We start from the raw sequence: 46,751 nt of genomic DNA on the forward strand, positions 1-46,751 counted from the left end.
GGCCGCGAACGGGGCTATCTTCGCCTCGGCCAGCGAACGGATCGCGTCACGGAGCATGTCGTGCTCCTCGGACGGGCGGTACAGGTCGAAGTCAGACATGCGCTCTCCTCAACGGCACTCAGTACCCTCATTTTGCAGCACTGAGTGCCAGACGGGAAAGGGGGTTCGGTCTACAGGCGTAGCGATTGACCGGAACAGGCATCCTGTCGATCGGATGCCGACCGTCGGCGCATCGCCCGCAGACGACTCCGGGCAGGCCAGAACCCATGAATGACACTGAGTGCTGCATTTTAGGGAACTGAGTGCCAGATGACAGGTCGCGTTCACCGTCCCGGGAGTCCCGGGTCTCCCGGGACGGTGAGGACGAGCTTCCCGCGCGGATGGCCGCTCTCCAGGTGGCGTACGGCGGCGGGGGCGTCGGCCAGCGGATAGGCGCGGTCGATCACGGGGGTGAGCGCGCCGCTCTCGGCGAGGACCTTCAGCCGCAGCAGGTCCTCCTGACGCGTGGCGGCGAACACCGGACGGAAGGTCTGCCGGACGACGCTGGAGAGCAGCAGTCCGCGCGCCCAGCGGTCCATGCCGCCGAGCACGGGGCCCGCGTCCTCGCCGCCGACGAAGGCGACCGTGCCGCGCCGGGCGAGGACGCGGCGCAGCCGGGTGAGGGAGCGGTTGCCCGCGGCGTCGAGGACGAAGTCGTAGCGGACCGGCCGGTCGGTGATGTCCTCGCGGGTGTAGTCGATGACGTCCGCGGCGCCCAGCGATCGGACGAGGTCGGCGCCGCCGGGGCCGCAGACCCCGGTGACCCGGGCGCCGTAGTGGGCGGCGAGCTGGACGGCGTAGCCGCCCACCCCGCCGGAGGCGCCGATGACCAGGACCTCCTGGTCCGGCCGCGGGCAGGCCAGGTCCAGTGCCTGCAGAGCCGTGACACCGGAGACGGGCAGGACGGCGGCCTCTTCGAAGGTGAGTCCCACGGGCTTGGGGGCGAGCCGGTCGGGCCGGGCGCAGGCGTACTCGGCGAAGGACCCGTCGCAGTTGCCGAAGACCTCGTCGCCGGGTGCGAAGCCGGTCACCCGGGCACCGACCGCTTCGACGCGTCCGGCGACGTCCCAGCCCCTGACCCGGTGGGCGGGCCGGCGCACACCGAGTTGCGGGCTGAGGCGGGCGAGGTAGGGCCGTCCGGTCATCAGGTGCCAGACGCTCGGATCGACGCCCGCCGCGTGCACCTGGACGAGGACCTCGTCCGCGGCGGGTGACGGCCGGTCGATGTCACGCAGCAGGAGCCGGTCGGCGGAGCCGTAGGCGTCCTGGACGATGGCCTTCACGATGGGTCCCCCTGACTGCCGGCCCGCGGTCCGTGGTCCGCCGGTGCGCGGTCCGACGGTGCGCGCCTGACTGTCCGTCCGCCCTGCCGTCCGTCGGCCTCCCCCTCGCATCGTCCCCGGGGACGCACGCCGTTGGCCAGACCTCGGCGGCCTCCGGTGCGGACCCGGTCGTCATGCCCGGCGTCAGAACCACCGACCGCCCCTGGAATCCGGCCGGTTCGGGTCCGAAGGCGGCGCCGTGGGGTCGTACGGCCCCTGCGCCGGGAGACGCAGGGGCCTTGGCCGTGCGACCGGCTATCCCTCGTCGCCGCCCCGGCGGCGTACGAACACGGCGGCGCCGGCGGCCACGAGCAGGACCGCGGCGACGATCGCGGCCCAGACGCCGGCCGACAGCCCGTCGTCGTCCTTGTCCGCCTCGGCGGCCTGCGGGGACGGCGAGGCGGCGGCGCCCTCCGCGGCGGGCGCAGGCGACGCGGACGCGCTCGCCGTCGTGGCCGGGGTCGCGGTCGGCGACGGGACGACCGGCTCGGCGCCCGGCGCGGCCGCCTTGAGCTCGAGGGTCGGCGCCGGGTTCTCCCCGTTCTCGTCCAGCTCGATCCAGCGGTCGGTGCGTCCGTCGGCGTAGCTCTGGAGCGTCTTGAAGGCCAGCTTCTTCGCGTCGGGCAGCTGCCTGACGACGACGGAGTACGCGGCGTCGGTGCCGGTCTTCAGGGCCGGGCCCTTCACGGTGTATCCGTCGGCGTTCACGGAGAACCGCCAGCCCTGGGGGCCTTCGCCGTACGTCACGTCGGCGGGGGCGATGCCCTCGGGCAGGACCACGCGGATCTGCGTGATCCCCGCGGTGTCGGACTCCGACTCGGCGTCGAAGGCGATCTCGACGTTCTCGGCGAGCGCCTGGGCCTTTTCGGACTCCACCTCCACATGGGCGGCGGCCGGGCCGGCGCCCAGCAGGACGGCGCAGGCGGCCGCAGCGGCCGCCAGGGGAAAGTGTCGGGCGGTGCGGTACCGCTTCACGACGCGGAACATGGGTGTCTCCAGGTGTGGGGTGCGCGGAGCGGCCGGACGGACCGCCGCCCCGGCAGGGGGTCGGTGGGCGCGAGCGAGTCGCGCCCGGGGAGGACCCCTGCGCACCACCACGTCGGCGAGCACCGACTCCTCGGGGGGCCGCCGGGCCGGTCGGGCGAACACCGGTGCGGGCGGCCGCGGTCCGGCCGGAACACGGTGGCCGCGGCACAGGACCCAGGCCGCGGCCGCCCACGCCCGGACCGCCACGGCCGCCGCGTCGAGGCCTCGTGCCAGCGACCAGCACACCGTGTCCGCGCGGTGCAGCAGTACGGCGACCAGTACGGCCGCGACCGCGTGCACCGCCGTCATCGTCGGCGAGCTCTGCGGGTGCCCGTGCCACATCCGGTGGGCGCCTGCCGCGTGAGCCATGTGCCCGAGGTGTTCGGGGTGTTCGGGGTGTCCGGTCAGGGCCGCGGGCGGGGCGCTGCGCGTGGGCGCCGTCGTCAGCCAGAGGTGCAGCCCGGCCTGCGCGGTGGCGCAGACCGTGACGACCGAGGCCAGGGAGCGCGGGCGGCGGGTGCCGACCAGCCCGACGGCGAAGAGTGCCGCGGCCGCCAGTGTGCCGTGCCGCCAGGGCGCGGGCCCCTCGGTGACCAGATGGTGCGCGCTCACTCCGAGGGCCGTCCCGACGACCGCGAACACCGCTGCCCGCAGGACGGGCAGCGGCGGGCCGGGTGCCGGGGTGCGGGGGCGGAGCGTGCGGGGCGTGGTCATCGCCCGCTCATCATGGGGCATCGCCCGCGTCGGCCGCAGAGCGCATCCCCGAAGAGGTCACCTGCCGCACCCGGCGGACGCAACGCCGGTCAGGCGCGCGGTCCCGCGTCCGAGCGACCTCTCGCACGAATGGTCGCTCAACGGCTCGGCCTCTCGGCCGCGGTGTGTCGCGCCGGTTCAGTAGGGCAGTCCCTCGGCCGCCGCGCGCAGGGCGGTGCGCAGGGAGGTGTTCAGGCCGGTCTCCGAACGGATCGTCGCGGGCGCCGCCAGACAGTCCTCCACGGCCGCCCGCAGCGCCCCGTTGAACATCGCCGCGTGCACCTTCACCCGCAGACTGTCCGGGCTGCTCCCGTCCCTGCGGGCGAACAGTTCGGCGAAGACCGGCAGCGCGTCGTCGTGGACCTGGAGCCATACGGCGTGCAGTCCCGGATCGGTACGGGTCAGGGAGATCAGCTCCCAGACGGCCTCCGGCGGCGCGAAGGCGTCGCCCCACGCGCGGACGTCCTCGAGGTGGTCCCGCAGCGACGTGTCCGCGGGCCAGGCACGCAGTGCCTCAGCGACGAAGTCCAGGCCCGCGATCAGCAGCGGCCTGACACAGCTCTCCTTGGTCGGGAAGTGCCGCCAGAGGGTCCGGGCCGAGATGCCGACGGCCTGCGCGATCTCCTCCCCCGTGGTGCCGGTGACACCTTGCTCGGTGAACAGGCGGATGGCCGCGTGCGCGATCTCCACGCGGAGCGCGGACTTGCGCCGCTCGCCGAGCGTCGGTCGTCGCGCGGCCCGATCCGCCGGAGCCGAACGCTCCATGGCCGATACCTCGTGCACTGTCGCTCCCCACCCCAATGCGTCTGGTCGACGCAGCATAGCCAGAGCCACATCTGACGCTTGCAGACATCTTGTCACTCAGTGACACGTCGTCTTACTCTGCCGATGTGACTACCGAGTAACTGACTCGCGAGTCATCTCCAGGCGCCCTCGGTGCACCAGACCGGCGGCCCCGGAACCTCACCCCACAAAGGCTCCTGGCCAGAGCCTCAGTACCCCGTGCCCGCCGGTACGCCGCCCGCCCGGTCCGAGAGTCCGGGAGAGCGCGAGGAGCGGGCCCGCCGTCCTATCCGCCGGATCCCGGACGGTCGCCACCCACGGCGACCGTCCGGCGGTCGGCATGCGCGACGCACCAAGTCGAACGACTCCCCACCCGGGACTTCAGGGGCCGCGTGCCCCGAAGTCCGTCTGCCAGCAGGAGCGAGCCGCATGAAGCGATCGATCGGACCATCCGGACCGCAGGGCGTGTCGATGGAGACGCCCCGTCGGACCCAGCAGCCCCCCACAGCAACACCCGCGGGCGAACGGCGGCCGGCCTCCGCCCGCAGCCGTCTGCTGACCACCGCGCTGGTCGCCGTGTGCGGCCTGGGCGCCACCGCCCTGCCCGCCGCGGCCCAGCCCCTCACGGCGGCGGAAGCGGCCGGTTCACTCGCCCCGATTGTCCCGGCCTTCTACACACCGCCCGCCCAACTGCCGGACACCAACGGCGCGTTGATACGTACGGAGCCGCTTCCCCTGGCGCTGAGCCTGCCCGGGGTCGACGGCCCGCTGCCGGGTACGGCGACCCGGCTGATGTACCGGTCGACCGACTCGGCCGGCCGGCCGATGGCCGTGACCGGCGCCTACATCGAGCCGGCCGCCGCCTGGAAGGGCAGGGGCCCGCGCCCGGTCGTGGCCTTCGCCCCCGGCACGATGGGCCAGGGCGACCAGTGCTCCGCCTCCCTCGCCCTGGAACACCCCATCGCCCTGAACGAAGGCTCCGTCTCCGTCGGCTACGAGGCCCTGGCCATCTACCGGATCCTGAGCCGGGGTGTCGCCGTCGCGGTCACCGACTACGCGGGGCTCGGCACCACCGACCGCGTCCACACCTACGTCAGCCGCGTCGACGAGGGGCACGCCCTCCTCGACGTCGCGCGCGCCGCCCGTACGGTGACCGGCGGATCCGTCACCTCGGCGTCCCCGGTCGGTCTGTACGGCTACAGCCAGGGCGGGGGCGCCAGCGCCGCCGCCGCCGAACTCCAGCCCTCCTACGCACCCGACGTCCCCCTGGCCGGCACCTACTCGGGAGCGCCGCCGGCCGATCTGAACGAAGTGATGAAGGGCGTCGACGGCAGTGCCCTCGCGGCCGCCATCGGCTGGTCCGTCAACGGCATGGTGCAGAGCGACCCGTCGCTCGGGCCCGTCATCGACGCGCGTCTCAACGCGGCGGGCAGGGCGGCTCTGACCAAGACCTCGACCATGTGCGTCGGTGACGCGCTGCTCACCCTCGGGGCCGTGTCGAGCACGCAGTGGACGGCGGACGGCAGTCCGGTCTCGCAGGTGGTCGCCGGCGAACCCCGGCTGAAGTCCTTCATCGACGCCCAGCGCATCGGCACGCTCAAGCCCGCGGGTCCGGTGCGGGTGGTCACCGGCGTCAACGACGACATGGTGCCCCACGGGCAGGCCCGCAAGCTCGCCGCCGACTGGTGCCGCAAGGGCGCCGACGTCACCTACGTACCCGTCAACCTGCCGAGTCTCGGGGAGAAGAACATCGTCAACCACTTCGCCCCGCTCCTGACGGACCAGGGCGACGCCATCTCATGGCTGGTCGACCGGCTGGCCGGCCAGGCCACCCTCTCCAACTGCTGGCTGCTGCCCCTCCTCCCCTGAGTCCTCGGCCCGGGCCTCATGCCCCAGGGGGCACCGCCGGGCGACCGGCCGCGTCAGACACGACCTGCGCGGCCGGTCACTCGGTCGACGGACCGACAAAATCGGTACACCGCCCGGCCCTACGCGCCCCGGCGGACCCGGGCGGCCTTGCGGGCCTCGGCGAGCTGCCGGGCCTCGGCGGCGCCGCGTCCGCCCCGGCCCGGGCGGGCACCCAGGCCGCGGAAGGGGGTCCCGCCGCGCTGCCGCTGCGCCGGGAGCGGGGCGGCACCGTCGACGGGGACACCGGAGGGAGTCCGGGCCCCGGTGATCCGGCTCAGCTCGGCCTCGCCCGAGCGGACCTGGGTGACCCGGGCCCTGACACCCGCGTCGGACAGCAGCCGGGCCATGTCCCTGCGCTGATTGGGCGTGACCAGGGTGACGACGCTGCCCGACTCGCCCGCGCGGGCGGTGCGGCCGCCCCGGTGCAGGTAGTCCTTGTGGTCGGTGGGCGGGTCGACGTTGACGACGAGGTCGAGGTCGTCGACGTGGATGCCGCGGGCCGCGACGTCGGTGGCCACGAGCACCGTCACCCCGCCCTCCTTGAACTGCGCCAGGGTGCGGGTGCGCTGGGGCTGGGACTTGCCGCCGTGCAGGGCCGCGGCCCGCACCCCGCTGCTGCGCAGATGCCTGGTGAACTGGTCGACGGCGTGCTTGGTGTCCAGGAACATGAGCACGCGTCCGTCGCGCGCGGCGATCTCGGTGGCGGTGGCGTACTTGTCGGCGCCGTGCACCTGGAGCACGTGGTGCTCCATGGTGGTGACCGCTCCGGCCGCCGGGTCGACCGAGTGGACCACCGGGTCGTGGAGATACCGCTCGACGAGGAGATCGATGTTGCGGTCCAGGGTGGCCGAGAACAGCATCCGCTGCCCGTCGGGCCGTACCTGGTCGAGCAGTTCGGTGACCTGGGGCAGGAAGCCCATGTCGGCCATCTGGTCGGCCTCGTCCAGGACGGTGATGTCCACCCGGTCCAGGCGGCACGCCTTGCGCTCGACGAGGTCCGTGAGACGGCCGGGCGTCGCGACGACGACTTCGGCTCCCTCGCGCAGCACGGCCGCCTGCCGGCCGATGGACAGGCCGCCGACCACGGTGGCCAGGCGCACCTTCACCGCCTGTGCGTACGGGGCGAGTTCGTCGGTGACCTGCTGGGCCAGTTCGCGCGTGGGGACCAGGACCAGGCCCAGCGGCCTGCGTGAATCGGCGCGCCGGCCCGCGGTGCGCACGAGGAGTGCCAGGCCGAAGGCGAGCGTCTTGCCCGAGCCGGTGCGTCCGCGCCCGAGGACGTCGCGTCCCGCGAGGGAGTTCGGCAGGGTGGCGGCCTGGATCGGGAACGGCTCGCTCAGGCCGCGATCGGCGAGGGTCCGCTGCACCGCGTCGGGCAGGTCCAGTTCGCCGAAGGTCGCGGCCGGAGGGAGGGCCGGGGCGACGGTGTCCGGCGACCGGAATTCCTCGGGGCGGGTGGCGCGGCGGCGCGCGTCGCCGCCGGAACTGGCTTCAGGACGGGGTGAACGGCTCATGCAGAACCTTCCTCGAGGGCACGCATCGAGGAATTCCCGGCAGGATCGAGCCGGACGAATCGCAAGAACGAGCCGATTTCAGGGCCGCGCTTCGTGGCGGGCCGGATTTGGGGGCCCGGCTTTGCGGTCGAGCTTCCGGGCCAAAGATTTCCAGAGGTTTTCCGCAGCGTACGGAAACGAAAAGTTGGGGCTCCATCCGTGACGGACGGGGCCCCAACTTCCTCAGACGTTTCGACGTCAGGCGGGAGTGATGTTCTCCGCCTGCGGGCCCTTCTGGCCCTGCGTGACGTCGAAGTTCACCCGCTGGCCTTCCTGAAGCTCACGGTAGCCGGAAGAGGCGATGTTCGAGTAGTGGGCGAAGACGTCCGGGCCGCCGCCGTCCTGCTCGATGAAGCCGAATCCCTTTTCCGAGTTGAACCACTTGACGGTGCCAGTAGCCATGTCATCTCCTTCGGGGCTGTGCCCGCGGGCTCACACCTTGCGAGCCCCTGCGTCGCCACAATGAACCCCGTCCGGATAAGCACCGGAAAGACAAAAAACGCCCGACGGCATACAACCGTCGAGGCACTTGAAGTTCGGGAACCACAACTGCAACTACGGCAAGGTTACCACGTTAGACGCATACGTATTGTTATTCCACCCGTGACCCTCACCGCTTCGCATGCGGCCACGCCCGTGGACGTACGGACGCCGATCAGTCCGACGGATTCGGGCGGGCGAGGCCGAGGTCGTAGGCGAAGATGACGGCCTGGATACGGTCGCGCGCCCCGATCTTCGCCAGGACGCGGCCGACGTAGGTCTTCACCGTGGACTCCGACAGGACGAGACGTTCGGCGATCTCCCCGTTGGTCCAGCCCCGGCCGATGGCGACCAGGATCTCGTGCTCGCGTTCGGTCAGGGAGCGCACCCGGGGGTCGCCTTCGGCGCCGGCGCCCGGCGCGGCCTGCGGCAGATGGTGTGCGTAGGCGTCCAGCAGGCGCCGGGTGAGGGCGGGGGCGATCACCGCGTCGCCCGCGGCGACCGCGCGGATCCCGGCCAGCAGCTCCTCCGGGTGGGCGTCCTTCAGCAGGAATCCGCTGGCCCCCGCGCGCAGCGCCGCGTGGGCGTACTCGTCCACGTCGAAGGTGGTCAGGACGAGGACGCGGGAGCGGCCGCCGGAGGCGACGATGCGCCGGGTCGCCTCGATGCCGTCCATGCCCGGCATCCGGACGTCCATCAGGATCACGTCCGGGCGCAGCTCGGCGGCCTGGCGGACGGCCTCGCCGCCGTGGGCCGCCTCGCCCGCGACCACGGTCTCGGGGGAGCTCTCCAGGAGCATACGGAAGCCGAAGCGCTGCAAGGGCTGGTCGTCCACGATGAGCACGGTGGTCATGCCGCACCCCCCGTCCCGGAACCGCCCGACAGACCGGCCCTGCCCGACGGTTCGGACCGGTCGAACATGTCGGGCGGGTCCGAGGGACCGGGCGGCCCTGAGGGGTCGGCGGAACCCGCCGGGCCCGGCAGGCCGGCGAGGGGGGTGAGGTCGAGGGCGGCCCGGACCGTCCATCCGCCGTCCGTCGTGGGGCCCGCGGTGACGGTGCCGCCGTAGAGGGCCGCGCGTTCTCTCATTCCGGCGAGTCCGTGTCCTTCGTCGTGGGGCGCCCGGATCCGGACGGTGCCGTCCCGCGGCCCGGTGTCGTGGACCTCGATGTGCACCAGCGGGTCGTCGGCGGTCACCGACAGCCGGATCCGGGTCTCCTGGCCCGCGTGTTTGAGGGCGTTGGTGAGGGCTTCCTGGGTGATCCGGTAGACGGCGAGCTGGATGCCCCGGTCCAGGGTGTCCAGCGTGCCCCCGGTCCGGTAGGTGACCTGGGGTCCCGCGGAGCGGATCCGGGCGCACAGGGCGTCGATGTCCGCGAGACCGGGCTGGGGGGTGAGCCGGGGGGCCCGGGTCTGCTCGCGCAGCACGCCGAGGGTGCGGCGCAGTTCGCCCAGCGCCTGGCGGCCGGTGTCACCGATGAGCAGCAGAGCCTGCTTGCCGCGTTCCGGGGAGGTGTCGGCCGCGTAGGCGCCGCCGTCGGCGAGGGTGATGATGACGGAGAGGTTGTGGCCGACGATGTCGTGCATCTCGCGGGCCACCCGGGTGCGTTCGGTGGCGACGGCCAGCCGGCTGCGCTGGTCGCGTTCGATCTCCAGCCGGGCCGCGCGGTCGCGCAGCCCGGCGACCTGGGCGCGCCGGATGCGTACGGCCAGTCCCAGCGCGACCGCGGCGACGATGGTGGTGCTCAGCAGGAACAGGCCGTCCAGGACGGACACGTCGGAGCGCATCCGTACGGCGAGCAGCACCAGGCCGCTCACCGTCACGGCGCAGGCGGTGGGCAGATGACGCAGCCGCCCGTGCAGCGCGAGGCTGTAGAGGGCGACCAGGACGGCGACGGCGACGCGCAGCCAGGCGCCCACGGCGCACTGGACCAGGAAGACGGCGGCGGTCAGCGCGAAGGCCACGGACGGCTGTCTGCGGCGCCACAACAGCGGCAGCACCTGTCCGGCCTGGAGCGCGAGGGTCGCCGTGAGCGAGAGATGGGTGAAGGCCTTGGCGAGTTGGTCGTGCCGTTCGTGGTGGTGCGGCCACAGGTCCGGCACGCACAGCACGGCCACCATGACGAGGACCAGCGCCGTGTCCAGCAGCCACGGCCGGGCGCGGTCCGTGCGCCGCAACCGCCGGCCGACCCGGGACACCCGGCCGACCAGGGGATGGTTCCACACCGGATCCATCCCGGTCAGGGCGGTCGCTCCGGCGGGGACGGCCGCCCGCACCGGGACGGCCGTCCCCGCGGTGATGTCGTCGCTGCTCATGAGGGTCACCTGTTCATCGTGGCGCACACCGGCCGGGCGGAGCGCACCGGCCCGGGGCCGCCCGCGCTCCGCCCGGCCGCGGCCGCCGGGTCAGGCGTCGGTACGCACCAGACGGTACGCGGCGCCCGCCAGCGCGAGCACGGTCCAGCCGAGGAGGACCAGGCCCCCGGCGACGGGGGCCAGTGTCGTCGCGTCGTGGGTGAGGGCGAACATCGACTCGCCGGCGTTGCTGGGCAGGTACGGGCTGATGTCGTCCTGCCAGGAGGTGGGCAGCAGCGAGACCAGTCCGGGCACCAGCATCAGCGAGGCGACCAGGACGGCGATGCCGCCGGCGACCGAGCGCAGCAGCGCGCCGAGCGCGACGCCGATCACCGCGACGGTGCCGAGGTAGAGACCGGCGCCCAGCAGACTGCGTACGACTCCCTCGTGCGAGAGCGACAGGGCCGCGGGGGTGTCGGAGACCAGGCCGCTGCCGATCGGGAACGCGACGAGGACGCCGACGGTGGCGACGACCAGGGCGACCAGGCCGAACACGGCCGCCTTCGCCCACAGGACCGGCAGGCGGCGGGGCACCGCGGCGAGCGTGGAGCGGATCATGCCGGTGGAGTACTCGCCGGCGGAGACCAGCACGCCCAGGACGCCCAGGGCCAACTGGGCGAAGTTGGTGCCGAACAGCGAGAGGCTGAGCGCGGTGGCGTTGGCGTCGTCCCGGCGCGGGGGCCGGCCCGCGACGAAGTCGGCGTGGTAGTGCGCGCTCGCGATGACGCCGAACCCGACCAGGAAAAGCAGGCCGAGGCCCAGGGTGATCCAGGTGGAGCGCAGGGACCACAGCTTGGCCCACTCCGAGCGAAGGACCCTGCGTCCGGTCACCTTGTACTGCGGACGGGCCGGCCGCGCGGGGGTCGGCGCGGTCGCGGAGCTCTCGGTCACGGTCGATGTCGTCATGCCACGCTCCTGGGGGTCTCGACGGTGGTGGTGCCGTGGTACTCGACGGCGTCGCTGGTCAGGTCCATGAACGCCTGCTCCAGCGAGACCGTCCGGGAGCTGAGCTCGAACAGCGGGATGCCGTGCTCGGCGGCCTTGAGGCCGATGGCCCGTGCGGACAGGCCGGTCACCTGGAGCTCCTCCGTGCCGATCGCGCCGGTGATCTCGACGCCCGGTCCGGACAGCACCTCGCGCAGACGGGCCGCCCGGTCGGAGGCGACGGTGACCGAGTCGCCGCCGGCGCGGCGGATCAGTTCCTGCACCGTGGTGTCGGCCAGCAGACGTCCGCGGCCGACGATGATCAGGTGGTCGGCGACCAGCGCCATCTCGCTCATCAGGTGCGAGGAGACGAAGACGGTACGGCCCTCGGAGGCGAGTCGGGTGAGCAGGTTGCGGATCCACAGCACGCCCTCGGGGTCCAGCCCGTTGACCGGCTCGTCCAGCATGAGGGTGGCCGGGTCGCCCAGCAGGGCGGCGGCGATGCCGAGTCGCTGGCCCATGCCGAGGGAGAAGGCACCGGCGCGCTTCTTCGCCACCGACTGAAGGCCGGTCAGCTCGACGACCTCCTCCACGCGGCGGCGCGGAATGCCGTGCGTGTGGGCCTGCGCCATGAGGTGGTCGAACGCGGAGCGGCCCGGGTGGATCGACTTCGCCTCCAGCAGGGCGCCGACCTCCTGGAGCGGCGCGCTGTGTTCGGCGTAGTGCCGTCCGTTCACGGTCACGGTGCCGGCGGTCGGCGCGTCCAGTCCGACGATCATGCGCATGGTGGTGGACTTCCCCGCGCCGTTCGGGCCCAGGAAGCCGGTGACCGTGCCCGGCTTCACGACGAAGTCCAGGTGGTCGACCGCCGTCTTCTCCCCGTACCGCTTCGTCAGCTGCTGCGCCTCGATCATCGTCGCTCCCTTGCTCCGGGCCGCCGGACCCGTCCGGCCTCTCACCTGCAACGCTAGGTGCCGGGCGGCCGCGATCCGTGGTACCGCGGGGGGCAATGGCGCGGGGCGGTGGTACCGCGGTACTACGCCGACGGGGGCCGTCCGACTAGAGGAGCCGGGTGCCCCCTACGACGACAGCGGCCCGCGGACGGCCGGGAAGCACGACGGCCCCGCCGGTCGGGTTCGACCGGCGGGGCCGTGTCGGCCGGGGACGGTCGGGCCGTCCCGCCCGTGTGACTAGCGGACCCGGCGGGCGTTCACGCCGTTGGCCTCGAAGTCGTAGACGTACCGGTTGAGCCGGAGGCCGTCGACCGCGCCGACCCATGCGTAGTCGCGGCCCTTGCTGATCGCGACGGAGCGGACGACCGGCGTGTTGCCGCCGTCGTCGAGCGAGGACTTCAGGTGCTGGAAGTCGCACTTTTCGGCCTGGGTGCAGCCGCCCTCGCCGCCGGTGAGGTACCAGTGGCCGGACTTGATGGCGTCGAGGTAGCCGCTCCACTTGTTCACCGACCCCGCCTGGACCGGGTCGGGCTCCCACACCACGGTGGAACAGACGTCACGCGGCGCGGAGCTCACATTCGGATTGACCACGAACCTGATGTTCGGCAGGTTGGAGATCCCGCCGCCGGCGCTGACGTTCTCGCTGGTCTGGAAGACATGGAACCCGACCTGGTCCAGGTCCAGGAAGTTCGCGCCGAAGAAGTCGGCCTCGTTCCCGAAGTCGACCTTCTCGGCGCCCGGGCTCTGCTTGCTCGCGTTGTCCGCCACCTCGATGCCGAGGCTGCCGTTGCCGTACGGCGGCGACTGGACCCCGTCAGGACGTCGCGGGTGACGGGGCCGTTGCGCAGCGCGGCGACCGGGGAGCCGATGGTGTTGCGGGTGAGCACTCCCCAGTTCTCCGAGCGTGCCACCCGGTTGTCGTCCGCTGACGCGGACACCGCTCCCGGGACGGTCGTGACGGCGATCGCGGCCATGGCCGCGAGTGCGAGTGCCTTGCCGCGGCCTGCACCGAAGTGCAGCTTCACATGCGTTCCTTCCAGGTGCCGAAGGACCGGACCAGGCCGCCGCGCCGGTCGGCGTGACGCACACCGCCGCGAGCAGGCGGCGGTGGAGCGGTGGCCCCTCGCTCCTCACCAGATCTCGGACAGGGCCTGGTCTGGACCAGGCCCGGGCTTCACTTGATCACCGTGGCACACGATGATCGAGGTCGCGCTCCGAGCAGGCCGTCAGGAGCCGTGCGTCAGCGGTCGGTCGGCTGCCTCCGGGCGCCGTCGCGCGCGTCGCCGCTCTGGCCGGGCACCCGGGTGCCGGGCTCGGGCCGGCACATGTCGCGCCAGTCGATGCGCAGGACGGCCAGGTCGTCCGTGTGGCGGTCGGCGTTGCGGGCGCGCGCCTCGGCGATGAGGTGATCGAGCTGTTCGCCGGTGCCGTAGGAGCTCGTCCTGCCGAGGATCTCCAGTACGCCCTCGACGCCGAGTCGGGAGTCGTCACCGCCCGCGTAGCCCTCGATCAGTCCGTCGGTGTACACGATCAGGCTCCCGTCCGGCGGCAGCGGCACTGTGGTGGCGGGCCATTCGCCGAGGCCGGGGATGATGCCCAGGGCGATGCCGTGCTTGGACTGGAGGACCTCTGGGCCGCGGGAGGTCACGATCAGCGGCTCGTGGTGGCCGACGAGATGGAGGGTGAGCAGGCCGCGGGCCGGGTCCAGGGTGATGAGGGTGCAGGTGGTGAACAGGTCGCTGCCGGTGCGTTCGGCGATGTGCATCCGCTCCAGCAGGTCCAGCAGGTGCGCTCCGCGGTGGCCGCCGAGGGTCAGCGCGCGCCACGCGATGCGCAGACAGACGCCGAGCGCCGCGGCGTCCGGGCCGTGGCCGCTGACGTCCCCGACGACCGCGTGGACCTGACCGTCCTCGGTCTGGACGACGTCGAGGAAGTCACCGCCCAGCAGGGCCTGTTCGCGGCCGGGGAAGTAGCGGCTGGTGGCCGTCACCGACGGCGAGGCGAGGATCGGCTCGGGCAACAGGCCCCGCTCCAGCCGGGCGTTCTCCTGCGCCCGGAGCCGGCCGACCTGGAGGGCGGCGCTGGCCCGCTCGGACTGCTTGCGCTGCACCGCGTACCGTACGGCCCGCTGGAGCAGTTCGTGGTCGACCTTGCCCTTGACGAGGTAGTCCTGCGCGCCCGCGGCCAGCGCGTCGACCCCCGCGCCTGACTCGGCGAGCCCGGTGAGCACGATCACCGCGGCCTGGGGATCCTCCCGCCTGATCGCCTCGACGCTCTCCAGCCCGGAGATGTCGGGCAGATGCAGGTCGAGCAGTACGCAGTCGAAGCGACGTCCGGCCAGTTCGTGGCGTGCCTCGGCCATCGTCCTGCCGCGCACGAGGGAGTGCGGCAGATCGGTGTCGTACAGCAGCTCCTCGACCAGCAGGGCGTCACCCTCGTCGTCCTCGACGAGGAGGATGTCGTAGGCCGTCTCGTCCCGTGGGGCCGGTGGTGTCATGACTGCGACTCTCTCGCGGGCGACTCGGGTGACTCAGGTGACTCAGGTGACTGGGCGGTGCCGGCACAGGGCAGGGTGAACACGACCCGGGTGCCGGGGGTGTGGTCGGGGTCGATCCCGATCGAACCGTCGTGGAACTCCACGACCTTCTTGCACATGGCCAGGCCGATGCCGGTGCCCGGATAGGCCTCCCGGGTGTGCAGCCGCTGGAAGATGACGAAGACCTTGTCCCGGAACTCCGGGGCGATGCCTATGCCGTTGTCGCCGACACCGAACTCCCAGAGGTCGCCTTCGCGTCGCGCGCTCACCCGGATCACGGGCCGCCGGTCGGGGTCGCGGAACTTCAGGGAGTTCGACAGGAGGTTCTGCCACAGCATGCCCAACTGGGTCGCGTCGCCGACCACCTCGGGCAGCGGGTCGAACGTCACCTCGGCGCCGGTCTCCTCGATCGGGATGCTCAAGGTGTCCAGGGTGCGCCGCAGGACCTCCTCCAGGTCCACCGTGGCGTGGTCGTTGTGCACGCGTCCCACCCGGGAGAAGGCGAGGAGGTCGTTGATGAGGACCTGCATCCGGTTGGCGCCGTCGACGGCGAACGCGATGTACTGGTCCGCCCGCTCGTCGAGTTGACCGCCGTAGCGTCGTTGCAGGAGCTGGGTGAAGCTGGACACCTTCCGCAGCGGCTCCTGGAGATCGTGCGAGGCGACGTACGCGAACTGCTCCAGTTCGGTGTTGGACCGCTTCAGTTCGGCCGTCTGCTCGTCGAGCAGCCGGCGCGCCTCCTCGCTGAAGGCGAGTTCGTCCACGAGCCGGGTCCGCATCCCGTCGACGTCGACGGCGAGTTGCCTGATGTCGGCGGGGCCGGTGACCGCGATGCGCCGGTCGAAGCGGCCGCGTGCCACGTCCCTGGCTCCGGCGCCCACCTGCTCCAGCGGGCGGGTGATGCCCCGGCGCAGCGCCTCGAAGACGAGCGCCGCCACCACGGCGACGACGAGGGCGTCCACGGCGAGCGTCCAGTTGCGCAGGAGCGTGGCACGGCCCAGCGCGGCGGCCGCGCTCTGGCGTTCCTGCTGGAGCCGGTCCTGCTGGTGTTTCAGTGCCTTGCGCACCGCGTCGAACTCGGTCTTGCCCTCTTCCGCCCGCTGCGCCGAGAGGGCCAGGGCCGTCGACGCCGACGCGCCGGAGACGGGGCGGGCGATCCGGTCCTGCCAGGTGCCCGCGGCCTTCCGCACGGCCGCGAGATCGGCCCGGTCCTCGCCGCCGCGCAGCAGATCCTCCAGCCGCCCCACGGCCTCCCGCTCCGCCGCCACGCCCTCGGTGTACGGGGCGAGGAACTCCGTGCGGCCGGTCAGTCCGTAACCCCGTACCCCGGTCTCCTGGTTGAGCAGCGCCGACTCCAGGCGCACCGAGTTCACCAGGGCGGGGCTGCGGCGGTTGACCAGCTCGTCGGAGATCCTCGACGACCGGAGCATCGCCCACGCCCCCACCGATCCGAGGACCGCCAGCACGAGCAGGGTCACGGCCACGCCGCGGCGCAACCAGTGCCGGGTGGTCCAGCCGGCCATCGGCCCGTCGGCGGAGGCGGCGTTCTGCACGAGGTGACACTCCTTCAGGATCCGACCGATTTCCGAACATCCAGCCGAACCGTGTGTACGGCAGGCACACCTTAGCCTGGCCGGACAACAGTTGTTGTCGACTCCTCGCACCGACAACTAGGCTGACCGTATGCCTGCCCCCGGATTCGTCCCTCACGTGTCCGAATCTGAATTCGCCGCCCAGGTCAGGAGGGCCGTCGACGAGGTCGCCCGCCGGGCGGCGGGACAGCTGTGCGCGGCGGGCCGCGCCGGGGACCCCGTACCCTCCGACCGCGTCCGCGCCCTCGCGCACCTGTATGTTCTGGTGACCATGGAGGAGGCGGTGCAGCATCTCGAACGCGGCGCGGCCCGAGCGGCCGCCGACGCGGGCGCCGGTTACCCGGAGATCGGCCATGTCTCGAGAATGAGCCGACAGGGTGCCAGGCGCCGGTGGCCCGGACTGGTCACCGACCCGGCCTCCTCCCTTACCCACCAGCCGACCAGGAGCTCGTAACATGGCAGCCTCTGCCTCCACCCGTCCCTATGACGTACTGCTGGTCGAAGACGACGTGGCCGACGCGATGCTCATCCAGGACGCCCTGGCCGAGCGGGGCACGCGCAACCTCACCCAGGTCTCCGACGGCGTGCAGGCGCTGGAGTACCTCCGTGACCCGGCCCGTACGCGTCCCGACCTCATCGTCCTGGACCTGAACATGCCGCGCATGAACGGCCGCGAGTTCCTCGCGATCGTCAAGGCGGACGCGGATCTGCGCACCATTCCCGTGGTCGTGCTCACCACGTCGGCGGCGCCCGACGACGTCTCGGGGGCGTACGAGCACCACGCGAACGCCTATGTGACCAAGCCGGTCAACCTCGACGAGTTCGAGGAGGCGGTGCGCAGCATCGACGCGTTCTACCTCGACGTCGCCGTCAAACCGCGGCCTTAGCCAGGGTTGCGGCCGGGGGCTCGGTCCGCGGATCGTCCGTGACAGGCGGCCGGTCGCCGGTCGCCGGTCGCCGGTCGCCGGTCGCCGGTCGCCGGTCGCCGGTCGCCGGTCGCGTGAGATGTTCAGCGGACCAGCCGATGACGTGCCGATGACGCCATTGGCGTGACATCCGGTGCGCGGCGCAACCGGACCGGTCGCGTGACACCTCCTGTCCTGCGAGAAGGGACCGCACAAGGAGGAGACACGTGACCACCACCGCTTTCGAGCCCGGTTCGCCCCGTACCTACGTCGACCCCTACGCCGTCGACTCGGCGGGGCCCGCGACCTGGGCGAGCACTTGGCGGCGGAAGGGGGAGGACGACTACTACCTGCCGGCACCGGACCCGGCTCAGCGCCTGGACTTCACGATCGACCCGCGCGACCGGCGGCGGCTGGAGCTCCAGGCGACCCTGACCATGGCGGGCATCCCGCCCCGGCCCGAGGACCGGGAGGCCATCGACCAGCTCAGCGCACTGCCCGGCAGCGTCAACGCCACCCTCCAGCGCTGGCTGAACCACACCGGCTGACCGCCACCGGGCGGTCCGGGTACGCGACCGGGTCCCGTCCGGTACGTGGTCGGGGTCAGCGCCCCCGCCAGACCGGGGAGCGCTTCTCCGCGAACGCGGTGGCGCCCTCACGGGCGTCCTCGGACGCGAAGACCGGCGCGATGACGCGCTCCTGCTCCTCCCAGCCCTCGGCAAGCGTCCAGTCCGCGCTGGAGCGGGCGATCCGCTTCGTGGCGGCGACCGCCAGCGGTCCGGCCGCCGCCACCCGCGCGGCCAGTTCCAGCGCGCCCTCCAGCGCCTTGCCCTCCGGTACCAGACGGTTGACCAGGCCGACCTCCGCGCCTCGCCGCGCGCTGATCGGATCGCCGGTGAGCAGCATCTCCATGGCGATCGCGTACGGGATGCGGCGCGGCAGCAGCAGTGCGCCGCCGGCGGCCGCCACCAGGGAGCGCGTCACCTCCGGGACGCCGAACCGGGCCGTCTCGGCCGCGACCACCAGGTCGCAGGCGAGCATCAGCTCGAACCCGCCGGCCAGCGCCCAGCCCTCGACGGCGCCGATCAGCGGCTTCTTCGGGGGCGTGACGGTGATTCCGGCCAGTCCCCGGCCCTCGATCGCCGGGCTCTCGCCCCTGAGGAAGGCCTTGAGGTCCATCCCGGCCGAGAAGGTCCCGCCGGCGCCGGTGAGGACGCCGACCCGGAGGTCGTCGGACGCGTCCAGCTCGTCCACGGCGTCCGCGACGGCGCGGGCGACGGCCAGGTTCAGGGCGTTCCTCGCCTGCGGCCGGTTGATGGTGATGATCTGCACGCCGTCGCTGCGTTCGACCAGGACTTCGTCCGACATGTCGTTCTCCTTGTGGTGCGGTCGTACCGGCTCCGACGGCCGGTCGACGTGGTGTTCAGCCGGTCGGCGGCGCGGTGCGCAGGATGCCGGTCAGGAAGGTGTCGCAGAAGAGGTCCGCGATCTCGCGCGGCGGGAGTCCGGCGTCCTTCTTCAGCCACACGTACGAGTAGTTGAACATTCCGAGGATGCCCTTCAGCGCCACCGACTCGGGCAGCGGCTTGAAGTCCCCCGCGTCGATGCCCGCGTTGAGCGTGCGCTGCCACACCTGCTCGTACTGCTTGCGCAGATCGAGCACGGACTCCATGAGCGGGCCCGTGAGCGCGGTGAAGTCCCGGTAGTGCACGGTCCATTCGAGAACGTGGTCGGCGATGTTCTCCATCAGCGTCCGGGCCAGTTCCCTGAAGCGTTCCTCGGGATCCTCCACGCGCTTCTCGATGTCGAGCGCGATCTCGACCATCACGCGCAACTGGGAGGCGCTGATCTCGAAGAGGAGGGCTTCCTTGTTCCCGATGTGGTGGTAGAGCGCACCTCGCTGGAGCCCGACCGCGGCCTCGAGTTGGGCCATCCCGGTGCCGTGGTAGCCGTGCTCGGCGAACAGCTCCGCCGCGGCACGCAGAATCCGAGCTTTCTGAGGTGACTTGGGGGCCATTGACCTGCCGTTCTCGAGAAGGAAGCCGGGGGAGGTAGAGACTACCGAGGGTCGTCGCACGCGCCCTCGCACATGCCCTGGCACATGCCTTCGCGCGCGTCGGTGCCCTCGCGCCGTCAGCTCTCCTCCGGTGCGTCGGGCCGGCCGAGATACCCGGGGTTGGCCACGAGCAGCTTGTCCCGCACCGTGCCCACCACGGCTTCCACGACACCGGGCGTCCCGGGTGCCACGGCGCCGGAGCGCAGGGCCGCGGCGAAGTCCTGCTCCGTCGCGAAGCCGAGGCCCGCCAGGCGTTCGCGGTGCCGCCGCGCCACCTCGGCGGAGAGCAGGATCTCCCGGCGGGCGATGCGCAGCGCGGCGGCCGCGACCCTGGCGAGGTAGCGGGCGCCGCCCTGCGCACCGAGCTCACCGCGGGCGAGGGTGCGCTCGACCACGGCGAGCAGATGGTCGGCGTCCGGTGCGTCGTGGGGCGCGACGCCGCTGCCGACCGTCTCGGACTCCGCCGCGTCCACGGCGGTCAGTACGTCCTCGGTCTGCTCCGGGTGGGTCAGCCCGAGCGCGAGCAGCAGGTCGAACTCCGCTTCGCACACCCGGCGGCCGATCACCGCGTGTTCGAGCGAGTCCTGCTCGCCCTCCAGGTGCACGGCGGCCTGCTGACGACAGATCAGGACCCAGCGCAGTGTGCTGTAGACCTCCCACCAGTGCAGTTGGGCGTCGGTCGGGCGCCGGCCCGCCACCGCCTCGTAGCCGTCGAGTAGCTGGGCGCGGGTGCCGAACCCGCCGACCGGCAGCGCCGAGCCGAATCGCCAGGCCTTCACGCACAGCCAGCCGAGGTCCTCGACCGGGTCGCCGCGATGGACGAGTTCCCAGTCCAGGACGGCCCGGATCCCGTCGGGGCCGACGATGGCGTTGCCGTTGCGCAGGTCTCCGTGCACGACGGTGTCGGCGACGGCGGGGACGGGGTGCTCCTCCAGCCAGCGGATGCCGAGTTCGACCGACGGCCGGGGTGTGTCCCAGCGTTCGGCCAGGGCGCGCAGCGCGGCGATCGGCTCCTGCCGGGGGAGCCCGCCGAGGGTGTCCGGGGACATGGTGTGGATGCGCGCGGCGACGGCGCCGAACTGCGCGGCGAGTGTCTCGCGGGCCGTGGCGTACGCGTCGTCGCGCAGCAGGCGGCGGGGGATCACCTCGCCCGCCACATGGCTCATCACGATGTAGGGGTTGCCGCCGAGCGACGCCCCGCTGTCCACCAGTTCCGGGACCGGCACGCCGGCCGCGGCGGCGGCCGCCATGACCCTGGCCTCCAGGTCCATCGTCGCGGCGCCGGCCGGGCCCGACAGATCGCGCCTGAGGACCAGATCCCGGGAGCCGCCCGCGGTCTCGGCGGTGAAGCGCATGGTCTGCCGACTGGCGCCGCCGGGCAGGGTGCTGGGGACGGTGGCCATCACCGGCGCGCCCCACACGGCGCTCAGGCGCGCCTCGATCTCCTTCTGGTCGGTCACCGGGGCCTGGTCGGTCACCGGGGCCCGGTCCGTCATCGAGTCCCGGTCAGTCATCGAGACCGTCCTCCAGCCAGGGAGCGCGGGAGGGGTCGGCCAGCAGCCGTCGGGCGACGACCATCCGGTGGACCTCGTCCGGGCCGTCGTAGATGCGGGCGAAGCGCGCCTCCCGGTACATGCCCTCCAAGGGGGTGTCGTCGGTGACGCCGAGGGCGCCGTGGACCTGGATCGCCCGGTCGATGACGTTGTGCAGCATCTGTGCCGCCCAGAACTTGACCATGCTGATCTGGATGCGGGCCTGTCCGTCCCGGTCGAACTGCTTCGCCGCGTCCAGGACCATCAGCCGTGCCGCGTGGATCTCGGCCGCGGACTCCGCGACGTAGCGCTGGATCTCGCCCTTCTGCGAGAGCAGCGAGCCGTGCGCGTAACGCGTGTCGGCACGGTCGACCATGAGCTCGAAGGCGCGCTGCGCCTGGCCGAGCCAGCGCATGCAGTGGAAGATCCGGCCGGGTCCGAGGCGGGTCTGGCCGACGCCGAATCCGCCGCCGCGCTCGCCGAGGAGGTTCTCGTACGGGACGCGGACCCCGGTGAGGCGGATCTCGCAGTGGTCCCCGCCGGTCGATCCCATGGTCCTCAGGACGCGGACGACCTCGAAGCCGGGGGTGCCGGCGGGCACCACGATGGCGGACAGGGCCCGGTGGGCCTTGACGTCGTCCGGTTCGGTGCGAGCGTAGACCGTGGTGAACGCGGCGGTGGAGCCGCCGGTGGTGAACCACTTGTGCGCGTCGATGACCCACTCGTCGCCGTCGAGCCGGGCGGTGGCCTGGATGAGCGTCGGGTCCGATCCGGCGACCTCGGGCTCGGTCATGCCGGTGCTCGGGGTGATGTCCCCCGCCACCAGCGGATCCAGCCAGCGCCTCTTCTGCTCCTCGCTGCCGAAGCGGTGCAGCATGATCGCGTCCTGCATGGACAGGGTGCCCGCGGCGAGCTGTCCGTACTTGGAACGGCCGATGATCTCGTTGACGAGCGCGAACTCGTAGAACGGGAGGCCGCCGCCGCCGATCTCGGCGGGGTGGCCCAGCGCCCACAGTCCCTGCTTCTTGGCGCTCGCCTGGAGGCGCCTGAGCGCGTCGGCGGCGGTGTCGCCGCCCGCGTCCAGGGCCCGTTCGGCGGGGATGACCTCACCGTCGACGAACTCCCGCATGGCGGCGCGGAGTTGTGATCCTGACATACTCATGGGCTTCATTCCTGACAGCGGCGGACGGGCGGGAGGGAGCGTGTCCTACTTGGGGGGCAGGCGGACTCCCCCGTCGATCCGGATCACTTCGCCGTTGATGTAGCTGTTGGACAGCAGCTCCCAGGCGAGGCTCGCGAACTCCTCGGCCTGCCCGAGCCGGCGCGGGAAGACGACGTCCTTGGCGAGCTTGGCCTTGAACTCGGCCGGGTTCGGGACCGTGTCGTAGATCGGGGTCTCGATCAGTCCGGGCGCGATGGTGTTCACCCGGACTCCGACGACGCCGAGGTCACGGGCCAGCGGCAGGGTGAGACCGACGACACCGCCCTTGGAGGCGCTGTAGGCGACCTGGCCGATCTGGCCGTCGAACGCGGCGACCGAGGTGGTGTTGACGATCGAGCCGCGCGCGCCGTCGGCGTCGGGCTCGTTGTGGGACATCGCGGTCGCGGCGAGGCGGACGACGTTGAAGGTGCCGATCAGGTTGACCTCGACGACCTTGCGGAACGCGTCGAGGTCGTGGGCCGAGCCGTACGTGCCGTCCCTGCCGACGGTACGGGCGAGGCTGGGGATGCCCGCGCAGTTGACGACGACGCGCAGCGGGGCGTCGGCCACGGCGGCGTCGACGGCGGCGACGACCTGCTCGGGGTCGGTGACGTTCGCGGCCATGAACCGGCCGCCGATCTCCTTGGCGACGCGGTTGCCGCCCACCTCGTCGAGGTCGAGGACGGTCACCTTGAGGCCCTTGGCCGCGAGGAGGCGGCTGGTGGCCTCTCCCAGGCCGGAGCCGCCGCCGGTGACGATCGCCGAGCTGCCTGCCAGTTCCATCGTTGTCTCCTTGGTCCGTTTGAGGTGCGTGGTGCGGGTTGGCCGGTTCCGGGCCGGTGTCCGGTCAGCTCTTGCGTACGAAGGCGGCGATCGCCGCCTGTGCCTCGGGGGAGGCGATCACCGCGACCTGGTTGGCGATCTCGGCTTCGAGCGCCTCGGCGAGCGTGGTGCGCCAGGCGTCGTTCAGCAGTGACTTGGTGCCGGCCAGGGCGGTGGGCGACAGTCGGCGCAGCCGGTCGGTGAGGGCGTCCACCTCGGCGGCCAGGTCCTCCGTCGGCACGACAGAGGTGATCATTCCCCAGTCCAGCGCGGTGGCGGCGTCCAACGAGTCGCCGAGGAAGGCCAGTTGGCGTGCCCTGCGCTCCCCCACCAGTCGGGGCAGCAGCCAGCTGCCGCCGCTGTCCAGCGACAGTCCGCGCCGGATGAACAGCTGGAGGAAGCGGGACCGGTCGCCGGCGATCACGAAGTCGCAGGCCAGCGCGAGGTTGACACCCGCTCCCGCGGCGATCCCGTCGACCATCGCGATCGTCGGGAACGGCGCCTCGTGCAGGGCGAGGACACAGCGGTTGGAGACCCTGATCCGGTCGGGCAGGGCGTCGAGGTCGTCGAGCAGGCCTTCGACGTCCGACCCGCCGCAGAACGCCCCGTCGGCTCCGGTGACCACCACCGCGCGGATGGCGGGGTCGGCCGACAGCTCGGTGAGCAGCGCCTCCAGCGCGCTCCACATCGTGTCGGTCATGGCGTTGAGCTTGCCGGGCCGGTTCAGGGTGATCGTGGCGACGCCGTCCCGGGTCACGCAGTCGACGCTCATCGGCGGGCCCGCTTCCCGGGTGCGTCGATGGACCGGCCGATGATCTCCTTCATGATCTCGTTGGTCCCGGCGTAGATGGTCTGCACCCGTGCGTCCAGGAACGCCCTGGCGACCGGGTACTCCTCCATGAAGCCGTAGCCACCGTGCAGTTGCAGACAGCGGTTGACCACGTCCTGCTGGAGTTCGGTGGTCCACCACTTGGCCTTGGCGGCGTCCTCGGCGTCGACGTCCCCGCTCAGGTGCCGGCGGACCAGGTGGTCCACGTACACCTGGGCGACCTCGGTCGCGGTGAGCATCTCGGCCAGCTCGAACTTGGTGTTCTGGAAGGAGGACAGGCGCTGTCCGAAGGCCTCGCGCTCCCGGCAGTAGTCGATGGTCCGGTCGAGGACGGCACGGGCGCCGGTGATCGCCGACACCGACAGGGCCAGGCGTTCCTGGGCCAGGTTCGCCATCAGGGTGGCGAAGCCCGTCCCCGGCTCGCCGAGCAGGTTGCCGGCCGGCACCCGGGCGTCGTCGAAGAACAGCTCCGCGGTGTCCTGGCTCTTCAGCCCGATCTTGCGCAGATGGCGGCCGCGACCGAAGCCCTCGGTGCCGTCCTCCACCACGATCAGGCTGATGCCGCGGTGGCGCTCGGCGGGGTCGGTCTTGACGGCCACCACGACCAGGTCGGCGTTGAGGCCGTTGGTGACGAACGTCTTCGCCCCGTTCAGGACGTAGTGGTCGCCGTCGCGGACCGCGGTGGTGCGGATGGCCGCCAGGTCGGAGCCGGTGCCCGGTTCCGTCATGGAGATCGCGCCCATGGTCTCGCCGGTGACGAGGCCGGGCAGCCAGCGGGCCCGCTGTTCCCCGGTGGTCGCGCCGAGCAGATAGGGCAGCACGATGTCGTTGTGGAGGGTGATGCACATGCCCGAGCCGATCACGTTGGCCTGTTGCAGCTCCTCCGAGATGATCACGTTGAAGCGGAAGTCGTCCGCTCCGAGGCCGCCGTACTGCTCCGGTACGGCCATGCCCAGGAAGCCCTGGGCGCCGGCGGCCAGGAACATGGACTTGTCGACACGGCCGGCCGCCTCCCACTTCTCGTGGTGCGGAACGATCTCGGTGCGCACGAAGGTCCGGAAGCTCTGCCGGAAGTCCTCGTGGGTGTCGTCGAACAGGTCACGCCGAACGGCCATCGCGGGCCTCCCCTCTGGTCACGTCTGTGATCATCTGGTTACGTCTGTGGTCATCGCGCGGTCCAGCCGCCGTCGACGGCGATGGTCTGCCCGGTGATGTAGGTGCCGCCCGGGCCGGCGAGGAGCAGAAGCGCCCCGTCGAGTTCCCCGGGCCGTCCCGGGCGGCCCATGGGGGTGTTGCGCGCGATCCACCGGCTCGCGGACTCGTCGGCGAGCATCTCGGCGGTCAGCTCACTGGGGAAGAAGCCCGGGGCGATCGCGTTGACGCGCACGCCGTGGCGGGCCCATTCGGCGGCCAGGTGCCGGGTGAGGCTGATCACCGCGCCCTTGGCCGCGCCGTAGGCGGACTGGGTGACGGGTGCCGAGGCCACCATGCCGAGGATGGAGGCGATGTTCACGATCGCCCCGCCCTCGCGCTCCGCCATGCTCTGCGCGGCGAGCACGCTGAGCCGGAACAGCGCGGTCACGTCGATGTCGAGAGTTCTGCTGAAGGAGTCGACGGGCTGCTCGAAGGCGGGCAGCGGGTCGGCCCATCCGGCGTTGTTGACCAGGATGTCCACCCCGCCGAGGTCCGCGGCGCGGGCGACGAGCCCCGCGCGGTCCGTCTCGTCGGTGACGTCGCAGCGGTGCGGCACGATCCGCTCGTGCCCGGCGGCCAGCTCCTCCAGGAGGTCGGTGCGGCGGGCGGCCGCGACGACGGTCGCGCCGGCGCCGGCCAGCGTGAGCGCGAACCGCCGCCCGAGTCCGGACGAGGCGCCGGTCACCACCGCGACCTTGCCGCCGAGGTCGATGACGTGGGCCACCGGGCTCACGGCAGCCGCTCGATGACGGTGGCGTTGGCCATGCCGCCGCCCTCGCACATCGTCTGGAGGCCGAACCGGCCGCCGGTGCGCTCCAGTTCGTGGAGCAGGGTGACCATCAGCTTGGCGCCGGAGGCGCCCAGCGGGTGGCCGAGGGAGATGCCGCCGCCGTTGACGTTGACCTTGGCCGGGTCGGCGCCGAGCTCTCGCTGCCAGGCCAGGACGACCGAGGCGAACGCCTCGTTGACCTCGAAGAGGTCGATGTCCTCCATGCTCATGCCTGCCCGGTCCAGGACCCGGCGGGTGGCCGGGATCGGTCCGGTGAGCATCTCCACCGGGTCCGAGCCGACGACCGCCATGTGGCGGATCACCGCGCGGGGACGCAGCCCGAGCTCCCGCGCCTTGTCCGCGCTCATGATCAGCAGGGCGGCGGCGCCGTCGACGATCTGCGAGGAGTTGCCCGCGGTCACCCGGCCCTCCGGGACGAACGACGGCTTCAGACCGGCCAATGCCTCGGGCGAGGTGGCCCGGATGCACTCGTCGGCGTCCAGGGTGCCGCCGGGCTCGCCGACCTCGCCGGTCTCCCGGTCGCGCACCTTGCGCCGCACCGGGACGATCTCGCGGTCGAACCGGCCCTCGTCCCGAGCGGCGGCGGCACGCTGCTGGCTGAGCAGTCCGTAGGCGTCGAGGTCCTCGCGGGTCAACTCCCATCGGTCGGCGACCAGTTCGGAGGAGATGCCCTGCGGACCGAGACCGCTGACCCCGTACGCCTCGCGGTCGGCGTAGCGCCGCTGCGCCGCCTCGCCGTAGACGGCGCCGATGTCTCCCCCGGGGGCGTTGGAGAACATCGGCACCGTGGACATGGCCTCGATGCCGGCCGCGACGACCACGTCGCACACCCCGGACATGACCGCCTGGGCGGCGAAGTGCACGGCCTGCTGGGAGGAGCCGCACTGCCGGTCGATGGTGGTGGCCGGCACGGTCTCGGGCCAGCCCGCCGCCAGGACGGCGGTGCGCCCGACGTTGGTGCTCTGCGGGCCGGCCTGCGTGACGCAGCCCATGAACACGTCGTCCACGAGGGCGGGGTCGATGCCGGTGCGTTCCTGGAGGGCGATCAGGGTCTGGGCGACGAGCTCGGCCGGGTGCCAGCCGGACAGGGAGCCGTGGCGCTTGCCGGAGGCGGTACGGACCGCCTCGACGATTACTGCTTCAGGCATGAGGAACCTTTTCGGGGACGACCGGGACACCCTGGGCGTGCGGTCGGTGGGGTACGGGGCTGATGACGCCGTGCGGTCAGGCGGACGGGGCGAAGCCGCGCTCGGCCATCCAGGCGGTGACGACGCCGATGGCCTCGGCCAGCTGGGGCCGCTGGTCCGGTCCGGCGTAGTAGTGGGTGGCGCCGGCGACCTCGTACAGCGTCTTGTCCGGGTGGCCGACCGCGTCGTAGAGGCGTCGGGTGTGGCTGGGCGTGCAGGCGTCGTCGGCGGTGTTGCCGATCACCAGGGTGGGGATCCGCAGGTCGGCGGCGCACTTGACGCCGTCGCCGTTGGCGTCGTCGTAGCTCCACTGGGAGAGCCAGCCGCGCAGGGTGTTGAAGCGGGCGAGGCCCACGGGGCCGTTGTTGACCACCTTCGGGTCGCCGAGGTAACACCGGCCTGGAACACGGTCGTTGGGGTCGACGGTGGGGTCGAGCCAGCGCGGGTCGGCCATGGTGCCGTGCACGACGAAGCCGCGCTCCTCCAACTCCCGCCCGGAGGCGCGCAGATCGGCGAGCTGCTGCTTGACCCACGCGGTGATCCTGCGGTTGCGGGCGATCTGGGCGGCCCGGTACCTGGTCAGGAACTCCTCGGTGTACGGCGGCTGGTTGGGGTTCTTCGGGTCGTACAGGTCGAGTTCCGGGTCACGCACGTCGGGGTCGGACTCGTCCAGGATCGAGGCGTCCAGCCACTCGGTCATGGTTCCGTGCCGGCTGATGTGTGCGGCGAGCAGCATGATGCCGTCGGCCGGGATCAGGTCCAGGCGGGTCAGGTCCGGGCCGTCGCCGGCCGGGGTGGCGGTGACGGTGGGGTTCTGGGCCTGCTGCTGGTAGTAGAGCGACAGCGAGCCGCCCCCGCTCCAGCCGGCCAGCACGACCTTGGCGTAGCCGAGGCGCTCGCGGGCGTCACGGACGCACGCGCCGAGGTCCTGGACGACCTTCTCCATGATCAGGGCGTTGTCGACGCCCCGGTAGCGGCTGCCGCAGTAGATGACGTGGTGGCCGGCCCTGGCCAGGCCGTTCATCATCGGCAGGTAGGCGCCGCCGCCGATCGGGTGCATGAACACGATGACGGTGTCGGACTCGACGTCCTTCGGCTTCAGGAGGTAGCTCTCCAGGGCGACCGTCGCGCTCGGGCCTCCGTAGGTGTCGCGGTAGGCCGAGGTGTCCTCGAACATCACCAGGTAGGGGATGCGGTCGTACGCGTGCTTCTTGGCTTCCGTGCTCATATCTGGATCTCCGGGTCTGCGGCGCCGGCTTCGGCCGCCGCGGTGAGGACCGCCTCGCTGGGCACCAGCCGTCGGCGGGTGTCGACGGCGATGATCTTCCATTCGACCCGGGTGTCCTTGTCGAAGCGGCGCCGGGAGCGCTCACGGGCCTTCTCGGCGGCCCCGTGGTGGGTGCCCTGGGGGGCGTGCGAGATCAGGCCGGGCGGCAGGTCGATGCCGAAGACGCTGCCGCCGTGGAAGAAGGCGATCTCGTCGAAGTCGACGTTGCGGTGGTACCACGGGAAGCGCTCGGTGCCCGGCGCGCCCTCGGCGGCCCTGGGCAGGAAGTTCATCACGTACACGCCGGTGGCCTGCATGAACAGGTGCACGGTGGGCGGCAGATGCACGCTCTCGGAGGTGATCACGTTGTAGTCGTCGATGTTGAAGGTGAAGGGGAAGTTGTCGCCCCGCCAGCCCTCGGCGTCGCACGGGTCGTGCGGGTAGTAGATCGAGGTGTGCCGACCCGAGTGGTACAGCCGTACCTCGTACTCGTCGCGTCCGTCGTCCTCGACCACGGCGGCCTCGGGGACCACGACGAGCGCGGGGTCGAAGGGGAAGTGCCGGCCGAGCACGCCCGCCGGCGGGGCACGGAACTCGTCGACGGTCTCGACGACCAGGACGCAGCTGCCGCCGTCGTCGGGCACCTGGCGGTACGTGGTCGCCTTGGGGATGTAGACGTAGTCGCCGGGCCGGTAGGCCAGCGAGCCGAACTCGGTGACGAAGGTTCCGGTGCCGTGGTGCACGAAGTGCAGTTCGTCGCCGTCGACGTTGCGGACGTAGAACGGCATCGGCTCGGCGCGCATGCTCAGCGAGATCCGGCAGTCGGCGTTGCTGAACATCAGCAGCGGTGCGCCGCTCGGGTCGTCCTTGTCGGCCGGGGTCAGCGCGCTCGCGGCGATGTCGACGCCGGTCAGCGGTCCCACGCTGCGGTACTGCGTGGGGTCGTGGCGCCGGTAGAGGTGCGCCGTGCGGCCCTCGAACCCGCCACGGCCGAGCTCGTCGTCCTTGAGGCCTTCGAGGTCCGCGTGGATCCTGCGGGGCGTCACGCCTTTCCGCAGATGGGTGAATGACTCCACTGTGCCGCTCCCGTCTTGGTCCGGGGCGCCGGACGGTGTGCCCGTCCCGCGCCCCGGGGCCGAATGCCGTACCGACTGATCGGTACAGTAATCTGGCCGGATATTCCCGTCAATGGTGTGCTGGATCATCGCCGACCGCGTCTCGGTCAGGCGCGGACCGGCGTTCCGCTCAGTGCTCCGCCGAGGCCGCCAGTCGCGCGTTCAGCGGGCCCGGGTCGACGTATTCCTCGATCCGGCGGACATGCCGGTCGTCGCAGAAGACCCGGAGCATGGCGGGCATACGGATTCCCTCGCACCGCCCGCCGAGTTCGACCACGTGCTGTTGCACGAATCCGTCGTCCAGTACCGTCCGCCGCACTTCCGCATAACGCAGCGGGCCGGCTTTGGCGGCGAGCCAGGAAAGCAGCCGCAGGCTTTCCGCGCGTGTCTGGTCGACGTCGTCGTAGTTGTGCCAGACGGTCACGTCCGGGCTGTACAGCGCGTCCAGTTCGGCGAGGTCCCCGCGGGAGACCGCGGCGAAGAACCGGTCGGCGAGGGCGGAGACGCCCGCGCTCATGCCCGCTCGCCGTCGGGCTCGCCGGTGGGGCCGTAGTTGAGCGGCAGGCCCGGTCGCGGCCAGTCCACCTTGACCAGCTGTCCGGTGCTGGCCATGGTGATGTACGCGGTCCGCAGTCCCTCGCCGCCCCAGCAGATGTTGGTGAGGCCGGGGTCGTTGTCGACGTCGATGTCGACGAACTCCACGAGTTCACCCTCCGGGCTGACCACGGAGATGCCGGTGTGGACCATCGACGCCACACACAGGTTGCCGCCGGCCTCGATGCCGAGCCCGTCGAAGTTGGTGTGGTCCGGCGCCGTGTACAGGAAGTTGCCGCCGCCGGAGCCGCCCATGGACAGCCCGCCCTTGATCTCGCCCGGAGCGGTGACCTCCCACCACCACACGCGAGCGGTGAACGTCTCGTTGACGTAAAGACGCGTGCCGTCCGGGGAGAGCCCGATGCCGTTGGGGCCGTCCATCCCGCCGGTGAGCTGCTTGATCGAGGTGCCGTCGGCGGTGGCGTAGAAGAGCCGGCCCTTGTCTCCGGTGACCCCGTCGCTCTTGCCGTAGTCGGTGAAGTACATGCCGCCGTGGGCGTCGAAGACCAGGTCGCTGGCGCTGCGCAGCTGCTGTCCGTCGCACTCCGTGTACAGCGTCTCGACGGAGCCGTCCGTGAGGTCGACCGCCTGGATGCTGCCGGTGACGTAGTCCGGGGCTATGCCGCCGGCCCAGGTGAAGCCGCCGACCTCGAAGCCCATCATGCCGCCGTTGTTGGTGACGTAGACCCGGCCGTCCGGGCCGAGGGCCGCGCCGTTGGGACCGCCGCCCAGCTCGGCCACCACCGACGTGGTGCCGTCCGGAGTGATCCGGGTCAGCGTCCCGCGCAGCAGTTCCACGACCAGCACGTCACCGTTCGGGAGCGCGACGGGCCCCTCGGGGAACTTCAGTCCGGTGGCGAGAGTGGTGACATTCATGTGCTTTCCCTTCCCGTGATGCTATTTCCAGCCGACTTCGTTTCTTTTCCGTCGGACCTTTATCGCAGTGCGAGGCCCGGTCGCGGCCAGTCCACCTTCAGCAGCTTTCCGGTGCTGGAGGCGGTGATGTACGCGGTGCTCAGGTGCTTTCCTCCCCAGCAGATGTTGGTGATTCCCGGGTCGTCGCCGACATTGATGTCGACGAATTCCACGAGGTGCCCCTTCGGGCTCACCACCGAGATGCCCGCGTGGATCATCGATGCCACGCAGACGTTCCCTCCGGCCTCGACGCCGAGCGAGTCGAAGTTCGTGTAGTCCGGCGCGGTGTACAGGAAGTTGCCGCCGCCGGAACCGGCCAGGGACAGACCGCCCTTGACGACTCCGGGGGCCGCGACCTCCCACCACCAGACCCGCGCGGTGTACGTCTCGGACACGTACAGCCGCTTGCCGTCCGGCGAGAGGCCGATGCCGTTGGGGCCGTCCATCCCGTCGGCCACCTTCCGGATCGACGTGCCGTCGGCGGTGGCGTAGAAGAGCCGCCCCCGGTCGACGGTGGTCGCGCCGGTCTTTCCGTGGTCGGTGAAGTAGAAGCCGCCGTGGGCGTCGAGGACGAGGTCGTTCGGGCCGCGCAGTTGCTGGCCGGCGGCCTCGGTGTACAGCGTGCGCACCGACCCGTCGGCGAGGTCGACCACCTGGATGCTGCCGGTGACGTAACTCGCCGGCGTGCCGCCCGCGAAGGTGAAGCCGCCGACCTCGAAGCCGTTCAGACCGCCGTTGTTGGTGACGTAGACCCGGCCGTCCGGGCCGAGGGCCGCGCCGTTGGGGCCGCCGCCCAGCTCGGCCACCACCGACGTGGTGCCGTCCGGGGTGATCCGGGTCAGCGTCCCGCGCAGGACCTCGACGACGAGCACGTCACCGTTCGGGAGCGCGACCGGCCCCTCGGGGAACTTCAGCCCGGTCGCCAGGACGGTGACCTTCGGCTTGCGGCGCCTGGCCGGCCCGCCCGCGGCGGCCGCCGCGCCGACCGGGCCCAGCACCGCGGCGCCCGAGGCGCCCGCGGTCACCGCGGTCATACGTCCGATCAGCGACCGGCGCGAGAGGGGCCGCCGCGGCGGCGAGGTGTCCTGACCGGGCTCCGCGGACTCTCCGGTTCTTTCCATGGCCAGCCGTCCTTTCGGTGGATGGAGCTCGTGGATGGATCTCCTGGTGAACGAGGTACGAGGGTCACTCGCCGGTGGCGAACCGGTCCCGCAGGTCGTTCTTGCGGATCTTGCCGCTGACGGTCTTGGGCAGGGCGTCCGCGAAGAACACCGCGCGCGGCTGCTTGTACGAGGCGAGCCGGCTCCTGCACTGCGCCACGATGTCGTCCGCCGAGACCTCCTGCCCCTGCCTGCGGACCACCACGGCGGCCACCTTCTCGCCCCAGACCGGGTCCGGAAGACCGATGACCGCGGCCTCGGCGACCGCCGGGTGCTCGTAGAGAGCGTTCTCGACCTCGCTGGAGTAGACGTTCTCGCCGCCGGAGATGATCATGTCCTTGGCCCGGTCGACGATGTAGAGGAAGCCCTCCTCGTCCTTGCGGGCGAGGTCGCCGGTCCGGAACCAGCCGTCGACGAAGGCCTCTTCGGTCGCCTCGGGATTGCCGTGGTACCCGACGGTGACCTGGTCGCCCCGGACGACGATCTCGCCCACCTCGCCGATCGCGCAGTCCTCGCCGTCGGGCCGCACCACCCGCACGTCCACCAGGGCCATCGGCTTGCCGACCGCGTCGAGCAGGTGCGCCTCGCCGTTCGCGGCCCGGATGTGGGCCTCCTTGTCGAGGGTCAGCATGTTCCCGGCCAGCTCGGTCATGCCCATGCCCGCGTACACGACGGGCCCGAACCGCTCGATCGTGCGCCGCAGCACATCGACGGGGATCTTGGAGGCGCCGTAGCCCATCCATTCCAGACTGCTCAGGTCGTACTCGTCGATCCTGGGGTGGGCGAGCAGCATCGACATCATCGTCGGGGCGAAGCCGCCGCTGGTGACCTTGTGCTCCTGGACCAGCCGCATCCACTGCTCCGGGTCCCAGCCGGACATCATCAGCACGGTCCCGCCGTTGAACTGGTGCATCGGCGTGAGGTAGCCGGCCACATGGCACAGCGGCATCGCGTTCAGATAGGTGGTGTCCGCCGTCGGCTCGTAGGCGAGCACCGACTGGATCAGGGCGGTGTTGACGTTGCGGTGGGTGAGCTGGGCGCCCTTGGGGAATCCGGTGGTGCCACTGGTGTAGAGCAGCCAGGCGACCTCGTCGTCGGTGACGCGCACCTCGGGCTCGGTCGGCCGCCCCTCGGCGACGAGGTCCTCGTAACTGCGCACCCCCGGCCGGGACTCACCGATCACGACGATGTGCTCGACCGTCTCCAGGTCGCCTCGGTGATCGGTCAGCGCGTCCAGATGGCGCTCCTCGACCAGGACGACCCTGGCGCCGGAGTTGTTGAGGATCCACACCCATTCCTTCGGGTGCAGACGGTAGTTGAGCATGGTCAGCGCCATGCCCGCGGCGGGGACGCCGTAGTAGGCCTCGACGTACTCGGGGTTGTTCTCGGACAGGATCGCGATCCGGTCACCCCGCGAGGCGATGCCGAGGAGGGCGTTCGCCAGGCGCATCGCGCGCTCGTACAACTCGGCGTAGGTGCGGGTGCCGCTGCCGTCCACCATGACAAGTGCGTTCTTGCCCGGAGTCCGCATCGCATTGCGGCGCAGCACATCACTGATCAGCATGCCGTTCTTCCTCCTGGGTGTGGTGCGGCCGGGGGCGCTCTCGCCCCCGCTCGTCGCTGTCGCCTGTCGACGCTTGCGGGGAACCGCCGGTGGGTTTCGCCGGCCGCGTTCTCGGGCCGGCGCGATCCCGCGGGTCCGGGCGGGTGGTCCCGGACCGGCGGATCGGGGACCGGTCGGTCGCGGACCGGTCGGTCGCGGACCGGTCGGTCGCGGACCGGTCGGTCGCGGATGGCGGGCCCGCTCGGGACGTCGTCCCGCGGGTACCGGCCCGCCGCTCGGTCGTGGTCTGCGCGGTCCGACGGTGTACGCCGTGCGCACCGCGCCGGGAGGCCGCTCCCGCGACCGCTCCAACTCTGTACCGTTCGGTCGGTACAGCGCATGTAACCACAGGGAATTCGGGTTCGTACAGACCTCGGAAGGCGCCGCGCCGATTGATCGTGCAAGGCTTTCCGCGGACCGGGAATCCCCCGTCCGAGCAGGCCTGATCGCCGGTCGCGGTACGGCTCCGCGGCGCGGCTGCGGGCAGACCGGGGCAGGGCACCGGCCGCGCACCGGGTGCCCGTGCGATCCTCAGACGCGCAGGGCGCGCCGTCCGCTCACTCCTGCGGCTGCTGTTCCGTCAGGTGGCGCCGCAGCGAGGCGCGCGCCGCCAGTACGTGCGAGGCCATCACCGACTGCGCCCACAGTCCGTCACGGGCGTCCATCGCGTCGACCAGCTCACGGTGCTGCCGCAGGCTGCGCCGCATCTCCTCGGGCGAGTAGTTGTGGAACGTGTGGCGCACCAGGGAGATCTCGATGACCCCGGAGATCAGTCCGGGCAGCAGCGCGTTGCCGGCCGCCCGGTGCAGCGTGCGGTGGAACTCCACGTTGAGCGCGGTGATCCGGTCGTCGGCGTCGTCGCCGCCGGCAGCCGCCACCTCGTCCATCGCGTCGCACAGTGCGCGCATCTCCTCGACGAACGCCTCGGATCCCTCGCGCTCGGCCGCGCAGCGCGCGGCATGGCCCTCGAGCAGCGCCCGTATCTCGAAGATGTCGTCGAGGCCGGCCGACCCCATCCCGGTCACCTGCGTACCCCGGTTGGGGTGCACCTCGACCAGGCCGTCGGCCTGCAACCGGCGCAGCGCGTCGCGTACGGGGGTGCGGCTGACGTCGAGCGCGGTGGCGATGTTCTCCTCGCGCAGCCATGCTCCGGAGGCGTACTCCCCCGTCAGGATGCGCCTGCGCAGTTCCTCGTAGACCCTCGCCGACGGTCTTGTCATCGTTCCCACTCCCGGTACGGCGCCGATCTGTGTGCTCCAGGACGCCGCCGTGCACCGTCCGCCCGGAGGATCACCGCGGCGGCGCGGGGAATCGCCCGGCGCGCAGCAGTTGACCCGGCAACGGCCTGCCGAGCACCTCGGTGATCCATGCCGCGGTGGACAACAGCGCGTCGAGGTCGACGCCGGTGTCCACACCTTGTCCTTCGAGCAGGTAGACGAGGTCCTCGGTCGCGATGTTACCGGTCGCGTTCGGCGCGAACGGGCAGCCCCCGATACCCGCGACGGAGCTGTCCAGGACCGACACGCCCGCCTCGAGGCCGGCGTAGGCGTTGGCGTAGCCGGTGTTGCGGGTGTTGTGCAGGTGCAGTCCGAGCGGGACGCCCAGCCCGGCCGCGCCGGTGAGCAGCCGGGTCACCTGCCGGGGGACCCCGACGCCGATGGTGTCGGCGAAGACGATCTCGTCGGCCCCGACGGCGGCGACCTGTCCGGCGAGGTCCAGGACCCGGCCGGGGTCCACCACCCCCTCGAACGGGCAGCCGAACGACGCGGCGAGGGTGACGCTCGCGCGGCGCCCGTCGGCGTGGGCCGCGGCGACGATCGCGCCCACGTCCGCGACCGACTGCGCCACGCCGCGCCCCTGGTTGCGCTGGTTGAACGACTCGGTGACGCAGAAGGCCATCCGGGCCTCCACGCACCGGGTCCGCGCGAGCCGCTCGTAGCCGCGGGGGTTGAGCACCAGCGCGGCGTGCTCCACACCGGTCACGGGCTTCGCCGTGGCGCAGACCTCCTCCGCCCCGGCCATCCGCGGTACGCGCGCGGGGTTGACGAAGCCGGCGATCTCCACCCGGCGAAGGCCGGTGGCGGACAATCGGTCGACGAACTCGGCGCGCAGCTCCGGGCTCAGCTGCTCGGCCTCGTTCTGCAGGCCGTCACGTGGGCCCACTTCACAGATTCTGACGGTCACGTGCTGTCTCCTTGTGCAGCCGGCGGACTCGGGCGGGGCTAGATGACGCCCTGCTCCCGGAGCCGGGCCCTGGCCTCGGTGTCCAGCCCGAGGATGCCGCCGTACACCTCGTCGTTGTGCTGTCCGAGTTCCGGGCCGAGCGTGCGCACGGCGCCCGGGGTCGCGGACAGCCTGGGGGCGACGTTCTGCATCGGGAACGAGCCCAGCTTGTCGTGCATCAGCCGGACGATCGCCTGCCGCGCCCGGAAGTGGGGGTCGGCGAGCATGTCCTCGGCCGTGTAGATCAGTCCGGCGGGTACGCCGTGGTCGTGCAGCCGGGCGAGCAGTTCCTCGGCGTCGAACCGCCGGGTCCACTCGGCGACCAGCTTGTCGAGCTCCTCCAGGTTCTCGCCGCGGGCGGCGTGCGTGCCGTACCGCTCGTCGGTCCGCAGCTCCGGCCGGTCCATCAGCTCGGCCAGCCGGTTGAAGACGGTGTCGCGGTTGGCGGCGATCAGGACGGCCGATCCGTCGCGAGTGGGGTAGACGTTGCTGGGGGCGACTCCCGGCAGGACCGAACCGGTGCGCTCGCGCCGCGATCCGGTGAGCTCCCACTCCGGCAGGACCGCCTCCATCAGCGCCAGTACGGCTTCGTAGATGGCCGAGTCGACGACCTGGCCCCGCCCGGTGTGCTCGCGGGAGTACAGGGCCATCACCGTGCCGAGTGCGGCGAACATGCCGGCCAGCGAGTCGCCGATCGAGATGCCGGTGCGGCTGGGAGCCCGGTCGGGCTCGCCCGTGATGTACCTCAGGCCGCCCATCGCCTCGCCGATGGATCCGAATCCGGCACGGCGCGCGTACGGGCCGTCCTGGCCGTACCCGGTGACCCGGGTGACCACCAGCCGCGGGTTGATCTCGGCCAGTTCGGCGGGGCCGAGCCCCCATCGCTCCAGGGTGCCGGGCCGGAAGTTCTCGATGAGGACGTCGGCCGTGGCGAGCACGTCCCGCAGGAGCCGCTGCCCTTCCGGCCGGCGCAGATCACAGGTGATCGACTTCTTGTTCCGGGCGATCACCGGCCAGTTCAGCGAGAGCCCCTGCGGGAGCAGGCGCCCCCACTGCCGCATGGGATCGCCTCCGGCGGGATCCTCGGCCTTGATCACCTCGGCCCCGAAGTCGCCGAGGAGCTGCCCGCAGAACGGTCCCGCGATCAGTGAGCCGGTCTCGACCACCCGGACTCCCGCCAACGGTCCCCGGGAATCCCCGGCCGCGCCCGGGGGCGCCGTACGCGAGTCGTCGCTCCGCTCGTCGTCAGGCATGCGATGTCCACCTCTCTCCCCTTGTGTGCACATCGACCGATCGTCAGCTTGTACACAATCAGAACCCGAAGGCGGCGGGCTTTGCGCAGCGCCGCGCTTCTGATCACGCACACTAACCATCAGTGGCGAGAAATGACAGAGAGATTGTGCTCAATTTTCGGCGTGGTGCCGTCGCCGCCCCGGGGTCCCGGCAGCCCGGACCCCCTGCCCGCGGGGTGCCCGATCGCCGGAGCGAGGCCTCCTGCTTGCGATCCCTGCCGCAGGTGCCAGCCTGGTTCGGGGGCCCCTGTACACCGTCACGCGAACTCATTTCCTTGCTCACCGCATGGAGGGAGAGAGGGCGACATGAGGGCAACGTTCCTGTACAAGGCCGGTGACGTGCGCGTCCAGGACGTGCCGGACCCGGTGATCGAGCAGCCCACCGACGCCGTGGTGCGCGTCGTGCGCTCCTGTGTGTGCGGCAGCGACCTGCACCCGTACCACAACCTGGCGGCCGCGGACGGGCCCGCCCCGATCGGGCACGAGTTCATCGGCGTGGTCGAGGAGTTCGGCCCGGAGGTGTCCGGACTCGAACGGGGCGACCTGGTGGTCTCCCCGTTCGCCTTCGCCGACAACACCTGCGAGTTCTGCCGCGAGGGCCTGCACACCTCCTGCCCCAACGGCGGCTGGTACGGCAGCGGCGGCGTCGGCGGCGCCCAGGCCGAGGCGGTGCGGGTGCCCCAGGCGCAGGGCACGCTGGTGAAGCTGCCCGCCGGGGTGGAAGAGGGCCTGCTGCCGTCGCTGCTGACCCTGGCGGACGTGTACGGCACCGGGTACCACGCCGCCCACCAGGCGCGGGTCGAGCCGGGTGACTCGGTCACCGTCATCGGTGACGGCGCGGTCGGACTGCTCGCGGTGCTGTCGGCCCGGCAGCTCGGCGCGGAGCGGATCATCCTCATGGGCCGCCACGAGAACCGTACCGACCTGGGACGCTTCTTCGGCGCCACCGATGTCGTGGCGGAGCGCGGCGAGGAGGGCATCGACCGGGTGAAGGACCTGACCGGCGGGCACGGCACCCGAGCGGTACTGGAAGCGGTCGGGCACCTGCCCGCCTACGAGATGGCCGTCGGCGTGGTGCGCCCCGGCGGTGTGATCAGCCGGGTCGGCGTGCCGCAGTACGAGGAGGCCCCGGTCGGCTTCGGCAGCCTCTTCGGCCCGAACGTCGGCCTGACCGGCGGACCGGCCCCGGTGCGCGCCTACATCGACGCCCTGCTGCCGGGCGTCCTGGACGGCTCGGTCGAACCGGGACGCGTCTTCGACCGCACCGTCACCCTGGACGAGGTGCCCGACGGCTATCGCGCGATGGACCGGCGCGAGGCGCTGAAGGTCATGATCACGTTCTGATCCCTCCCGACACCCTCGGCGAGCCCCCTCCCGACACGCCGGGCGAGTCCGCCGTCCGACCCGCCCGCCAGATCCTCCGTCCGACCCCTCGGACAGATCCTCCGTCCGTGCCGGCTCCTCCGTCCGGTCCGCCCGACGGGCATGGTTCGTTCGGCCCGCGCCGGCTTGCCCGCCCGGGCGGGCCACGGTGGTGTTCAGGCAGAGACATCCCCATGTCGAGGCCTGGCCAGCGGAAGGACGGATCATGCGAATACCCCGGTCCACGGCGGGCCTCCGACGGCGCACCGCACCCCTCGCCGCGGCGGTCGTCTGCCTGACGGCGGTGACCCGGCCGGACCTCGCCGCGGCCGCGCCGCCGCTGCCCCCGGTGCCGGCCCCGCACCTCGACTGGCGTCCCTGCACCTCCGGCGGCCCGTTCGACTGCGCGACCGCGAAGGTTCCGCTCGACTACCGCGAACCCACCCGGCGTTCCATCCGACTGGCCGTCGTCAGACGGAAGGCGACCGGTCCCGGACGACGTATCGGCACTCTGTTCATGAATCCCGGCGGCCCCGGAGGCCCCGGCACGCTGCAGATGCCGCAGTGGTACGAGTTCTTCCCGAAGGAGGTGCGGGAGAGGTTCGACATCGTCAGCTGGGACCCCCGGGGCGTCGGCGAGAGCACGGCGGTGCGCTGCTTCGACAGCGACCTGGCCTCCGCGGTCTGGCAGGCACGCGTTCCGGCCGGATTCCCCGTCGGCGCGCGGGAGCGGGCGGCCTGGACGGCCGCGTACCGGGATCTGGGGCAGCGCTGTACGAAGCGCGACCCGGAACTCCTGCGCCATGTGTCGACCACCGACACCGCCCGGGACCTCGACCTGCTCCGCCGGTCGCTGGGCGAGGAGCAGCTCACCTACCTCGGCACGTCCTACGGGTCATTCCTCGGCGCCACCTACGCCAACCTCTTCCCCGACCGGGTCCGCGCCATGGTCCTCGACGGCAACTTCGACCCTCGGTCCTGGTTCGGCGAGGGCACCGGCACGGAGCCGGAACTCACCACCTTCCAGCGCCTGGGCGCTGACATCGGCGCGGCCGCCACCCTGGACCGGTTCCTCTCCCTGTGCGGTGCCGCCACGCCCGCGAACTGCGCCTTCTCGGCCGGCAGCCCGGCGGCGACCCGCGACAAGTTCGCACGGTTGTCGACGCGACTCGCCGAGCACCCGGCGGGTGCGTGGACGTACGGCGCGACCGTCGACGACCTCCTCACCAACCTCTACGTCGTCCATCCCGCGTGGTCCCGGGCCGCCACCCGGCTGGAGGACCTGTGGCAGGGCCGCGCACCGAAACCGTCGCCCCCGCTGTTCCCGCAGCCGGCGAAGTTGCCCTACCTGGGGGTGGAACAGGCGGCCGCGGTGCTCTGCTCCGACAGCCCCAATCCGCGCGATCCGGCCGCCTACCAGGCCCTGGCGGAACTGGGCGCCCGCCGGGCGGGAGCGGCCGGACAGTACTGGGCCTGGGCCTCGGAGGGCTGCGCCCAGTGGCCCGCCCGGGCCGCCGACAGCTACACCGGCCCCTGGAACAGGCCCACGGCCCACCCCCTGCTGCTGGTGAACAACACCTACGACCCGGCCACTCCGTACCGGGCCGCGCGGGCGATGGCCACGCAGCTGGCCGACGCCCGGCTGCTGACCGTGCAGGGGTACGGGCACACCGTCCTGCTCAACCCCAGCACCTGCGCCAAGGACTACGAGAGCCGCTATCTCGTCGACGGGATCCTCCCCCCGGCCGGGACGACCTGCCGGCCGGACAGCCCGCCCTTCGCCACCGGCAGACCGAAGGACGACGCCGACAAGCCGAAGGACAGCGCCGACAGACCGAAGGACCGTACGGACACCCCGCCGCTCTCCGCCGTCAAGCCGCGGGGCGGCATGGACACCGGCGAAGGCGCGCTGGCCGGCGTCGCCGGCTGAAGGCACCCCCCTCGACGGGCGACGGTCTGCCCGGTGGGAAGCTTGCGCGCGTGCGTTCCGGGGCTACGTGTGCTCCGGGTGTACGTGTGCTCCGGGTGTACGTGTGCTCCGGGTGTACGTGTGCTCCGGGTGTACGTGTGCTCCGGGCGCGCGCGGTGCTACGGACCGGTCCCGGTCGCCGGGAGCTCCAGGCGCAGTTCGTAGCCGCCGTCGGCCGTGGGGCCGGCGGTCACCGTGCCGCCGAGGAGGGCGGCCCGCTGTTCCAGACCGACCAGCCCGTAGTGCGCGCTGGGCAGCGGCAGGGCGGGCCGGGTGGGCGCGGTGTTGGTGACGGTGACCCGGACGGCGTCGCCCTCGTGACGCACACACACCGTCGCGGTGGCGCCGGGAGCGTGTTTGCGGGTGTTGGTGAGCGCTTCCTGAACGGTGCGGTACACCGCGCGCTGGACGGTCTGCGGCAGCCCCTCGGGGACGTCCGTCGCCAGCCGCACGTCGATACCGCTGCTGCCGACCAGTTGCTCCAGGTCGGCCAGGGACGGCTGCGGGGTCAGTTCGGTGGGGCGCCCGCCGGAGGCGCGCAGGACGCTGACCATGTGGCGCAGCTCGTCGAGGGTCTGGACGCTGAGCCGCCGGATGGTGCCGGCCGCCTCCTTGGCCTCGGCGTCCCGGGTGCCGACCTGGAGCGCCCCGGCCCGTACCGCGATCAGGCTGACCTGGTGCGAGACCACGTCGTGCATCTCGCGGGCGAGCTGGGCGCGCTCCCTGGCCAGGACCGCCTGTGCGGTCAGCAACTGCTCGTGGTCCCGGGCCTCGGAGATCTCGGCGAGCCGCAGCGACAGGTCGCGCCGGGTCTGGACGAGCTGGCCGAGGAAGACCGGCGCGGCCGCCGTCGCCCCGGTGTAGCCAAGGGTGATGAAGGTGCTGCCCTGGGTGAGATCCAGGCCCGGGGAGGGCCACGAGCTCACGTCCCCCAGCGTGAACAGCAGGGCGCAGACGGCCAGGAGCGCGCGGTGCCGGGTGATCGAGGCGAGCGTGTACAACGCGATCAGCGAGGCGATGACCGCGTCGGAGAGCAGGACGGCGGGGAGGGTGAGCAGGAAGGTCAGCAGCGGCAGGCGGCGGCGCACGATCAGGGCGAAGGCGGCGCCGAGGGCACAGGCCATGCGCACCCAGGCCTCGGGGTCCCAGTGCGCCCATACGTCGAGCAGCGCGACCCCGACCGGTACCGCGTCCAACAGCACCGGGGGCGGTCGACGCGGCACCCTCAAAGGGGTTCGCCCTCCTCCCGGAGCAGGCCGGCCCGTTGGGCGAGCAGGGCCGCCTGGACCCGCCCGCCCACCTCCAGCTTGGTGAGGATGGCGCTCACATGGTCCTTCACGGTGCCCGTGCTCAGGTAGAGCCGGGTGGCGATGTCGGTGTTGGACAGTCCTTCGGCGATCAGCACGAGCACCGCCCGCTCACGGTCGGTGAGGCGGTCCAGGCCGCCTGTGCAGCGGTCCCGGGAACCGGCGTCCAGATAGCCCGCCACCACGGTGCGGGTGACCTTGGCCGACAGTACGGTGCCGCCCTCGGCCAGGGAGCGCACCATGAACGGCAGCTCCTCGGGGTCGGTGTCCTTGAGCAGGAAGCCCGCGGCGCCCGAGCGCAGCGCCGTCGCCACGTACTCGTCCATGTCGAACGTCGTGAGCATGGCCACGACCGGGGGGTCGGGGAGCCCGCGGAGTTCGGCCAGGACGGTCAGGCCGTCCACGTCCGGCATCCGGATGTCCAGCAGCACGACGTCGGGGGCGGTCTCCCGTGCGGTGTGCAGTGCCTGGGCGCCGGCCACCGCACCGACGACCTCGATGTCGTCGGCCGTGTCGAGGATGCGCTGGAAGCCCATGCGGATCAGAGCCTCGTCGTCGACCACCAGTACCCGGATCACGCGTGCTCCCTCACGGACGGACCACTGTCCGATTCGTACCACGTCGCCGGGCACTCCGCCCGATGCAGGACGCCCGGGCCTCGGACCCCGGATCCGGGACCCCGGTCCGTCCCGATCGGCCGGCGGGTGCCGCGGGACCAGCCAGTCGGCGGGGTCGGTCCGGACATCTGCCGGATGGCTGCCGCCCACCGGGCGCACGCAACCTTGGACGCATGACACACGACGCACCGTCGGCCGTGGCGTCCGCCGCGCGCCCGGTGGACGCCACACCCGCCGGCCCCGCCGAGATCGCCGGTCCGCCGTCGACGGGCCGTCTGATCGGACTCGACCTGGCCCGTGGCCTGGCGATCGTCGGCATGTTCGCCGTGCACCTGGGCCCCGACCCGTCGGTGGGCGGACCGGTCGGCTGGCTCCTGGAGGTGGCCAGCGGCCGCTCCGCCACGCTCTTCGCCGTGCTGGCGGGCTTCACCCTGGTGCTGCTGACGGGCCGGCCGCAGCCCCGGACCGGGCGGGCCGGACGGCAGGCGATGGGCCGTGTACTCATCCGCGCGGCCGTCCTGGTGGCCCTCGGATACGCGCTGACCGCCCTGGACACCCCGGTCAACGTGATCCTGTCCTATTACGGGCTGCTGTTCGTCCTCGCCCTCCCCCTCCACCGACTGCGGGCCCGCACCCTGGCCGCGGTCGCCGCGGCGGGCGCGATCGTCCTGCCCCTGGCGCTGTACCTGCTGCGGGCCGCCGCCGAGGGCGGGGACTGGTCCGACACCCTGATCGCCCACGATCCCCTGGCCCGGATCACCGGCACGGACGGGTTCTTCGGTCTGTTCGTCACGGGCGACTACCCGGTCCTGACCTGGTTCCCGTTCATCGTCGCGGGCATGGCCCTGGCCAAGACCGACCTCACCCGGCCCCGCGCGCTGGCCAGGGTCGCGGCCTGCGGAGTCGCCCTGGCGGTGGTCGGGTACGGCGGGTCGTGGCTGGCCCTGCATCTGGTGCCGGGCGCCCGGGCCGCCGTGAGCGCGGCCGTGGGAGGCGGTCCGGCCGCGTCCGCCTGGTGGTCCGACGCCGTCGGCGACGGGCCGCCCCTGCCCGGCAGGCCCGCCTGGCTGCTGGTGGCGGCCCCGCACAGCGAGACGACCGGGTCCATCGTGGGCAACACCGGTGTCGCTCTGGTGGTCGTGGCGAGCTGTCTGCTCGCCACGGCCCGCTTCGCCCGGGTACGGCGGCTCGGTGCCCCGGTGATCGCGCTCGGCTCCGTCTCCCTGACCGCCTACGTCGGCCAGATCGTCGCCATCAAGGCGTTCGGCATCAGCGAGGACATGTCCGACGCGGAGTCGTTCGCGGTCCTCGTCGCGTTCGTCACCGTGGCCATGCTCGTGGCCCTGGCCTGGACCCGCCGATTCCGGCGCGGCCCTTTGGAGTACGCCATGCACACCGCCACCGCACCCGCCCAGCTCATCCACTAGCCGACAGTGCGGCGTCCGACCACGCAACGTGGCACGGAAGTCGAGGAGGTCAGACGAATGACGACGTGTCTGACGTTTCTGAGCGCGACCGCCGAGGAGACCGCGAGGGTCTTCGGTGACCCGCTCCCGCTCGCGGGCGGCCCGCCGCGGAGCACCTCCCCGCACCCGGGGTTCCCGCCGTACTCGCTGGCCGTGCGGGGACCTTCGGCGCGCTGCGCGCGGACCGCCGACGCCCTCGGCCTGGAGACCGTGCCCGAACCCGCCCTGCGGGACTTCGACTACGGCCGGTGGCACGGCCGCACGGTGGCCGAAGTCGTCGCCGACGACCCCTACGGCTACTCGGCCTGGCTCACCGATCCGGACGCCGCGCCGCACGGCGGCGAGTCGGTCCGCGACCTCTGCGAGCGCACCGCCCGCTGGCTGGACCGTCTGCCGTCCGACACGGACCGGGCCCTGGCCATCGTCGAACCGTCCGTCATCCGGGGCGCGCTCGTGCATGCCTTCTCGGTACCCGCGAGAGCCTTCCGGCACCTCGACCTGCCGCGCCCGCTCACCGTCGTCTCCCTGATCCTGCGCGACGGCGCCTGGCACGTCCGTTACGGCCACGGGACCGCGTCCGACGTCCGGGAGACGGCCCCGGACGAGGCGGTGCCCTCGGCACGGGCCCGCTCGGCGGACCGGCGGGCGGCCGGGCGGGAGTACACGGGCGGCGCCTACGGACCCGTCGTCTGACCGACGCCCGGTCCGGAACGACACGACAGGAACGGTCCGGGAGGCGCGGTTCGACAGGAACGGTCCGGGAGGCGCGGTCCGGCAGGGGGCTCCGCCCTGCCCGCACCCGTGCACGCTGCACCCTGCACTCCCCCGGCCCCTCCCCTCGCGTCCGCGCCCCGCGGGCCTCATCGCGCGGTGCCCGCAGACCGTACGACGCGGCTCGCAGGCCTCCTGGGTATGGTGTGGGCGGTCCGGCGGTCAGGCCATGCCCGGCGAAGGGCGGCCGGCATCCGGGCGACCGCACCACGGCCGCCGAGGCCGCGAACAACGAGGAGTTCCGTGAGCGAGACCCAGGTCGTCACCGTGCCCCGCCCGCTGACGCTGGACGACGGCCGGCCCGCCGCCGCGGCCTGGTCGCTCGACCCCGCCATGCTCCACCTCAACCACGGCTCCTTCGGCGCCGTGCCGTTGGTCGCCCAGCGACGGCAGAACGAACTGCGGGCCGAGATGGAGAGCGCGCCCGTCGTCTGGTTCCGGGACGTGACCGAGCGGATCGCCGCCGCCCGCGCCGAGATCGCCGAGCACCTCCGGGTGGACGCCGCGGACCTGGCGCTCGTCCCGAACGCCAGCGCGGGTGCCAGCGTCGTGTACGCGGCCCTGACCGCGCGCCCCGGCAAGGACGTCGTCGTCACCGATCACGGCTACGGCGCCGTCACCATGGGGGCCGAGCGCCTCGCCCGTCGCTGGGGCGGCAGGGTGCGCACGGCGCGCGTGCCGCTGGCGGCCGACGCGGACCAGGCGTACCGGGCGGTGATGTCCGAAGTGGACGACCGGTGCGGCCTCGTGGTCCTGGACCAGATCACCTCGGCCACCGCCCGCAGGCTGCCGGTCGAGCGGGTCGCGGCCGAGCTCGCCCGGCACGACGACATCACGCTGCTGGTGGACGGCGCGCACGCCCCCGGACTCCTGGCCGCCCCGTTGGAGGGGCTGGAGCACGGCGACGCGTGGGTCGGCAACCTCCACAAGTGGGGCTGTGCGCCCCGCGGCACGGCCGCGCTGGTGGCCCGCGGCCCGCTGCGCGAGGATCTGTATCCGCTGATCGACTCGTGGAGCGCCGCCGAGCCGTTCCCGCGCCGTTTCGACCAGCAGGGCACGCTCGACGCCACCGGCCCCCTGGCGGCGCCGACGGCGCTGGAGTTCGTCGAGCACACCTGGGGCTGGGAGACCGCCCGCCGCCACATGGACGAACTGGCCGACTACGGGGCCCGCGTGATCGGTGCCGCGTTCGCCGGCTCGGCGGGGGGTGCGCCGGAGGGCGTCGATGTCGGCATGCCCGTGCCGGGGATGCGGCTGGTCCGGATTCCCGAGGGGCTGGGGACCACGCGTCTCGCGGCCGACGCGCTGCGCGACCGCGCCACCGTCGAACTGGGTGTGGAGTGCGCCTTCACCAGTTTCGACGGAGTCGGCTACCTGCGGCTGTCCGCGCATGTCTACAACACCCCCGACGACTACGACCGCTTCGCGCAGACCTGCGTCCCGGTCCTGGAGGACTGGGGCCGGGAGGCCCGCCGGGCCCGCGCCTGAAGAAGCGGCACTCCCTGTCGCGCCCCGGTGACCCGGTGGCCCGCGATGCCGGGTACCGCATGCCCGGTGACCGGCGCCGGTGCCCGCGTCCGCGGGCCGTACGCGCACGCGCCGCGTCCGGCGCCGGTACCGGTCCCGAAGGGCGCTCGCGGGGTACGGCCGAGTTGTTGGGCCACAGGCGGGGAGGCAAGCTGAATGCATGGAGCCTCAGGGCGGGGGCGACGACGGGCGCCCGCTGATCGAGTGGGCGTTTCGCCAGGCGTCGATGTCGTTCTCGGTCTTCGGCGTCGACCAGCGTTACCTGCGGCTCAACGACATGGCGGTCCGCCTGATGGGCATCGAGGAGGACGTCCTGCGCGGCCGGGTGTTCCCGGACGGCGTCCCGGCGGACGTGGACCGGCGGGGCACCGTGGCCGCGCTGCGGGACGTTGCCGCGACCGGGCGGCCCCGGCACTACGAGGGCTACACCCGCGCCCCCTCCGAGGCGCACGAGCACGCCTGGAGCCTCGAACTGTGGCCCGTGCGCGACCCGGCCGGAGAGGTCTGCGCGGTCGCGATGGCCGCGTTCGACAGCAGTGAGCAGTACCGGGCCCGACAGCGTCTGGCGGTGCTCGACGAGGCGGCCGTCTCGATCGGCACGACCCTGGACCTCGATCGCACCGCGTGCGAACTCGCCGCCCTGGTGGTGCCGCAGTTCGCGGACTTCGCGAGCGTGGACCTGCTGGCGCCGGTCGTCCGGGGCGAGGAGCCGGCCACCGGCCCGCCGGACGCGGCCGTCGTACTGCACCGGGTCGCGCACCTCTCGACCGTCGAGGGCAGCGCCGAGCCGGTCATCGGTCCCGGGGCCGTCGACACCTACCCC

General features: G+C 72.2%; 42 protein-coding genes. 10 read left to right on the forward strand and 32 right to left on the reverse strand.

Annotation, left to right across the window (positions count from 1 at the left end):
• Positions 1–323 precede the first annotated feature (323 nt).
• From ACZ60B_RS35815 to ACZ60B_RS35825, 3 genes are all read right to left on the reverse strand, one after another.
• Positions 324–1,322 carry an NAD(P)-dependent alcohol dehydrogenase gene (locus ACZ60B_RS35815; protein WP_469394649.1) on the reverse strand — a complete coding sequence of 333 codons (999 nt, stop codon included), beginning with the start codon at positions 1,320–1,322 and terminating at the stop codon, positions 324–326.
• 294 nt (positions 1,323–1,616) lie between these two features.
• On the reverse strand, positions 1,617–3,101 hold the full coding sequence (locus ACZ60B_RS35820; RefSeq protein ID WP_469394652.1) for a DUF1775 domain-containing protein: 1,485 nt from the start codon (positions 3,099–3,101) through the stop codon (positions 1,617–1,619).
• A gap of 177 nt (positions 3,102–3,278) precedes the next feature.
• Positions 3,279–3,905, reverse strand: coding sequence for a TetR/AcrR family transcriptional regulator (locus tag ACZ60B_RS35825; protein WP_469394654.1), 627 nt, complete (start codon positions 3,903–3,905; stop codon positions 3,279–3,281).
• A gap of 489 nt (positions 3,906–4,394) precedes the next feature.
• Between ACZ60B_RS35825 and ACZ60B_RS35830 the strand changes: the two genes are divergently transcribed.
• Complete coding sequence (locus tag ACZ60B_RS35830; RefSeq protein ID WP_469394725.1) at positions 4,395–5,792, forward strand: lipase family protein; 1,398 nt, start codon at positions 4,395–4,397, stop codon at positions 5,790–5,792.
• A gap of 119 nt (positions 5,793–5,911) precedes the next feature.
• Here the strand turns inward: ACZ60B_RS35830 and ACZ60B_RS35835 are convergent, their stop codons facing one another.
• From ACZ60B_RS35835 to ACZ60B_RS35875, 9 genes are all read right to left on the reverse strand, one after another.
• Entirely contained in the window at positions 5,912–7,345 is a 1,434-nt protein-coding gene (locus ACZ60B_RS35835) for a DEAD/DEAH box helicase (protein WP_469394656.1), read from the reverse strand.
• A gap of 237 nt (positions 7,346–7,582) precedes the next feature.
• Positions 7,583–7,786: a cold-shock protein gene (locus ACZ60B_RS35840; RefSeq protein WP_469394659.1), complete on the reverse strand. Its 204-nt coding sequence runs from the start codon at positions 7,784–7,786 to the stop codon at positions 7,583–7,585.
• A 253-nt stretch (positions 7,787–8,039) separates the two neighbouring features.
• A complete protein-coding gene (locus ACZ60B_RS35845) occupies positions 8,040–8,717 on the reverse strand; it encodes a response regulator (RefSeq protein ID WP_469394660.1) in 678 nt (225 codons plus the stop codon).
• Complete coding sequence (locus ACZ60B_RS35850; RefSeq protein WP_469394726.1) at positions 8,714–10,099, reverse strand: sensor histidine kinase; 1,386 nt, start codon at positions 10,097–10,099, stop codon at positions 8,714–8,716. The genes ACZ60B_RS35845 and ACZ60B_RS35850 overlap by 4 nt, the downstream gene beginning before the upstream one ends.
• Positions 10,100–10,270: 171 nt before the next feature.
• Positions 10,271–11,125, reverse strand: coding sequence for an ABC transporter permease (locus ACZ60B_RS35855; protein ID WP_469394662.1), 855 nt, complete (start codon positions 11,123–11,125; stop codon positions 10,271–10,273).
• A complete protein-coding gene (locus ACZ60B_RS35860; protein ID WP_469394664.1) occupies positions 11,122–12,057 on the reverse strand; it encodes an ABC transporter ATP-binding protein in 936 nt (311 codons plus the stop codon). The genes ACZ60B_RS35855 and ACZ60B_RS35860 overlap by 4 nt, the downstream gene beginning before the upstream one ends.
• 276 nt (positions 12,058–12,333) lie before the next feature.
• The gene (locus ACZ60B_RS35865) at positions 12,334–12,864 is read right to left on the reverse strand and encodes a hypothetical protein (RefSeq protein WP_469394666.1); all 531 of its coding nucleotides are present in this window, start codon (positions 12,862–12,864) and stop codon (positions 12,334–12,336) included.
• A gap of 472 nt (positions 12,865–13,336) precedes the next feature.
• Entirely contained in the window at positions 13,337–14,593 is a 1,257-nt protein-coding gene (locus ACZ60B_RS35870) for a PP2C family protein-serine/threonine phosphatase (protein ID WP_469394668.1), read from the reverse strand.
• Positions 14,590–16,155: a sensor histidine kinase gene (locus ACZ60B_RS35875; RefSeq protein ID WP_469394728.1), complete on the reverse strand. Its 1,566-nt coding sequence runs from the start codon at positions 16,153–16,155 to the stop codon at positions 14,590–14,592. Before ACZ60B_RS35875 ends, ACZ60B_RS35870 begins: the two co-directional genes overlap by 4 nt.
• Positions 16,156–16,342: 187 nt before the next feature.
• Between ACZ60B_RS35875 and ACZ60B_RS35880 the strand changes: the two genes are divergently transcribed.
• The 3 genes from ACZ60B_RS35880 (at position 16,343) to ACZ60B_RS35890 (ending at position 17,677) form a co-directional block, all read left to right on the forward strand.
• Positions 16,343–16,678, forward strand: coding sequence for a hypothetical protein (locus tag ACZ60B_RS35880; protein WP_469394670.1), 336 nt, complete (start codon positions 16,343–16,345; stop codon positions 16,676–16,678).
• A 1-nt stretch (position 16,679) separates the two neighbouring features.
• A complete protein-coding gene (locus ACZ60B_RS35885; protein ID WP_450666118.1) occupies positions 16,680–17,111 on the forward strand; it encodes a response regulator in 432 nt (143 codons plus the stop codon).
• Positions 17,112–17,356: 245 nt separating this feature from the next.
• The gene (locus tag ACZ60B_RS35890) at positions 17,357–17,677 is read left to right on the forward strand and encodes a hypothetical protein (protein WP_469394672.1); all 321 of its coding nucleotides are present in this window, start codon (positions 17,357–17,359) and stop codon (positions 17,675–17,677) included.
• Positions 17,678–17,732: 55 nt separating this feature from the next.
• Here ACZ60B_RS35890 and ACZ60B_RS35895 read toward each other — a convergent pair whose 3' ends face one another.
• The 18 genes from ACZ60B_RS35895 to ACZ60B_RS35980 all read right to left on the reverse strand — a co-directional run bounded on the left by ACZ60B_RS35895 (position 17,733) and on the right by ACZ60B_RS35980 (position 36,870).
• The gene (locus ACZ60B_RS35895) at positions 17,733–18,497 is read right to left on the reverse strand and encodes a crotonase/enoyl-CoA hydratase family protein (protein WP_469394674.1); all 765 of its coding nucleotides are present in this window, start codon (positions 18,495–18,497) and stop codon (positions 17,733–17,735) included.
• A 55-nt stretch (positions 18,498–18,552) separates the two neighbouring features.
• Positions 18,553–19,146, reverse strand: coding sequence for a TetR/AcrR family transcriptional regulator (locus tag ACZ60B_RS35900; protein WP_469394676.1), 594 nt, complete (start codon positions 19,144–19,146; stop codon positions 18,553–18,555).
• A gap of 116 nt (positions 19,147–19,262) precedes the next feature.
• The gene (locus tag ACZ60B_RS35905; RefSeq protein ID WP_469394678.1) at positions 19,263–20,699 is read right to left on the reverse strand and encodes a phosphotransferase; all 1,437 of its coding nucleotides are present in this window, start codon (positions 20,697–20,699) and stop codon (positions 19,263–19,265) included.
• Positions 20,692–21,879, reverse strand: a complete 1,188-nt coding sequence (locus ACZ60B_RS35910; RefSeq protein ID WP_469394680.1) for an acyl-CoA dehydrogenase family protein — start codon at positions 21,877–21,879, stop codon at positions 20,692–20,694. Before ACZ60B_RS35910 ends, ACZ60B_RS35905 begins: the two co-directional genes overlap by 8 nt.
• 45 nt (positions 21,880–21,924) lie before the next feature.
• Positions 21,925–22,701, reverse strand: a complete 777-nt coding sequence (locus tag ACZ60B_RS35915) for an SDR family oxidoreductase (protein WP_469394682.1) — start codon at positions 22,699–22,701, stop codon at positions 21,925–21,927.
• 64 nt (positions 22,702–22,765) lie between these two features.
• The gene (locus ACZ60B_RS35920) at positions 22,766–23,512 is read right to left on the reverse strand and encodes an enoyl-CoA hydratase/isomerase family protein (protein ID WP_469394684.1); all 747 of its coding nucleotides are present in this window, start codon (positions 23,510–23,512) and stop codon (positions 22,766–22,768) included.
• Entirely contained in the window at positions 23,509–24,684 is a 1,176-nt protein-coding gene (locus ACZ60B_RS35925; protein ID WP_469394686.1) for an acyl-CoA dehydrogenase family protein, read from the reverse strand. The genes ACZ60B_RS35920 and ACZ60B_RS35925 overlap by 4 nt, the downstream gene beginning before the upstream one ends.
• A 50-nt stretch (positions 24,685–24,734) precedes the next feature.
• Positions 24,735–25,487, reverse strand: coding sequence for an SDR family NAD(P)-dependent oxidoreductase (locus tag ACZ60B_RS35930; protein ID WP_469394688.1), 753 nt, complete (start codon positions 25,485–25,487; stop codon positions 24,735–24,737).
• Positions 25,488–25,492: 5 nt separating this feature from the next.
• A complete protein-coding gene (locus ACZ60B_RS35935; protein ID WP_469394690.1) occupies positions 25,493–26,701 on the reverse strand; it encodes a thiolase family protein in 1,209 nt (402 codons plus the stop codon).
• Positions 26,702–26,777: 76 nt separating this feature from the next.
• The gene (locus ACZ60B_RS35940) at positions 26,778–27,968 is read right to left on the reverse strand and encodes an alpha/beta hydrolase family protein (protein ID WP_469394692.1); all 1,191 of its coding nucleotides are present in this window, start codon (positions 27,966–27,968) and stop codon (positions 26,778–26,780) included.
• Positions 27,965–29,083 carry a homogentisate 1,2-dioxygenase gene (locus ACZ60B_RS35945; RefSeq protein ID WP_469394693.1) on the reverse strand — a complete coding sequence of 373 codons (1,119 nt, stop codon included), beginning with the start codon at positions 29,081–29,083 and terminating at the stop codon, positions 27,965–27,967. The genes ACZ60B_RS35940 and ACZ60B_RS35945 overlap by 4 nt, the downstream gene beginning before the upstream one ends.
• Positions 29,084–29,252: 169 nt before the next feature.
• Positions 29,253–29,639 carry a nuclear transport factor 2 family protein gene (locus tag ACZ60B_RS35950; RefSeq protein ID WP_469394695.1) on the reverse strand — a complete coding sequence of 129 codons (387 nt, stop codon included), beginning with the start codon at positions 29,637–29,639 and terminating at the stop codon, positions 29,253–29,255.
• Positions 29,636–30,592: an SMP-30/gluconolactonase/LRE family protein gene (locus ACZ60B_RS35955; RefSeq protein WP_469394697.1), complete on the reverse strand. Its 957-nt coding sequence runs from the start codon at positions 30,590–30,592 to the stop codon at positions 29,636–29,638. Before ACZ60B_RS35955 ends, ACZ60B_RS35950 begins: the two co-directional genes overlap by 4 nt.
• 59 nt (positions 30,593–30,651) lie before the next feature.
• Entirely contained in the window at positions 30,652–31,752 is a 1,101-nt protein-coding gene (locus tag ACZ60B_RS35960; RefSeq protein ID WP_469394699.1) for an SMP-30/gluconolactonase/LRE family protein, read from the reverse strand.
• Between the two features lie 64 nt (positions 31,753–31,816).
• Complete coding sequence (locus tag ACZ60B_RS35965; protein WP_469394701.1) at positions 31,817–33,355, reverse strand: class I adenylate-forming enzyme family protein; 1,539 nt, start codon at positions 33,353–33,355, stop codon at positions 31,817–31,819.
• A 596-nt stretch (positions 33,356–33,951) separates the two neighbouring features.
• Entirely contained in the window at positions 33,952–34,614 is a 663-nt protein-coding gene (locus ACZ60B_RS35970) for a GntR family transcriptional regulator (protein ID WP_469394703.1), read from the reverse strand.
• A 70-nt stretch (positions 34,615–34,684) separates the two neighbouring features.
• Positions 34,685–35,578: a hydroxymethylglutaryl-CoA lyase gene (locus ACZ60B_RS35975; RefSeq protein WP_469394706.1), complete on the reverse strand. Its 894-nt coding sequence runs from the start codon at positions 35,576–35,578 to the stop codon at positions 34,685–34,687.
• A 38-nt stretch (positions 35,579–35,616) separates the two neighbouring features.
• Entirely contained in the window at positions 35,617–36,870 is a 1,254-nt protein-coding gene (locus ACZ60B_RS35980; RefSeq protein ID WP_469394708.1) for a CaiB/BaiF CoA transferase family protein, read from the reverse strand.
• A gap of 345 nt (positions 36,871–37,215) precedes the next feature.
• Here ACZ60B_RS35980 and ACZ60B_RS35985 point away from each other — a divergent pair, with 345 nt between their 5' ends.
• Positions 37,216–38,253 (forward strand): alcohol dehydrogenase catalytic domain-containing protein, encoded by a 1,038-nt coding sequence (locus ACZ60B_RS35985; RefSeq protein WP_469394710.1) that lies wholly within the window; start codon positions 37,216–37,218, stop codon positions 38,251–38,253.
• A 244-nt stretch (positions 38,254–38,497) separates the two neighbouring features.
• Positions 38,498–40,201, forward strand: a complete 1,704-nt coding sequence (locus ACZ60B_RS35990; RefSeq protein WP_469394713.1) for an alpha/beta hydrolase — start codon at positions 38,498–38,500, stop codon at positions 40,199–40,201.
• Between the two features lie 158 nt (positions 40,202–40,359).
• Here ACZ60B_RS35990 and ACZ60B_RS35995 read toward each other — a convergent pair whose 3' ends face one another.
• Positions 40,360–41,463, reverse strand: coding sequence for a sensor histidine kinase (locus ACZ60B_RS35995; protein ID WP_469394730.1), 1,104 nt, complete (start codon positions 41,461–41,463; stop codon positions 40,360–40,362).
• Between the two features lie 2 nt (positions 41,464–41,465).
• The gene (locus ACZ60B_RS36000) at positions 41,466–42,125 is read right to left on the reverse strand and encodes a response regulator (RefSeq protein WP_469394715.1); all 660 of its coding nucleotides are present in this window, start codon (positions 42,123–42,125) and stop codon (positions 41,466–41,468) included.
• A gap of 212 nt (positions 42,126–42,337) precedes the next feature.
• On the opposite strand from ACZ60B_RS36000, the gene ACZ60B_RS36005 reads away from it, so the two are divergent.
• From ACZ60B_RS36005 to ACZ60B_RS36020, 4 genes are all read left to right on the forward strand, one after another.
• Entirely contained in the window at positions 42,338–43,591 is a 1,254-nt protein-coding gene (locus tag ACZ60B_RS36005) for a DUF418 domain-containing protein (RefSeq protein ID WP_469394717.1), read from the forward strand.
• Positions 43,592–43,648: 57 nt separating this feature from the next.
• Complete coding sequence (locus tag ACZ60B_RS36010) at positions 43,649–44,323, forward strand: histidine phosphatase family protein (RefSeq protein ID WP_469394719.1); 675 nt, start codon at positions 43,649–43,651, stop codon at positions 44,321–44,323.
• A 321-nt stretch (positions 44,324–44,644) separates the two neighbouring features.
• Positions 44,645–45,889, forward strand: a complete 1,245-nt coding sequence (locus tag ACZ60B_RS36015) for an aminotransferase class V-fold PLP-dependent enzyme (protein ID WP_469394721.1) — start codon at positions 44,645–44,647, stop codon at positions 45,887–45,889.
• Positions 45,890–46,088: 199 nt separating this feature from the next.
• On the forward strand, positions 46,089–46,751 hold a 663-nt coding region (locus ACZ60B_RS36020; RefSeq protein WP_469394723.1), incomplete at its 3' end, for a PAS domain-containing protein.

This window comes from Streptomyces sp. NPDC104096 (assembly GCF_055584385.1).

What these genes read in the sequence shown, in the direction of transcription:
- ACZ60B_RS35840 (WP_469394659.1), bottom strand. Translation starts at nt 7,786, where the DNA reads ATGGCTACTGGCACCGTCAAGTGGTTCAACTCGGAAAAGGGATTCGGC.
- ACZ60B_RS35950 (WP_469394695.1), bottom strand. Translation starts at nt 29,639, where the DNA reads ATGAGCGCGGGCGTCTCCGCCCTCGCCGACCGGTTCTTCGCCGCGGTC.
- ACZ60B_RS35825 (WP_469394654.1), bottom strand. Translation starts at nt 3,905, where the DNA reads ATGGAGCGTTCGGCTCCGGCGGATCGGGCCGCGCGACGACCGACGCTC.
- ACZ60B_RS35835 (WP_469394656.1), bottom strand. Translation starts at nt 7,345, where the DNA reads ATGAGCCGTTCACCCCGTCCTGAAGCCAGTTCCGGCGGCGACGCGCGC.
- ACZ60B_RS35905 (WP_469394678.1), bottom strand. Translation starts at nt 20,699, where the DNA reads ATGACTGACCGGGACTCGATGACGGACCGGGCCCCGGTGACCGACCAG.
- ACZ60B_RS35990 (WP_469394713.1), top strand. Translation starts at nt 38,498, where the DNA reads ATGCGAATACCCCGGTCCACGGCGGGCCTCCGACGGCGCACCGCACCC.
- ACZ60B_RS35860 (WP_469394664.1), bottom strand. Translation starts at nt 12,057, where the DNA reads ATGATCGAGGCGCAGCAGCTGACGAAGCGGTACGGGGAGAAGACGGCG.
- ACZ60B_RS35845 (WP_469394660.1), bottom strand. Translation starts at nt 8,717, where the DNA reads ATGACCACCGTGCTCATCGTGGACGACCAGCCCTTGCAGCGCTTCGGC.
- ACZ60B_RS35870 (WP_469394668.1), bottom strand. Translation starts at nt 14,593, where the DNA reads ATGACACCACCGGCCCCACGGGACGAGACGGCCTACGACATCCTCCTC.
- ACZ60B_RS35960 (WP_469394699.1), bottom strand. Translation starts at nt 31,752, where the DNA reads ATGGAAAGAACCGGAGAGTCCGCGGAGCCCGGTCAGGACACCTCGCCG.
- ACZ60B_RS35935 (WP_469394690.1), bottom strand. Translation starts at nt 26,701, where the DNA reads ATGCCTGAAGCAGTAATCGTCGAGGCGGTCCGTACCGCCTCCGGCAAG.
- ACZ60B_RS35855 (WP_469394662.1), bottom strand. Translation starts at nt 11,125, where the DNA reads ATGACGACATCGACCGTGACCGAGAGCTCCGCGACCGCGCCGACCCCC.
- ACZ60B_RS35925 (WP_469394686.1), bottom strand. Translation starts at nt 24,684, where the DNA reads ATGGCCGTTCGGCGTGACCTGTTCGACGACACCCACGAGGACTTCCGG.
- ACZ60B_RS35900 (WP_469394676.1), bottom strand. Translation starts at nt 19,146, where the DNA reads ATGGCCCCCAAGTCACCTCAGAAAGCTCGGATTCTGCGTGCCGCGGCG.
- ACZ60B_RS35980 (WP_469394708.1), bottom strand. Translation starts at nt 36,870, where the DNA reads ATGCCTGACGACGAGCGGAGCGACGACTCGCGTACGGCGCCCCCGGGC.
- ACZ60B_RS36005 (WP_469394717.1), top strand. Translation starts at nt 42,338, where the DNA reads ATGACACACGACGCACCGTCGGCCGTGGCGTCCGCCGCGCGCCCGGTG.
- ACZ60B_RS35915 (WP_469394682.1), bottom strand. Translation starts at nt 22,701, where the DNA reads ATGGAACTGGCAGGCAGCTCGGCGATCGTCACCGGCGGCGGCTCCGGC.
- ACZ60B_RS35830 (WP_469394725.1), top strand. Translation starts at nt 4,395, where the DNA reads ATGGAGACGCCCCGTCGGACCCAGCAGCCCCCCACAGCAACACCCGCG.
- ACZ60B_RS35910 (WP_469394680.1), bottom strand. Translation starts at nt 21,879, where the DNA reads ATGAGTATGTCAGGATCACAACTCCGCGCCGCCATGCGGGAGTTCGTC.
- ACZ60B_RS35895 (WP_469394674.1), bottom strand. Translation starts at nt 18,497, where the DNA reads ATGTCGGACGAAGTCCTGGTCGAACGCAGCGACGGCGTGCAGATCATC.
- ACZ60B_RS35850 (WP_469394726.1), bottom strand. Translation starts at nt 10,099, where the DNA reads ATGGATCCGGTGTGGAACCATCCCCTGGTCGGCCGGGTGTCCCGGGTC.
- ACZ60B_RS35820 (WP_469394652.1), bottom strand. Translation starts at nt 3,101, where the DNA reads ATGACCACGCCCCGCACGCTCCGCCCCCGCACCCCGGCACCCGGCCCG.
- ACZ60B_RS35875 (WP_469394728.1), bottom strand. Translation starts at nt 16,155, where the DNA reads ATGGCCGGCTGGACCACCCGGCACTGGTTGCGCCGCGGCGTGGCCGTG.
- ACZ60B_RS35940 (WP_469394692.1), bottom strand. Translation starts at nt 27,968, where the DNA reads ATGAGCACGGAAGCCAAGAAGCACGCGTACGACCGCATCCCCTACCTG.
- ACZ60B_RS35965 (WP_469394701.1), bottom strand. Translation starts at nt 33,355, where the DNA reads ATGCTGATCAGTGATGTGCTGCGCCGCAATGCGATGCGGACTCCGGGC.
- ACZ60B_RS35920 (WP_469394684.1), bottom strand. Translation starts at nt 23,512, where the DNA reads ATGAGCGTCGACTGCGTGACCCGGGACGGCGTCGCCACGATCACCCTG.
- ACZ60B_RS35885 (WP_450666118.1), top strand. Translation starts at nt 16,680, where the DNA reads ATGGCAGCCTCTGCCTCCACCCGTCCCTATGACGTACTGCTGGTCGAA.
- ACZ60B_RS35970 (WP_469394703.1), bottom strand. Translation starts at nt 34,614, where the DNA reads ATGACAAGACCGTCGGCGAGGGTCTACGAGGAACTGCGCAGGCGCATC.
- ACZ60B_RS35955 (WP_469394697.1), bottom strand. Translation starts at nt 30,592, where the DNA reads ATGAATGTCACCACTCTCGCCACCGGACTGAAGTTCCCCGAGGGGCCC.
- ACZ60B_RS36010 (WP_469394719.1), top strand. Translation starts at nt 43,649, where the DNA reads ATGACGACGTGTCTGACGTTTCTGAGCGCGACCGCCGAGGAGACCGCG.
- ACZ60B_RS35985 (WP_469394710.1), top strand. Translation starts at nt 37,216, where the DNA reads ATGAGGGCAACGTTCCTGTACAAGGCCGGTGACGTGCGCGTCCAGGAC.